This window comes from Cellulomonas jepli (assembly GCF_047229345.1).
Lineage (GTDB): Bacteria > Actinomycetota > Actinomycetes > Actinomycetales > Cellulomonadaceae > Cellulomonas_A.
Genome location: NZ_JBFTER010000020.1, coordinates 1 through 55,078, shown reverse-complemented (window position 1 = coordinate 55,078; position 55,078 = coordinate 1). Strand labels below are relative to the sequence as shown.

45 protein-coding genes and 1 pseudogene are annotated in these 55,078 nt (G+C 73.4%); 20 read left to right on the top strand and 26 right to left on the bottom strand.

Annotation, left to right across the window (positions count from 1 at the left end; genetic code table 11):
* Nucleotides 1-909 (top strand): annotated as a pseudogene (locus tag AB6N24_RS07155) (hypothetical protein); the annotation flags it as partial.
* 16 nt (nt 910-925) lie between these two features.
* Here AB6N24_RS07155 and AB6N24_RS07150 read toward each other — a convergent pair.
* The 3 genes from AB6N24_RS07150 to AB6N24_RS07140 all read right to left on the bottom strand — a co-directional run bounded on the left by AB6N24_RS07150 (nt 926) and on the right by AB6N24_RS07140 (nt 3,248).
* Entirely contained in the window at nt 926-1,216 is a 291-nt protein-coding gene (locus AB6N24_RS07150) for a WCX domain-containing protein (protein WP_489672054.1), read from the bottom strand.
* Between the two features lie 83 nt (nt 1,217-1,299).
* Nucleotides 1,300-1,905 (bottom strand): response regulator transcription factor, encoded by a 606-nt coding sequence (locus AB6N24_RS07145; protein WP_412868724.1) that lies wholly within the window; start codon nt 1,903-1,905, stop codon nt 1,300-1,302.
* Entirely contained in the window at nt 1,902-3,248 is a 1,347-nt protein-coding gene (locus tag AB6N24_RS07140; protein WP_412868723.1) for a sensor histidine kinase, read from the bottom strand. The genes AB6N24_RS07145 and AB6N24_RS07140 overlap by 4 nt, the downstream gene beginning before the upstream one ends.
* Before the next feature lie 109 nt (nt 3,249-3,357).
* On the opposite strand from AB6N24_RS07140, the gene AB6N24_RS07135 reads away from it, so the two are divergent.
* Entirely contained in the window at nt 3,358-4,272 is a 915-nt protein-coding gene (locus AB6N24_RS07135; protein WP_412868722.1) for a hypothetical protein, read from the top strand.
* Nucleotides 4,273-4,341: 69 nt separating this feature from the next.
* Here the strand turns inward: AB6N24_RS07135 and AB6N24_RS07130 are convergent, their stop codons facing one another.
* The 6 genes from AB6N24_RS07130 to AB6N24_RS07105 all read right to left on the bottom strand — a co-directional run bounded on the left by AB6N24_RS07130 (nt 4,342) and on the right by AB6N24_RS07105 (nt 12,448).
* Nucleotides 4,342-7,017: a GH32 C-terminal domain-containing protein gene (locus AB6N24_RS07130; protein WP_412868721.1), complete on the bottom strand. Its 2,676-nt coding sequence runs from the start codon at nt 7,015-7,017 to the stop codon at nt 4,342-4,344.
* Between the two features lie 4 nt (nt 7,018-7,021).
* Nucleotides 7,022-8,014, bottom strand: a complete 993-nt coding sequence (locus tag AB6N24_RS07125) for a glycoside hydrolase family protein (RefSeq protein WP_412868720.1) — start codon at nt 8,012-8,014, stop codon at nt 7,022-7,024.
* Nucleotides 8,015-8,018: 4 nt separating this feature from the next.
* Nucleotides 8,019-8,978, bottom strand: coding sequence for a carbohydrate ABC transporter permease (locus AB6N24_RS07120; RefSeq protein ID WP_412868719.1), 960 nt, complete (start codon nt 8,976-8,978; stop codon nt 8,019-8,021).
* Complete coding sequence (locus AB6N24_RS07115; protein ID WP_412868718.1) at nt 8,978-9,946, bottom strand: carbohydrate ABC transporter permease; 969 nt, start codon at nt 9,944-9,946, stop codon at nt 8,978-8,980. The genes AB6N24_RS07120 and AB6N24_RS07115 overlap by 1 nt, the downstream gene beginning before the upstream one ends.
* A gap of 63 nt (nt 9,947-10,009) precedes the next feature.
* Nucleotides 10,010-11,323, bottom strand: coding sequence for a sugar ABC transporter substrate-binding protein (locus AB6N24_RS07110; protein ID WP_412868717.1), 1,314 nt, complete (start codon nt 11,321-11,323; stop codon nt 10,010-10,012).
* Between the two features lie 93 nt (nt 11,324-11,416).
* On the bottom strand, nt 11,417-12,448 hold the full coding sequence (locus AB6N24_RS07105; protein ID WP_412868716.1) for a LacI family DNA-binding transcriptional regulator: 1,032 nt from the start codon (nt 12,446-12,448) through the stop codon (nt 11,417-11,419).
* Nucleotides 12,449-12,813: 365 nt separating this feature from the next.
* Between AB6N24_RS07105 and AB6N24_RS07100 the strand changes: the two genes are divergently transcribed.
* The 3 genes from AB6N24_RS07100 to AB6N24_RS07090 all read left to right on the top strand — a co-directional run bounded on the left by AB6N24_RS07100 (nt 12,814) and on the right by AB6N24_RS07090 (nt 16,064).
* Nucleotides 12,814-14,016, top strand: a complete 1,203-nt coding sequence (locus AB6N24_RS07100; RefSeq protein WP_412868715.1) for an MFS transporter — start codon at nt 12,814-12,816, stop codon at nt 14,014-14,016.
* Nucleotides 14,013-14,573, top strand: a complete 561-nt coding sequence (locus AB6N24_RS07095) for a cyclophilin-like fold protein (RefSeq protein ID WP_412868714.1) — start codon at nt 14,013-14,015, stop codon at nt 14,571-14,573. Before AB6N24_RS07100 ends, AB6N24_RS07095 begins: the two co-directional genes overlap by 4 nt.
* Before the next feature lie 168 nt (nt 14,574-14,741).
* Nucleotides 14,742-16,064, top strand: coding sequence for an FAD-binding oxidoreductase (locus tag AB6N24_RS07090; RefSeq protein ID WP_412868713.1), 1,323 nt, complete (start codon nt 14,742-14,744; stop codon nt 16,062-16,064).
* Between the two features lie 40 nt (nt 16,065-16,104).
* Here AB6N24_RS07090 and AB6N24_RS07085 read toward each other — a convergent pair whose 3' ends face one another.
* A complete protein-coding gene (locus AB6N24_RS07085; protein WP_412868712.1) occupies nt 16,105-16,956 on the bottom strand; it encodes a Gmad2 immunoglobulin-like domain-containing protein in 852 nt (283 codons plus the stop codon).
* Between the two features lie 150 nt (nt 16,957-17,106).
* Nucleotides 17,107-19,110, bottom strand: coding sequence for a glycoside hydrolase family 3 protein (locus AB6N24_RS07080; RefSeq protein ID WP_412868711.1), 2,004 nt, complete (start codon nt 19,108-19,110; stop codon nt 17,107-17,109).
* Between the two features lie 154 nt (nt 19,111-19,264).
* On the opposite strand from AB6N24_RS07080, the gene AB6N24_RS07075 reads away from it, so the two are divergent.
* Complete coding sequence (locus AB6N24_RS07075) at nt 19,265-20,254, top strand: LacI family DNA-binding transcriptional regulator (protein WP_412868710.1); 990 nt, start codon at nt 19,265-19,267, stop codon at nt 20,252-20,254.
* A 50-nt stretch (nt 20,255-20,304) separates the two neighbouring features.
* On the opposite strand, the gene AB6N24_RS07070 is transcribed toward AB6N24_RS07075, so the two are convergent.
* The 3 genes from AB6N24_RS07070 to AB6N24_RS07060 all read right to left on the bottom strand — a co-directional run bounded on the left by AB6N24_RS07070 (nt 20,305) and on the right by AB6N24_RS07060 (nt 23,522).
* Complete coding sequence (locus AB6N24_RS07070; RefSeq protein ID WP_412868709.1) at nt 20,305-21,810, bottom strand: vWA domain-containing protein; 1,506 nt, start codon at nt 21,808-21,810, stop codon at nt 20,305-20,307.
* Nucleotides 21,811-22,227: 417 nt separating this feature from the next.
* Complete coding sequence (locus AB6N24_RS07065; protein ID WP_412868708.1) at nt 22,228-22,968, bottom strand: TetR/AcrR family transcriptional regulator; 741 nt, start codon at nt 22,966-22,968, stop codon at nt 22,228-22,230.
* A 122-nt stretch (nt 22,969-23,090) separates the two neighbouring features.
* Complete coding sequence (locus tag AB6N24_RS07060) at nt 23,091-23,522, bottom strand: hypothetical protein (RefSeq protein ID WP_412868707.1); 432 nt, start codon at nt 23,520-23,522, stop codon at nt 23,091-23,093.
* Between the two features lie 46 nt (nt 23,523-23,568).
* On the opposite strand from AB6N24_RS07060, the gene AB6N24_RS07055 reads away from it, so the two are divergent.
* Nucleotides 23,569-23,811: a hypothetical protein gene (locus tag AB6N24_RS07055; protein ID WP_412868706.1), complete on the top strand. Its 243-nt coding sequence runs from the start codon at nt 23,569-23,571 to the stop codon at nt 23,809-23,811.
* Entirely contained in the window at nt 23,808-24,278 is a 471-nt protein-coding gene (locus AB6N24_RS07050) for a RidA family protein (RefSeq protein ID WP_412868705.1), read from the top strand. Before AB6N24_RS07055 ends, AB6N24_RS07050 begins: the two co-directional genes overlap by 4 nt.
* 133 nt (nt 24,279-24,411) lie before the next feature.
* Here the strand turns inward: AB6N24_RS07050 and AB6N24_RS07045 are convergent, their stop codons facing one another.
* Complete coding sequence (locus AB6N24_RS07045; protein ID WP_412868704.1) at nt 24,412-25,386, bottom strand: helix-turn-helix domain-containing protein; 975 nt, start codon at nt 25,384-25,386, stop codon at nt 24,412-24,414.
* Nucleotides 25,387-25,708: 322 nt separating this feature from the next.
* On the opposite strand from AB6N24_RS07045, the gene AB6N24_RS07040 reads away from it, so the two are divergent.
* The 4 genes from AB6N24_RS07040 (at nt 25,709) to AB6N24_RS07025 (ending at nt 28,286) form a co-directional block, all read left to right on the top strand.
* Nucleotides 25,709-26,521, top strand: a complete 813-nt coding sequence (locus tag AB6N24_RS07040; RefSeq protein ID WP_412868703.1) for an alpha/beta hydrolase — start codon at nt 25,709-25,711, stop codon at nt 26,519-26,521.
* Nucleotides 26,522-26,655: 134 nt separating this feature from the next.
* Nucleotides 26,656-27,411 carry a spermidine synthase family protein gene (locus AB6N24_RS07035; protein ID WP_412868702.1) on the top strand — a complete coding sequence of 252 codons (756 nt, stop codon included), beginning with the start codon at nt 26,656-26,658 and terminating at the stop codon, nt 27,409-27,411.
* Nucleotides 27,412-27,541: 130 nt separating this feature from the next.
* The gene (locus AB6N24_RS07030; RefSeq protein WP_412868701.1) at nt 27,542-27,994 is read left to right on the top strand and encodes a hypothetical protein; all 453 of its coding nucleotides are present in this window, start codon (nt 27,542-27,544) and stop codon (nt 27,992-27,994) included.
* Nucleotides 27,984-28,286 carry a transcriptional regulator gene (locus AB6N24_RS07025; protein ID WP_412868700.1) on the top strand — a complete coding sequence of 101 codons (303 nt, stop codon included), beginning with the start codon at nt 27,984-27,986 and terminating at the stop codon, nt 28,284-28,286. The genes AB6N24_RS07030 and AB6N24_RS07025 overlap by 11 nt, the downstream gene beginning before the upstream one ends.
* A gap of 112 nt (nt 28,287-28,398) precedes the next feature.
* Here the strand turns inward: AB6N24_RS07025 and AB6N24_RS07020 are convergent, their stop codons facing one another.
* A complete protein-coding gene (locus AB6N24_RS07020) occupies nt 28,399-28,992 on the bottom strand; it encodes a hypothetical protein (protein WP_412868699.1) in 594 nt (197 codons plus the stop codon).
* 56 nt (nt 28,993-29,048) lie between these two features.
* A complete protein-coding gene (locus tag AB6N24_RS07015) occupies nt 29,049-30,134 on the bottom strand; it encodes an OmpA family protein (protein WP_412868698.1) in 1,086 nt (361 codons plus the stop codon).
* Between the two features lie 533 nt (nt 30,135-30,667).
* On the opposite strand from AB6N24_RS07015, the gene AB6N24_RS07010 reads away from it, so the two are divergent.
* The gene (locus AB6N24_RS07010; protein ID WP_412868697.1) at nt 30,668-34,825 is read left to right on the top strand and encodes a 3-keto-alpha-glucoside-1,2-lyase-like domain-containing protein; all 4,158 of its coding nucleotides are present in this window, start codon (nt 30,668-30,670) and stop codon (nt 34,823-34,825) included.
* Between the two features lie 218 nt (nt 34,826-35,043).
* Here the strand turns inward: AB6N24_RS07010 and AB6N24_RS07005 are convergent, their stop codons facing one another.
* Both AB6N24_RS07005 and AB6N24_RS07000 read right to left on the bottom strand, forming a co-directional pair.
* A complete protein-coding gene (locus AB6N24_RS07005; protein WP_412868696.1) occupies nt 35,044-35,478 on the bottom strand; it encodes a DUF6331 family protein in 435 nt (144 codons plus the stop codon).
* Nucleotides 35,479-35,626: 148 nt separating this feature from the next.
* Complete coding sequence (locus AB6N24_RS07000) at nt 35,627-36,109, bottom strand: hypothetical protein (protein ID WP_412868695.1); 483 nt, start codon at nt 36,107-36,109, stop codon at nt 35,627-35,629.
* 318 nt (nt 36,110-36,427) lie between these two features.
* On the opposite strand from AB6N24_RS07000, the gene AB6N24_RS06995 reads away from it, so the two are divergent.
* Nucleotides 36,428-36,649, top strand: a complete 222-nt coding sequence (locus AB6N24_RS06995) for a hypothetical protein (protein WP_412868694.1) — start codon at nt 36,428-36,430, stop codon at nt 36,647-36,649.
* A gap of 123 nt (nt 36,650-36,772) precedes the next feature.
* Here AB6N24_RS06995 and AB6N24_RS06990 read toward each other — a convergent pair whose 3' ends face one another.
* The gene (locus AB6N24_RS06990) at nt 36,773-40,651 is read right to left on the bottom strand and encodes a replicative DNA helicase (protein ID WP_489672053.1); all 3,879 of its coding nucleotides are present in this window, start codon (nt 40,649-40,651) and stop codon (nt 36,773-36,775) included.
* A 345-nt stretch (nt 40,652-40,996) separates the two neighbouring features.
* Between AB6N24_RS06990 and AB6N24_RS06985 the strand changes: the two genes are divergently transcribed.
* Nucleotides 40,997-42,319 carry an MATE family efflux transporter gene (locus AB6N24_RS06985; RefSeq protein WP_412868693.1) on the top strand — a complete coding sequence of 441 codons (1,323 nt, stop codon included), beginning with the start codon at nt 40,997-40,999 and terminating at the stop codon, nt 42,317-42,319.
* Nucleotides 42,320-42,444: 125 nt separating this feature from the next.
* Here AB6N24_RS06985 and rplI read toward each other — a convergent pair whose 3' ends face one another.
* From rplI to AB6N24_RS06960, 5 genes are all read right to left on the bottom strand, one after another.
* Entirely contained in the window at nt 42,445-42,894 is a 450-nt protein-coding gene (gene rplI / locus AB6N24_RS06980) for a 50S ribosomal protein L9 (RefSeq protein WP_034624455.1), read from the bottom strand.
* A 16-nt stretch (nt 42,895-42,910) separates the two neighbouring features.
* A complete protein-coding gene (rpsR, locus tag AB6N24_RS06975) occupies nt 42,911-43,147 on the bottom strand; it encodes a 30S ribosomal protein S18 (RefSeq protein WP_034624459.1) in 237 nt (78 codons plus the stop codon).
* A gap of 90 nt (nt 43,148-43,237) precedes the next feature.
* Nucleotides 43,238-43,768 (bottom strand): single-stranded DNA-binding protein, encoded by a 531-nt coding sequence (locus AB6N24_RS06970; protein ID WP_258725083.1) that lies wholly within the window; start codon nt 43,766-43,768, stop codon nt 43,238-43,240.
* Between the two features lie 92 nt (nt 43,769-43,860).
* Nucleotides 43,861-44,154 carry a 30S ribosomal protein S6 gene (gene rpsF / locus AB6N24_RS06965; protein WP_034624464.1) on the bottom strand — a complete coding sequence of 98 codons (294 nt, stop codon included), beginning with the start codon at nt 44,152-44,154 and terminating at the stop codon, nt 43,861-43,863.
* Between the two features lie 299 nt (nt 44,155-44,453).
* Nucleotides 44,454-46,877 (bottom strand): transglycosylase domain-containing protein, encoded by a 2,424-nt coding sequence (locus AB6N24_RS06960; RefSeq protein WP_412868692.1) that lies wholly within the window; start codon nt 46,875-46,877, stop codon nt 44,454-44,456.
* A gap of 436 nt (nt 46,878-47,313) precedes the next feature.
* On the opposite strand from AB6N24_RS06960, the gene AB6N24_RS06955 reads away from it, so the two are divergent.
* The 4 genes from AB6N24_RS06955 (at nt 47,314) to AB6N24_RS06940 (ending at nt 52,655) form a co-directional block, all read left to right on the top strand.
* Nucleotides 47,314-47,973, top strand: a complete 660-nt coding sequence (locus AB6N24_RS06955) for a PadR family transcriptional regulator (RefSeq protein WP_034624518.1) — start codon at nt 47,314-47,316, stop codon at nt 47,971-47,973.
* Nucleotides 47,970-49,064: an inositol-3-phosphate synthase gene (locus AB6N24_RS06950; RefSeq protein WP_412868691.1), complete on the top strand. Its 1,095-nt coding sequence runs from the start codon at nt 47,970-47,972 to the stop codon at nt 49,062-49,064. Before AB6N24_RS06955 ends, AB6N24_RS06950 begins: the two co-directional genes overlap by 4 nt.
* Nucleotides 49,065-49,187: 123 nt before the next feature.
* Nucleotides 49,188-50,510, top strand: coding sequence for an MFS transporter (locus AB6N24_RS06945; RefSeq protein ID WP_412868690.1), 1,323 nt, complete (start codon nt 49,188-49,190; stop codon nt 50,508-50,510).
* 9 nt (nt 50,511-50,519) lie between these two features.
* Nucleotides 50,520-52,655: a SpoIIE family protein phosphatase gene (locus AB6N24_RS06940; protein WP_412868689.1), complete on the top strand. Its 2,136-nt coding sequence runs from the start codon at nt 50,520-50,522 to the stop codon at nt 52,653-52,655.
* 166 nt (nt 52,656-52,821) lie between these two features.
* Here the strand turns inward: AB6N24_RS06940 and AB6N24_RS06935 are convergent, their stop codons facing one another.
* The gene (locus AB6N24_RS06935) at nt 52,822-54,306 is read right to left on the bottom strand and encodes a CCA tRNA nucleotidyltransferase (RefSeq protein ID WP_412868688.1); all 1,485 of its coding nucleotides are present in this window, start codon (nt 54,304-54,306) and stop codon (nt 52,822-52,824) included.
* Between the two features lie 144 nt (nt 54,307-54,450).
* On the opposite strand from AB6N24_RS06935, the gene AB6N24_RS06930 reads away from it, so the two are divergent.
* Entirely contained in the window at nt 54,451-54,996 is a 546-nt protein-coding gene (locus AB6N24_RS06930) for an NUDIX hydrolase (RefSeq protein WP_412868687.1), read from the top strand.
* Nucleotides 54,997-55,078 lie beyond the last annotated feature (82 nt).

The following is a 55,078-nucleotide window of genomic DNA, read 5'->3' as shown; positions in this document are numbered from 1 at the left end:
GGCCCGGACGGCGCACCGGCCGCGGTGCCCGCACCGACCGACGCCGGACCGGCAGCCACGGGACCGGCCGCGGCCCCTGCCGACCCGGCCTCGGCGGCGCTGCTCGCGCGCATCCCGGTCGAGAGCGCCCGCCTCTCGGCGACCTCCACCGGGTTCCAGGGGAGCCTGGGCAACCAGGGGGCCGCGTTCCTCGAGCTCCGCACGCGGTACTTCGAGGCCGCGGCGGCCGACCGTCCGGCGATCCTCGCCCAGGTCCCGGCCGTGATCGCGCCGTGGACCACCGCGATCACGACCGCCGAGCAGGCCATCGGCACCGCGGCGCAGGCGGCCGGTCTCACCGCGGCGACCATCCCTGCCGCCCGGACCCTGTCGGCGCAGGTCGCACGACTGCAGGCGGTCCCCCGCGAGGTGGCCCGGCAGCGGCGGCCGCGCGGGGCCGGACCGGAGCCCGTCGCCGCCGAGCTCACCCGCCTCGCCGGCTGGGAGCGGACCGCGGGCGTCGACCCCGCGGCGCCGCCGCCGCCGACCTACGACGAGCGGACCGCGCGCGTCGTCGCTGCCGCCGCTGCACGGGTCGCGCTCCTGGAGCCCCTCGTGGGTGCGCGCGAGCGCCTCGACCGGCTGACGTCGCTGCGCGGCCTCCTGGGGCGCGCGGACTTCCTGTTCGGCTCGGCGAGCCGCCCGCGCGGCGGCGGCCGACCGGGGACCGACCGGGTGGTCTCGTCGCCGTCGATGGCCCAGCTGCTCGAGCGCGGGTTCTACACCACGGGCACCGGCCAGGACGGGCACGTCAGCGTCGACTTCCTCGTGGCGCTCGCCCGGCACGGGTTCGACGTCGGCGGTGCGTGGGGCGGGGAGAGCACCGACTCGATGCACATGGAGCTCGTCGTGCACCGCCCCACCGGCTGAGGCGGGGGCACCCGCGTCACGTCGACGTGCTCGCTCCCGGGACCGCCCGGGCACAGCGCTCCGTGAGCACCCGGAGGTGCTCCACGAGCTCTGGCGGCTCGTCGACGTGGAAGTCGAGCCCGAGCATGCCGATCCAGACCGCGACGACCTCGACGCTGTCGCCGCCGGTCACCAGCACGCTGCGACCGTCCGCGAGCGCCTCGACCGTGCCGACCGCGGGGTTGATGCGCGCCAGGACCTCGTCCGCGGCGGCGTCGACGGTGACGCGCGCGTGCACCGCCCAGCCCGCGCGCGCGACCTCACGCACGGTGAAGTCGGTGACGTCCTCCGGGAACGCGACCGGCGTGAACCGTCGCCCGCCGGGTGTCCGGAGCCGCAGCCCGTCGACCGCTAGAGCCAGCCGAACCGCTGGGCCGTCCGGACCGCCTCCGCGCGGGTGGCCGCGTCGAGCTTCGTCTGCGCGGCGAGCAGGTAGTTGCGCACCGTGCCCGGCGCCAGGTGGGCCCGCTGGGCGATGACCGACGCGGGCAGGTCGAACGCGGCCAGGCGCAGCACCTCGAGCTCGCGAGCGCTGAGCGGGCAGGCCGGGGCGCTGAGCGCGTCGGCCGCCAGGCCCGGGTCGACGTACCGCTCGCCGGCGTGGACGGTGCGCAGCACGCCCGCGAGCGTCGCGCCCGACGTGCCCTTGGTGACGAAGCCCCGCGCGCCCGACTCGAGCGCGCGGCGCAGGTGCGCCGGTCGGCCGCGGCCGGTGAGGACGACGACGCGGCACCCGGGCAGCGCGCGCGAGATCTCCGCGGCGACGCCCACGCCGTCGAGCCCCGGCATCTCGAGGTCCACGAGCGCGACGTCCGGACGGTGCGCGAGCGCGGCGGCCACCGCGGCCGGGCCGTCGGCGGCCTGCGCGACGACGTCGAGGTCCGGCTCGAGCGCGAGGAGCGCGGCGACGGCGGAGCGGACGAGCTCCTCGTCGTCGGCGATCAGGACGCGGATCACGGGGCCTCACCCGCCGCGGTCACGGACGCGCTGCCGGTCGCCGACGCGCTGCCGGTCGCGGACCCGCGACGGGGAGCGGCCGCACCCGCGGGCACCGGGACGCTCGCCCGGAGCACGAACTCGTCCCCGAGCCGCTCGACCCGCAGCCGCCCGCCGGCGTCCGCGAGCCGGGCCGCCACGCCGTCGAGCCCCGAGCTGTGCGCGTCGGCTCCCCGCGTGCCGACGCCGTCGTTGCGGACGGTCAGCACGGCGGTCCCGCCGTCCACCCCGCCCGCGGCACCGCGCTCGACCGCGGCACCACGCCCGGTCGCGGGGTCCACCCCGAGCCGAGCCCCGGCCCCGCCCGCGGCACCGGCCTCGACGCCGACCTCGACCCGGCACCACGTCGCGCGGCTGTGCCGCAGCACGTTCGTCACCGCCTCCCGCAGCACGGGCGCAAGGCGGGTCGCCGCGTCGGGCGGCACGTCCGCGGCCTCCCCGACGACCGTGCACCGCACGCCCGCCGAGTCGAGCACCTGGCGCACGGCCGCCACCTCCTCGTGCAGGTCCACCGAGCGGTAGGCGTGCACGGCCTGGCGCACCTCCGCGAGCGCCGTCGTGGCCAGCCGCTGGATCTGCCCCGCCTCGTCGCGGACGGCCGGGTCGCCCGCGGGCAGGCGTGCGACGAGCTCGGCCTTGAGCGCGATGACGGTGAGGCTGTGCCCGAGCACGTCGTGCACGTCGCGCGCGAACCGCAGCCGCTCCTCCCCCGCGGCGAGGCGGGCGCGGGCGTCACGGCCGGCGTCGGCGTCGAGCAGGAGCGCCCACATCCACACCGGCGCCCAGTTCACGGCCGCGACCGACAGGCCGATGCCCCCGGTCACGACGAGCGCGTGCACGGGCGACCCGCCGGCGACGGCGGCCACCACCACGCTCACCGCGGAGCACACCGACGCCACGACGACGACCCACCGCCACGACACGAGCAGCGGCGCGATCCCGACGACGCCCGCGCCGACCCACGCCCATGTCGCCCACCGGCCCGCGGCGACCGGTGCGACCAGCGCGAGCGACGCCACGGCCGTGCCCACGAGCGCGAGCGTCCAGGCCCGGCGGGTGCGCGCCGTCGTCCACGGCGTCACGGCCCCGTGCACCGCGCCCGCCGACGCGACGGCGAAGGCGCCGATGCCCAGCGCGCCGAGGGCGACCCACAGCGGGCGCGGCTCGTCGAGCAGGCCGATGCCCGGCATGACGAGGCTCGTGCACACCGTCGTCGCGAGCCACACGAGCACGAGCGCGCGGGCACGGCCGAGCCGGCGGTCGCGCGGGGCGGCCGACCACGGCGACGCGGCGACGGTGCTCACACGCGTGATGCTAGGCGCGGCGGGCGCACGGCGGACCCGTGCGATCCGCACCGTATCCGGTGCGCCCGGCCCGGGGTCCGCGGGCGCCGGCCGGCCGGACGGTGGGGTCATGACCTCGACACACGCACCCACACAGCCCGCACCGTCACAGCCCGCAGCCGAGCAGCGCGCACACGCGCAGCACGGCGTCGCGACGACCCCGGCACGCCCGCCCCACGGGCCGGCCGCGACGTTCGCCCTCCACCTCGGCGGCATGGCCGTGGCCATGCTCCTCGGGATGCTCCTGCTCGCCCCGGTCGCGACGGCCCTCGCCGACGCGGCGGGGTGGGACCTCGCCGCGGCCGGCCCGGAGGCCGCGGCGCTCCTCATGGCGACGACCATGACCCTCGGCATGGCCGTGTGGATGGTGCACCGCGGGCACGGTCCGCGGGCGGTCGGCGAGATGTCGGCGGCGATGGTCGTGCCGTTCGCGGTGGGCCTCGCCCCGTACTGGGCGGGGCTGGTCCCCGCGGCCGACGCGCTCCTCGTCGGGCACCTCCTCATGCTCCCGGCGATGGCGGCCGTGATGCTCCTGCGCCGGACCGAGTACACGGGCAGGCACGTGCACGCCCCGGCGCGCACGGCGTGGGGCCGGGCGGTCGCCGCGGTCGCGCACCGCTGGCCGACGCTCCTCGCGCTCGGCCTGACGTTCGACTCGTGGCTGCGTCCCGGCATCCCGCCCGCGTGGATGCTGGCCGTGCTCGGCGGCGAGTACCTCGTGATCGGCACGGTGCGCCGGGAGCTCCACCGCGACCGCCTGCTCGCGGCGCACGTCGCCGGGTTCGTCGTCTACCTCGGCCTCGCGGCCGTCGCGGCCACCGCGCCGGCCGCGGTCGCCGTGCCGGTCGTCGCCGCCGGGTGGCTCCTGCACGTCGCGTGGGACGTCGCCCTGCACCGCGCCGACCGGGTCACGTGGCGCTGGTTCGCCGAGGCCTGCATCGTGATCGACCTCGTCGTCGGGGTGACCGTCCTGCTCGCGCTGTGACCTCGCACGACGGCGGCCCGGACCTGCTCGGTCCGGGCCGCCGCCGCGCGTGCGTCGTGCGCCGTCAGGTCACGGCCGCGCGGGAGGCACGCTGCTGCCGCTCGGCTCGGGCGTGGGCCGCGCACCGGACCAGCTCGAGGCGAGGTGCCACACCTTCATGTCGACGAGCCGGGCGCGCCCGCCGGTCGAGAAGAGCTCGACGCCGTCGCTGCCGCGGGCGGGCAGCACGAGGTCGGTGATCGCGACCTGCCCGCCGTCGGCGAACACCTCGACCGAGGACCGGTCGACCAGCACCCGGAGCGTGACGTTCCCGTACGCGTCGGGCTCGAGCGGTGCGCGCTCGACGCTGGCGAAGGCCGGGCTGAACGCGACGTCGCCCGAGAGCGTGCGGTCGACGTAGAGCTCGCGGCGCGCGGCGTCGTAGCCGATCACGGTCCGCTGCCCGTCGCCCACCCGGACGTGCAGGCCGACCTGCTCGGCGGCACCCGGGCGGAACGTGGCCTGGATCTCCAGCTGGTCGCCCGAGGCGCGCTGCGTGACCGGCGTGACGCCGGGCTCCAGGGTGGTGCGCTTCACCGGGACCGCGCCGTGCCGCAGGGACCGGAGCTCGGGGACCGGGGTGGACCGCAGCCGCGTCTGCCCGTCGGTCGTGACCAGGGTCAGGTCGCGCGGCACCGACATCGCGCTGCGCCACGGGTCGGTCGGGACGGCGTTGGCGTACTGCCAGTTGCTCATCCAGCCGATCATGACGCGGCGGTCGTCGGGCAGGCCGTTGAAGGTGACGCCGGCGTAGAAGTCCCGCCCGCGGTCGAGCCAGTGCGCCCGCTGGGTCGCCGACAGCGCCGGCTCGTCGGCGAAGGTGAACTGGTCGGCCAGGACGTGACCCCAGCCGCCGGTGCTGTTGTCGACGAGCTGGATGCGCGCGACCTGCCCGGCGAGGTCGCGCACGTCCCAGCCGGTCCAGTCGAGCGTCTCGCTGCTCGGGCCGGTGGCCGTGCGCACGACCTCGTCGCCGACCAGCAGGTTGACCGACGTCTCGACGGACACGGGGTGCGACGCCTCGGGCGAGAACATGATGTGGTCCGCGAGGACGTGCCCCCACCCGCCGGTGTTGTCGTCGACCACCTGGATCTGCGCCTGCTTCCCGACGAGCGCGGACACGTCCCACGCGACCCAGTTGAGGGCCTCGCTGTCCTGCCCGGTCGCGCTCTGCACGACCTCACCGTCGACCACGAGGTTCACCGCCGTGGCGCCGGCGCCGTCCCCCGCGTACGGGTGGTAGCCGCCGCCGACGAGCAGGTTGATCCAGTCCTGCTCGATGGTGAACGTCGGTGAGGTGACGGTGCCCGTCGCGGCATCGTGGTCGGTGAACGTGTTGACCAGCTGCTCCCCCTGGTACCCGCTGACGGCCTGCTGGTCGCCGATCGTCCCCGGACGCGGGCCGTCCCCGGCGAAGTCACCGGTGGCCGTCCAGCCCTCGCCCCACGTGCTGCCCTCGAAGTCCGCGAGGACCGTGCCGGGCGGCAGCGTCGGGTCGAGCGTCGTCCCCTCGACCCGCGGGTGGTTCCCGCCGCCGACGAGGAAGTTGAGGTGGTCGCCGGTCACGGGGAACTCCGGCGACGTGAGCGTCCCCCGGGCGCCGTCGCCGCCGTGGAAGCTGTTGGCGAGCTGCGCGCCCTCGAACCCGGCGACGCCGGCCTGCCCGGGCAGGTCGCCCGTGCTGGGGGCGTCGCCGAAGGCGGTGCCGGTCGCGGTCCAGTCGCCGTACGTCGCGCCCTCGAAGCCCTCGAGGACCGTGCCCGCCGGGGGCGTGTAGGTCGGCGGGTCGTCGGACGTGAACGTGGTGCCGTCGAAGTCGCCGACGAAGTACTGCGTGCCCGAGCCGCCGGCGATCCCGCCGGGGTTGAGGCTCACGACCATGACCCACTTCACGTTGCCCGGGTCGCCGTCGACCGCGAGCGGGAACAGGTCGGGGCACTCCCACGCGCCGCCGACGGCACTGGCCGGGCCGAAGTCGCTGAGGTGCGTCCACTCCGTGAGGTTCGTCGACCCGTAGATCGCGACCTTGTGCTCCGGGGCCCGCACGACGACCATCCGCCACTCCTGCGTGGCCTCGTGCCAGAAGACCTTGGGGTCGCGGAAGTCGCGCGAGCCGATGTCGAGCACCGGGTTGCCGTCGTGCTTGGTCCAGGTCTGCCCGTCGTCGGTGCTGTACGCGAGGGACTGCGCCTGGATGCCCGGCAGCGTGGGGTGCATCTGCGTGTACGCGCTCGTGTAGACCGCGACGAGCGGCGGGTCCTCCGGAGTGCCGAAGCCCGAGGTGTTCCCGTGGTCGACGACGACGGACCCGGAGAAGATGTCCTCGATCGGCTGCCCCTGCTCGTCGAAGCCCTGGCCGATCGCGACCGGCTGCTCCGTCCAGTGCACGAGGTCCGGCGACGTCGCGTGCCCCCAGCTCATGTTCCCCCACGCGTTCCCGAACGGGTTGTGCTGGAAGAACAGGTGGTAGACGCCCTCGTGGTACACGAGCCCGTTGGGGTCGTTGAGCCAGTTCTCCTGGGCGCTGAAGTGGAACTGCGGACGCAGGTCCTGGTCGTACGCCGTGGGCGGTCCGGGCCGCTCCGCGGCAGCCGGACCTCCCGGGGTCAGCGCCACGGCGAACGCGACGCCGGACGCGACGGCGAGCAGCCGCCGTCCGGTGCGACGGCGTGGAGCCGTGCGGGTGTGCTGGTGGTTGCGGTGCATGTTCCTACTCCCCCGTGAGCCGGTGGCGCGCGTGCGGCGCCGTGCCGGAGCTGATGTCGTACCCGGCGAGCACGAGCCGCTCGCCGTCCCAGGTGACGGGCACCGGGTCCCCGATGCCGCCGACGAAGGCGCCGTCGTCGCCCTCGTTGCGGAACGCCATGAGGTTCCACCGCCCCGTGCGGTCCTCGACGAGGCGCCCCGCGTACCAGCGGTGGTCGGTCAGCCGGGTGGCGCGGCCGACGTCGAAGGGCCCGGTGGGCGAGTCCACCGGCAGGCTCCAGATCCCGCCGCGGTCGTCCGTGGCCCGCCGCCCGTCGGACAGCTCCGCGCCCAGGCAGCTGAACAGCAGCACGAGCCGGCCCTCGACCTCGGCGAGCTGCAGGACCTCGAGCTGCCCGAACCCCGTGTCGGCGGCGCTCAGCGGCGCCCGGACCTCCCAGTGGTCCAGGTCGGTCGAGACGGCGTGCCCGACCACCCCGCGCCCGCGCGGCTCCCCGTCGCGGGCCCGGGCGGTGAGCAGCATGTGCCACTCGTCGCCCACCGGGAACACCCAGGGGTCCCGCCAGGTCTCGTTGTCCCAGGCCGAGTCGCCGAGCCGTTCGTACCAGGTCGGGTCGGCCTCCAGGACGGGGGCGCCGGCGTCCCGGGTCCAGTGCACCAGGTCGCGGGACCGTGCCACGGAGATGCGCTGGACCTCGGGCCGGGCCCGGCTGCAGCCGGTGTAGAAGAAGCGCCAGTCCCCGTCGGGGCCGCGCAGCACCGACCCGGTCCAGATGGCCAGGTCGTCGAACGCGGGCCCGTCGGACGGGACGAACGCGTCGGCGAGCTCCGTCCAGGTGTGCAGGTCGTCGGAGACCGCGTGCCCGACGCTCGCCCGCAGGTGGCGGCGGTCGGGGTCGATCAGGGCCCGGGAGGCCTTGAGGTAGAACGCGTGGAACTGCCGTCCGTCGTCGACGAACCACATGTCCCAGGTCCAGGCGTCAGGGAGCAGGTGCATGTCGTCAGCCCTTCACGCCGCTGGACGCGATCGAGTTGATGAACGAGCGCTGGAACGCCAGGAACAGCGCGAGGATCGGGACGGTGATCATCGAGGCGTAGGCCATGATCTGGCCCCAGGAGACGTTGAGCTGGAAGAAGTACTGGATCCCGACCATGACGGGTCGCAGCTCCTCGGTCTGCACGACCATGAGCGGCCACAGGTAGGAGTTCCACGCCGGCAGGAACGTCAGGATCGCGACCGTGGCGATCGCCGGGCCGGACAGCGGCATGATCACCCGCCGGTAGATGCTGAACCACCCGGCGCCGTCCATGCGGGCCGCCTCGTCGAGGTCCTTCGGGATGCTCGAGAAGTACTGGTAGAAGAGGTAGATCGAGAACGCGTTCGCGACGAACGGCAGGATCTGCACCCGGTAGGTGTCGAGCCACCCGGTCGTCATGGCCAGCGAGAAGCCGTTGAGCTCGAGCCACGGCAGCTTGTTGACCCACCAGACCAGCGGCAGCGCCAGCGTCTCGAACGGCACGATGAGCGTCGCGATGATGACCGTGAGCGCGAGCTGCTGGCCGCGCCAGCGCAGGCGCGACAGGGCGAACGCCGCCATCGAGTTCACGACGAGCCCGAGCACGACCGTGACCGCGGCGATGCCCACGGAGTTCAGCAGGAACCGCGCGAACGGGACGCGCTCGAACACGCCGGCGTAGTTCTCCAGGGTCAGCGCACCGACCGGCACGAACGCCCCCCAGCTCGTCAGGTCGGCGAAGATCTGCAGGTCCGGCTTGAACGACGACACGAACATGAACAGCAGCGGCAGGGCGAACACGAGCGCGAGGAGCGCGCGCCCGGCCAGCACCCCGAAGGTGGCCCGGCGGGAGCGGGCGCGCTTGCCCGCCCGTGCCGGGACGGGGACGGCGCGCACGGCTCGGGTGGCGGGGACGGCGCCCGCGGTGGGGACGGTGGCGGTCATCAGACCTTCTCCCGGGTCAGGTAGCGCTGGATGGCGGCCACGACGAGCACGAGGACGAAGAACACCAGGGAGATCGCCGACGCGTAGCCGGTCGCGAGCTGCTGGTACCCGGTGCGCACGGCCATGAAGACCACCGTGGTCGTGGAGTCGAGCGGGCCGCCCTGGGTCATCACGTTGATCTGCGTGAACAGGCTGAGCGCCGCGATCGTGATGGTGATGAGGATGAACGTGCGGGTGGCGACGAGGCTGGGCCAGGTGATGTGGCGGAACCTCTTCCAGCCGGTCGCGCCGTCCAGCGCGCCCGCCTCGTACAGCTCGGCGGGGATCGTCTGCAGGCCGGACAGCCAGATGAGCATGTGGAACCCGACCGCCTGCCAGATCGACATCACGATGATCGCGCCCAGCGCGGTGCTCGGGTCGTTGAGCCAGTCGATCGGCGTGTAGTGCCCGAACGAGACCTTCGAGATCAGCTGGTTGAGCAGCCCGTCCTCCTGGTAGAGGAACCGCCACAGCAGCGAGACCACGACCATCGAGGTCACGACGGGCACGAAGTAGACCGTCCGGAAGAAGTTCGTCCCCCGCACCTTCGCGTTGACGAGCAGAGCGAGGACCAGAGCGAGGCCGGCCTGGAGCGGGACGACGACCAGGGCGAAGACGAGCGTGTTGCGCAGCGACGCCCAGAACACGGGGTCCTGGCTCAGGGTGACGAAGTTGTCCAGCCCGACGAAGCGGGCCGGTCGCGGGGAGATCAGCCGGGCGTTGGTGAACGCGAGGGCGAACGCCAGGCCGACCGGCACGAGCAGGAAGACCGTGAGCAGGAGGCCGGCGGGGCCGACCATCCACGACGCGGTGCGCGCCTCGTGCGAGCGGGCGGAGGTGGCTCGCCGGTCGCCTCGCTGGAGGAGGCTGCGGCGCGGGCGGGTGGCCGCGAGGGCGCGGCCGGGCGCGATCGAGCTGGAGGTGGTCATGACAGTCCTGTCCCCGAGCCGAGCCCGGGTGTGCCGGGGGTGCCGGCACACCGGGCCGCGGCGTCAGAAGGCGTAGTCGTCGTTCCGCTGGATGTCGGTGTCGATGTCGGCCGCGGCCTTGTCGAGGATCTGCTGGACGTCGCCGCCGGACAGGATGTCCGTGACGGCCTTCTGGAACGTCGAGGAGATGAACGGGTACGCCGGGGTCACGGGGCGCACGAGCGCGAACTCCTTCGACATGTCGCGGAAGACGGCCGCCTTGCCGCCCTCGGCGTAGTCGGGCATCGCGGCCGCGGCCTCGTCGGTCGCCGGGATGACGCCCAGGGTGTCGGCGAGCTCGACGACGTAGTCGCTCTGGTGCGCGAAGTCGAGGTAGGCCTGCGCCGCGGCGGGGTCCTCGCAGCCCGAGGTCATGCCCCACTGCCAGGACCCGCCGCCGATCTTCGGGCCCTCGCCGAGGTCCGGCGGCGGCAGGACGACGGCGTCGTCGCCGAACGCCTCGGTCACCGTCGGGTTGGCCCAGCTGCCCGAGTACAGGATGCCGCTCTGGCCGTTGACGAAGTCGGCGGTCGCGTCGCTCCCCGACCTCGCCGACATGTAGCCGTCGGCGACGAGCCCCTGCATCCACTCGCCCCACGCGACCGCCTCGGGCCCGTTCAGGACGCCCTCGGCACTCGTGTACGTCTCCCGGTCGACGAGGTCCCCGCCGAAGCTCTGCAGGAACGGCGAGTACGCGTACGGCAGCCACTCGCCCGTCCCGCCGGTCCCCAGGTCCAGGGGGTACGGGAACTGCCCGGTGGCCTCGAGGTCCGCGAGGACGTCGGCGAGCTCCTGCTCGGTCCACGGCTCGTCCATGGTCGGGATCCGCGCCCCGACCGACTCCAGCACCGACCTCCTGCTGTACATCGCGAGCGCGACGTCGTAGTGGCCGTAGGTGTAGACCTGGCCGTCGACCGTGCCGACGGTGCTCTCGAGCTGGCCGTCGAAGGTCCCCTCGGGCAGGTCGAGTGGTGCGAGGTAGCCGGCCCAGGCCCAGTTCGGGACGTTCGGCGCGTCGATGTCGACGATGCACGGGAGCTTCTTCGCCGACGCCGCGGCGACGACCGCGTCGTTGTACGACGCCTGCGGGAACGACTGCAGCTCGACGGTGTACTCGTCCTGGCCGGCGTTGAAGTCCGCGACGATCTTCTCGTCGATCGCGAGCTCGGCGTCGTTGCCGCCGTTGTGGGTCCACAGGGTGATCGAGCCGTCGCCCGAGCCCTCCGACCCGCCGGAGCCGCCCGAGCCGCCCGATCCGCCCGAGCACGCCGCCAGGGTCGCGGCGCCGGTGACAACTAGGCTGGCCGCCACGAGGCGACGGATGGTGTTGCGAGACACGAGTTCCTCCAGATCACTGCTGTGGATCGACGGTGGTCCTCGAGGGCGCGCTGCAACGCACCCTCGTGGTGATCGGTGTCGCCTCCCCGGGTGCTACCGGGGAGGCGACGTCACCGACGCCCGGTGCACGACCGGGCCTCGGAGGTGTGCGGTGCGCCGCGGCGGCGCCTGGCCGTCGGGTGCGTCGACGAGCACGTACAGCTGCTCGGCGGCCCACGCGCCCATCTCGTGGTGGGGCAGGGCGATGGTGGTCAGGCCGGGCGCGACGGACTCCGCGAGCAGCTCGACGTTGTCGAACCCGATGACCGAGAGGTCCTCGGGCACGCGCAGGCCGAGGTCGGCCGCTGCCAGGTAGACGCCCAGCGCGACCTGGTCGTTGAACCCGAACACCGCGGTCGGCCGGTCGGGCCGGTCGAGCAGCTCGCGCGCGACGGGGCGTGCCGCGACCGCGCGGGGCTCGGAGCGCACGACGGGGACGTCGCTCGCGGGGATCCCGGCCTCGGCGCACCGGGCGAGGAAGCCGGCGGGGCGCTCCGCGCTGGCGGGGATCTCGTCGGCGTCGTTCACCATCGCCAGGCGGCAGTGCCCGGCCGCCAGCAGGACCTCCGCGGCGTCCCACCCGCCGGCGAACTCGTCGGGGGCGACCCAGGAGACGCCCTCGTCCGGGCACTCGGCGTTGAGCACGACCACGGGGACGCCCGCGAGCTCGGGCGGCAGCTCGACGACCCGGTGGTACATCGCGGCGTAGAGGATGCCGTCGACGCGCCGGTCGAGCAGCGCCCGGACCTCGCGGCGCTCGAGCTCCCGGTCGTAGCCGGAGTTGGTCAGCAGGACGATGTTGTCGCGTGCACGGGCGACGTCCTGCGCCCCCTGGATGAGCTGCCCGGCGAACGGTGACGTGGCGATCTCGTCGGACACGAAGCCGATCGACTGCGACCGCTGGGTGCGCAGGGTCCGCGCTGCGGCGTCCGCCGCGTACCCGAGCTGCTCGGCGGCCTCGCGGACGCGGTGCCGCGTGTGCTCGGGGATCCGGCGGCCGGGCACCTTGTTCAGGACGAGCGACACGGTCGTCGTCGAGACACCTGCCGCTTCCGCGACGTCCTTGATCGTGATGCGCCGTTGCATGAGATCCCCGTTGATCAATCGTTTGACCGCTGTGATCAAACGATGTACCGGATGTCCGGAGATGTCAACAGCCGCGAGCGCCCGATGCCGGCGCGGTGCCGTCGGCGCCAGGCCGCGGCGGCGCGGTGCCGTCGGGGCGGGCTCGCGCCGCGGGTCCCGGTCGCGCACCCCGCGCAGCGGCGAGGGGTGTACCGCCGGTGCACCCCTCGCCAGGGACTCCTCCCCCGACCTCGGCGTCCCTAGCGTCGTGAGCACGGACGCGGTCGGCCGGGCCGGCGTCCTCGCCCCGCCGGTCCGCACCGCAGGTCGCCGAGCGGCCCCCGCAGTGACGACGCCGGACCGACGAGCCCCAGGAGACACCCGCCGTGAGCCTCACGTACGCCACCCCCGCTCCCCCGGTCGCGGGACCAGCCGCCGACCGGCTGCCCTGGCGGGCCCTGTCGGTGCTCGCGCTGCTCGGGTTCCTGCTCATCTCCACCGAGACGATGCCCGCCGGCCTGCTGCCGCAGATCAGCGCCGGGATGGGCACGTCCGAGGGGATCGCCGGCCAGTACGTCAGCGCCTACGCGCTCGGCACGATCCTGGTGACCGTCCCCGCGATCGCCCTGACCCGCGGGTTCCGGCGCAAGCCGCTGCTGCTGCTGGGAATCGTCGGGTTCGTGCTGGCCAACGCACTGACCGCCGTCGCCCCGGACGTCGTGCTCGCGCTCGCCGCACGCTTCGTGGCGGGCGGCTTCTCCGGGATGCTCTGGGGGCTGCTCGCCGGCTACGCCGTCCGGATCACACCCCCGGCGCTCACCGGCCGGGCGCTGTCCCTCGTCGTCGCCGGCGCCCCGGTCGGCATCGCCTTCGGGACGCCGCTGGGCACCTGGCTCGGCACGACGTTCGACTGGCGGTGGTCGTTCGGCGGCCTGGCCGTCCTCACCGTCGTCGTGCTCGTGCTGGCGGCCCTCCTGGTGCCGGACGCCGCCGGCCAGCGCGCGGCGACCGGCCTGCCGCTCGCCCGCGTCGTGCGCATCCCCGGCGTCGCGGCGGTGCTCGCCGTGATCTTCGCCTGGATGCTCGGCAACAGCACCACCTACACCTACGTCGCGCCCTACCTGCGCGACGCCGGCTCCGGGGTGTCGGTCGAGCTCCTCCTGCTCGTCTTCGGCGTCGCCTCGATCGGCGGGCTCGCGCTGACCGCGGCGCTCGTCGACCGTCACCCGCAGGCCCTCGTCCTGGCGTGCACGGCCGTCTTCGCGGCCGCCGGCGTGGTCCTGGCCGTCGGCCACCGGTCGCCGGTCGCGGTCTACGCCGCGGTGGTGCTCTGGGGCGTCACCTTCGGTGGGGCGTCACCTCAGCTGCAGCGACCGCTCAGTGCCGTGAGCGGGGACGACGCCGACGTGGCGAACGCGTTCCTGCCCGTCGCGTTCAACCTCGCGATCTTCGCCGCGGGCGTCCTGGGGGCCGTCCTGCTCGGCGCGGCCGGCGGGCTCGTCGTGCCGCTGGCGATGACCGTCTTCGGGGTCCTCGCCCTGCTCGTCGTGGTCGCGTCCCGCCGCTCGGTCTACCCGGGCGCACGATGAGCGCGACGACCGTGACCACGGCCGCGCGCCACGGCGCTCTCGCCGTCGCCCTCGTGCTGTCCCTCACCGCGTGCACCGCCACGCCCGAGCCGACAGGACCCGCCATGACCCGTCCGCCCACCGAGCCGGCCCCGACGGCGACTCCCGCACCCGACGGCACGCCGCGACCGGCCGAGCCCACCGCGCCGACCCGGGAGACGGCCCTCCTCGTCACGATCGGCGGCACCACCGTGCCGGGGCGGCTGTGGGACAACCCGGCGGCGCACGACCTGGCCGCCCGGCTGCCGCTGACGCTGACGTTCGGCGACCTCGGCGCCGTCGAGAAGACGGCGCGGCTCGACCCGGCGCTCACTATGGACGGCATGCCCGCCGGCGACGACCCCGGACCCGGCGAGATCGGCTGGTACGCCCCGTCCACGGACCTGGTCCTGTACTACGGCGACGTCGGGTACTGGAACGGCATCGCCCGCCTGGGCACCATCGACGCGCGCGGCGTCGAGCTGCTCGCCGGCGGCCCGGACGACGTCACGGTGACGATCGCGCGCGCCGACGGCTGACCCCGGCCGCGTCGCCCGCGGCCGGCCGGGGCTCCCGCGACCGTCCGCCCAGGCCGGCGACCGCCCGGAGCGACCGCGCCGACGACGCGGTTGCCCGATCGCGTGATCCGCACGCGGACGGTCCCACGGACCCTTGGCAGCCCCGCCCACCGTCGCCAGAGTGGTGCCATGACCACGGCCGGCACGCTGCCCGCGACCTTCACCGGCGACGTCCTCGTCCCCGGCTCGCCCGGGTACGACGCCGCGCGCACCGTCTGGAACGGCGCGGTCGACCGTCGCCCGGCGTTTGTCGTCCGGTGCGCCGGCAGCGACGACGTGCGCGCCGCGGTGCGGGTCGCACGCGAGCTGGGGCTGCCGCTCGGCGTCCGCGGCGGCGGGCACAGCGCCGCGGGCTGGGCCGTGCCGGAGGGCGGGCTCATGATCGACCTGTCGCAGCTGCGGGGCGTGGCGGTCGACCCGGGCGCCCGGACCGCGCAGGTGCAGGGCGGGGCGCTGCTCGGCTCGCTCGACGCCGCGGCGCAGGCGCACGGGCTCGCGACGACGGCGGGGATCGTGTCGCACACCGGCATCGGCGGGCTCGCGCTCGGGGGTGGGGTCGGCTGGCTCGCCCGCCAGGTCGGGCTGACGTGCGACAACGCGCTCGGGTACGAGGTCGTGACCGCCGAGGGCGAGCTCGTCCGCGCGGCACCCGACGAGCACCCCGACCTGTTCTGGGCGCTGCGCGGCGGCGGCGGCAACTTCGGCGTCGTGACGCGCTTCGACCTCGCGCTGCACGACACCGGGACGCAGGCGCTCACCGCCGAGGTCGACCTCGACGCCGCGCGAGGGCTCGACGCGCTCCGGACCTGGCTGACGCGCGCCCACGACGCACCCCGGCGCGCGACCCTCTACGCGGAGGTGCGTGCCGCCGGGCCGCTCACGCTGGGCCTCGTCTGGGTCGGCGCACCGGACGACGCGGCGCCGCTCGTGGCCGGGCTCGACGGTCTCGGCCGCCCCCTGGCCCGCCGGGTGACCGCCCTGCCCTACCTCGACCTGCAGCGCCGGTCCGACGTCGGTGCGGCGCACGGGTTCCGGCGCTACGCGAGGAGCCACTACGTCCGGGAGCTGCCCGACGCGGCGCTCGAGGCGTTCCTCGCGCACACCGAGGCCGACGTGGGTTCGGCGAGCCTCGTCGCGTACGGCGGCGCGATCGCGGACGTCGAGCCGGGGGCGACGGCCTTCGCGCACCGCGACGCCCGGTTCGAGTACGGCGTCGGCGCCCGGTGGGAGGACCGCGCCGACGACGAGCGCCACTCCGCGACGTGCCGGCGGCTCGCCGCGACCATCGAGCCGTGGAGCGTGGGCGTCTACGTCAACGCGCTCGGCGCCGAGGGGACCGCGGGCGTGCACCGGGCCTACGGGGCGGCGACCTGGGGGCGCCTCGCGCAGGTGAAGTCGGCGTGGGACCCGGAGAACGTGTTCCGGCTGAACCAGAACATCCCGCCCGCCTGAGGGGCCCGCCCGGCGTCCCCGTGGCGGGAGCGGTGGCCGCTCAGGAGACCGTGACGGCCTTGCTGTCGGTCATCGGGGCGCCGCCCTCGCCGTCCGACTCGTCCGACTCGCTGACCACGACCGTGTACTCGCCGGGCGCCAGCTCGAGCACGAGCTCGTACGGCGCGAACACCTGGCCCTCCGCGGTCGTGGTGAAGCCTGCCTGCACCTCCGTGCCCGTGGCGTCGAGCACCGACCACAGCAGGTTCGCCTCGAACACGGCGGCCTCCCCGGTGACCGTCAGGGGCGACGTCACGGTGGCGCCCTCCTGCGGCTCGTCGACCTGCACCAGCAGACGGACGTCGAGCGGGTCCTCGCGGGTGACGGGCTCGTCCCAGCTCACCGCGCCCCAGAGCTCGCCGGCCGGCTCGCCCTCGATCACCAGCATCACGGGCAGGGACTCGTCGCCGGCGGCGGCGGTCGCGGTGTGCACCAGCTGCTGGACCATCATGGCCGCGGCCTGCGAGCCGGTGCTCGCGGTGCGGGCGTCCTCGCTGAGGTCGACCGTGAGCACGCCGTCGGCGGTGTCGACGCCGAGCACGGTGGTGGTCGGGTTCCACGGCGAGACGTAGTCGGGGTCGCTCGACCCGGCGATCATCTGCTCGACGGCGAGCCGGACGGCGTCGTCCCCGCCGGCGCGGGCGGCCTCCCGGGCCAGCCGGAACCCGGCGCGGGTGTCGACCAGGAAGTAGACCGCGGCGCCCGGCGGTGCCGTGGTCGGCTCCTGCGTCGGCTCGGCCGTGGGTGCGGTGGTCGTCGGCCCCGTGGGCCCGGACGTCGGCTCACCGCCGGGGTCGCCGGTGCACCCGGCGAGCAGGACGAGCAGGACGAGCAGCGATCCGGTGCGGCGCATCTCAGGGCCTCTCCGTGACGACCACGACCTCCGGCCATCGTCCCACCGGCGGTTCCGCACCGCTACGCCCCGCGCGCGTGGGGAACCGCAGGGAGGCCGCCCCCGACCGGCGGGCGGTCGGGGGCGGCGTCGTGGTGCGCGGGCGACGGCTCAGCTGCGCCGGCCGCCGTACTTCAGGCCGAACCCGCGCTCGAACAGCGGGTCGGCGCTGTCGTCGGGCACGTCCTCGAGCTGGGCCTCGACGGCGGCGTCGGACGACGGCAGCTCGAACGGCAGGCGGCCGCCCGGACGGCGCTCGCCGAAGACCGTCTCGAGCAGCACCTCGTCGGAGACGCCGTAGGTCGCGAGCACCGCGTCGGCCCGGTCGACCACGTTCGTCAGCACGAGGGGCCGGTCGAGCTTCGGCACGGCGACCGTCGGGACGCCCGCGTCGACGGCGGCCTGGAACGCGGCGTGGTCGGCCTCGGCGCCCGTGAACGACAGGTCCGTCAGGTCGGCGCCGCCGCGCGGGTCGGAGAGCCGCACGACGGCCAGGTCGGCCTGGGCGGGATCGGCGACGACGGTGAGGCCGCGTGCCTCCGCGACCTCCGCCGCCACGCCGGACAGGTACACCGTGTCGACCGCCCGCTCCCGGGCGGGCAGCGTGCGGCGCTCGTTGGTGAGCAGCGTGAGCGAGCTCGCCTGCGCGGCGTCGCCGACGCGCGTGAACCTCTCGTTGCCCGCGACCTGCTCGGCGCCGGCCGGGTCGACGTACGGGTCCTCGAACAGGCCCAGCTCGAGCTTCTGGACCAGGACGCGGCGCGCGGCGTCGGCGACGCGCTCCTCGTCGACGAGCCCCTGGGCGACGGCCTCGACGACGTGCGACGGCTCGTTCGAGCCACCGACCTGGTCGACGCCCGCGTTCAGGGTCTCGGCGAAGCGCTCGGTGACCGTGAGGTCCTCGACGCCCCACGGCATGCCTGCACCCCACGGCCCGACGAAGAACGCCGGGGGCCGGTTCTCCTGGCACTCGACGGGGCAGTCACCCGTGATGCCCCAGTCGGAGAGGATCACGCCGTCGAACCCGTGCTGCTCGCGCAGCAGGTCCTGGAGCAGGTACGCGTTGAACCCGGCGCCGACCTGCTCCAGCGCCTGCCCCTGGAGCTCGAGGTCCTGGAGGATCGAGTAGGTCGGCATGATGCCGGACGTGCTCGCCGCGAACGCGCCCTCGAACGGCACGACGTGCTCCGCGAAGCTCCCGCCCGGGAACACCGCGTAGCGGCCGTAGTAGTAGTGGCTGTCGTAGCCGTTCTCCTGGGCGCCGTAGCCGACCCAGTGCTTGGTGACGGTCGCGACGCTGTCGTCGTGGAGTCCGTCGTCGCCGTCCTGCATGCCCTCGACGTACGCCTCGACGTGCCGGCTCGCCGTCCGCGGGTCGGAGCCGAAGGTGCCGTTGATCCGGGTCCACCGCGGCTCGGTCGCGATGTCCGCCTGGGGCGAGAGGCTCATGTGGATCCCCATCGCCCGGTACTCCTCGCGCACGATCTCGGCGAGGCGCTCGGTCAGGCGCGGGCTGCCGGCGGCGGCCATCCCCGGGAAGTCGGGCATCGCCGTCGTCCCCACGCGCGCGACGGTCTGGCCGCCGGTGACCGAGAAGCCGTTGCGCGGGTCCGTGCTCACGAGCACGGGGATGCCGAGGGGCTGCGCCTCGGCGAGCTCCTGCACGCGGTTGTGCTGCTCGGCGATCGCACCGGGCGCCGCCGACAGGCGCGTGATGAACGTCGTCACGTGGTCGTCGACGAGGACCGGCGTCAGCGCAGCCAGGTCGTACTCGGTGCCCGCGCCGATCGGCGAGGCCGCGGTCGGCAGCGTCCCGTGGACCAGGAGGCCGGCGCGCTGCTCGAGAGTGAGGCGCTCGACGAGGTCGGCCGCGCGCTCGTCGGGGCTCAGCCGCCAGTCCTCGTAGGGCGTGAGGGCGCCGTCGCGGTCGAGGTCGCGGAACTGCCTGCCGTCGACGCGGATGATCGGCACGCTCCGCGACTCGAGGGTGGGCTGCCGTCCGTGGGCGGCGGCCGGGGCGGCCAGGCCGGCGAGGGCCGTGGTCGCGACGACGCCGGCGGTGGCGACGCACGCGACGCCCCGTTGGCGCAGACCTGGGGTGGGTGGTGTGGGCACGTTGTCCTCCTCGACGACGGCTCGACGTGCCGGTGGAGTGCCGCTGCTGGGCTACCGAAACGTCTCAGTAGAGTGACGCTAACCGACAGGACGGACGTGTCAACCCTCGCGCCACGACGGCTCGGTACGGTGTCCCCGGTCGGAGGGAGGGACGATGGGCGCTCGGCGGGTGACCGCGGTCGACGTCGCGCGGCGCGCGGGCGTCGCCGTCAGCACGGTGAGCTACATCCTCAACGACGCGCCCGGGCAGACCTTCACGCCTGCGACCAAGGACCGCGTCCACGCGGCCGTGCGCGAGCTCGGGTACGTCCCGTCCGCGGCCGCGCGCGCCCTGCGGCAGGGGCGCTCGCACAACGTCCTGATGCTGCTGCCCGACATGGGGATCGGCGAGGCCCTCGCCCACGTCGTCGACAGGCTCTCGGACGCCATGGACCAGCACGGCTACTCGGTCGTGTTCCGGCGCAGCCGGGCCGGGCGGTCGGCGACGGCCCTGGTGGCCGAGCTCGCCCCGGCCGCCGTCGTGGCCCTCGCGCGCCTCACGCCCGACGAGGTGGCCGGGCTGGAGTCCGCCGGGGTCCCGCTCGTGCAGGACGTGGGCGGGCGCGACGGCATCACCGACCGCGAGGTCCTCCAGGCGGACATCGGGCGCGCCCAGGCGCAGCACCTCCTCGACCTCGGGCACCGGCGCCTGGTGTACGGCGCCCCCGACGACGAGCGGCTGGAGCCGCTCGCCCGGAACCGGGTCGCCGGGGTGCTGGCCACGACGCGCCAGGCCGGACTGCCCGACCCCGACGTCGTGCCCGTGCCCCTGGACGCCGACGCCGCGGCCGACGTCGTGCGGGCCTGGCTCGACGCGTCCGAGCCGCCGACCGCGGTGTGCGCCTACAACGACCTCGTCGCGCTCGCCGTCCTCGCCGGCGCGGCCCGGCACGGGGTGGCGTGCCCCGCGGACCTGGCCGTGGTGGGGGTCGACGACGTCGTCGCGGCACGGCTGAGCGTCCCGCCGCTCACGACCGTCGACTTCCACCCCGACGAGCTCACCGCCGAGCTCACCGAGGTGCTCCTCGACCGGCTGCTCGCCCGGCCCGCCGAGCCGCGCACGTCATGGACGGGCGTCGAGCTGGTGCGACGCGGCTCCACCTGAGAGCACCGCGCTGCCGACCCGCTCGACGCCCGGCGCAGCCGACGTCCCGGTCAGGCGTCGATCTCCAGGTACGTGTCGATCAGGCCGACGAACTCCGACCGCAGGCCGTAGGGGTCCTCCCCGAGCGCCGCCTCGGCCCGCTCCCGCGCCCGCCTCGCGTCGGCGTCCTCGGCGTGCTCCGAGCCGGCCACCGTGAGGCCGAACTCGACGACGGCGGACGCGAACCGGAAGTCGCTGGTGGGCCGGGCGGTGTAGGCGTCGGCGCGGACCGGGAAGACGACCTCGGTGCTCTCCGCGGAGCCCGGCTGCTTGTAGCGCACGTGCACCGTCAGGAAGTCGTCGGAGCGCCCCGTCTCGACGTCCTGGTAGTCCAGGTCGTCGGCGGGCTCGCCGTCGGCCGGAACGATCTCGTAGAACGCCGTCACCGCGTGCCCTGCGCCGACGTCACCGGCGTCCTTGGTGTCGTCGTCGAACTCCTCGTCCTCCAGCCGGCGGTTGTCGTAGCCCAGCAGCCGGTACCGCGCGACGGTCGCGGGGTTGAGCTCGACCTGCACCTTGAGGTCCTGCGCGACGACGAACATCGTCGAGTCGAACTCGTCCACCAGGACCTTGCGCGCCTCCTGGAGCGTGTCGATGTAGGCGTAGTTGCCGTTCCCGTGGTCGGCGATGGCCTCCATCGTGCTGTCCTTGAGGTTGCCCATCCCGAAGCCGAGCACCGAGATGTAGACGCCGGTCCGCGCGTGCTCCTCGATCAGCCCGGTCAGCTGCTCCGGGGTCGACGGCCCGACGTTGAAGTCGCCGTCGGTCGCCAAGACCACCCGGTTGTTGCCGCCCTCGACGAAGTTCTTCGTCGCCAGCTCGTACGCGGTCTCCAGGCCCCGGGCGCCCCCGGTGGACCCGCCGGCCTCGAGCTCGCTCAGGATCCCCACGAGCTCCTCGCGGCGGTCCCCGGGCACGGAGTCGGCGAGCACCTGCTCGCTGCCGGCGTACGTCACGATCGAGACGGTGTCGTCCTCGTCGAGCTGCTCGACCAGCAGCTCGAACGAGTCGGCGAGCAGCGGCAGCTTGTTCGGCTCGTCCATGGAGCCGGACACGTCGAGCAGGAACACGACGTTGTTGCCGCGGCTGGTCGGCTGGGCGGCCGTCGCCTGCACGCCGATCATGGCCAGCTGGTGGCCGGGTGCCCACGGCGCGTCCGCGACCTGCGTGGTCACGGTGAACGGGTCCTCCGCGTCCGGCTCCGGGCTCGGGTAGTCGTAGTCGAAGTAGTTGACCAGCTCCTCGATCCGGACCCCCTCCGGCGCGACGCCCTGACGCAGCTGGCGGCGCAGGTTGCTGTACGACGCGGTGTCGACGTCCGAGGCGAACGTCGACAGCGGGCTCGTCGTCACGTCCTGGAACGGCTGCTCCGGGGAGTCGTCGTACTCCTCCTGCCCGTCCACCGGGGCCTGGCGCCACTCGTCGGGCGCGACCGAGCCGTCGTAGGCGAGCTCCGGTCCGTAGGCGTCGCTCGAGCTGCCGTCGCTGCAGGCAGCGAGCGCGCCTGCGACCGCCACCGCGACTAACGCGGCGACTGCGCGCGACGGCGCACCTGTGCGACGGGACGCGCGAGCGAGCCGCGTCGTCGAGGGACGAGCACCGAGAAAGGTCCGACCGCGCATGTGCTGCCTCCGTTGTCCGAGGTCTGAAGCGTGGCGGTCCGCCCGGACGGCAGCCAGCACGGGACGGTCACGCAAGCATCCCGGTCAGGTAACACGCGTCGCGATCAGGTAACGGGGACGTCCGGGGCGGTCGCCGATCACCCGCTCGGTCGCCCGGACGGCGGTGTCCCCCGGTCCGGCCGGCGTGCCGCATCTCCGGGGCACCAGCACGTCCGGGCTCTCGTCGTGCGGGACCCGGGGCACGGCACCCGCCGGTTGACGAGAGCGGGACCGGCGACCGCACGAGGGTCGGCCGGCCCATGACTCCCGCTCTCAGGGACGCGCCGCCTCGGGCTCCGGCTCGTCCTCGGGGGTGGTGTCGCGCAGGTCGTGCACGAGCGCCAGCACGTCGTGCACCGCCGGGCGCAGCGGGCGCAGGCGCGAGAGCCGGACCAGCCGGTCCACCAGCGGGGCGGTCCGGTGCACCAGGTGACGGGTCCGGCGCTGGCCGCGGCTGGCGTCGTGCACCCAGAAGAGCGTCACGCCCATGTGCGCCAGCCAGAGCAGCTCCGGCAGCTCGGCGAGCAGGCGCTCGTCGCCCTTGAGGTCGCTGCCCTCGACGACGGCCCGGTAGATCGCGGTCGACGCCTCGCGCGGCCGGCTGCTCTCCGCGCTGAACGGGTTGAGCGGGCTCGCCGGCTGGGCGGCGACGGCGAAGAACCGTCCGGCGAACTGGTGGTACGGACCGGCCGCCTCGAGGAACGACTCCTCGGCGACCCGCAGGCGCGAGGGGAAGTCGCGGACCCCGGCCAGGCGCGGGAGGGCCACGTCGCGGTGCTCGTCCTGGAGCCGGTCGTAGAAGCCCTGGACCAGGTGCTCCTTGGAGGCGAAGTAGTAGTACGCGTTGCCGAGGCTGACGCCCGCCTCGGTGGCGACCGCCCGCATCGTGGTCTTCTCGTAGCCGCGCTCCTGGAACAGCGCCAGAGCGGCCTCGACGATGCGGGCCCGGGTCTCCTCGCCGCGTCGGGACGGGGCCGGGGCGGCGTTCGTGGGGTCGGTCGGTGCGGCGCTCACGCTCTGGCTCCTCCCTCTCGGGCCTGCACGGATGTCACCTCGGCGCCTCGAACCTCCGCGACACGATATCTCCGCAGGCCGGCACGCCGGCGGCGGCGGGCGCCGGACCCGGGTCGACCGCCTCAGGCGCGCGGCAGGTGCGGGTTGCCGTAGACGGGAGGCGCCACGGGCGGGTTGTGCGGCCCCGACGGGACGTAGGCGCTGTGCTGCGGCTGCGCGACGAAGCGGTGCCGGCTCAGCACGAGGACGTTGCCGAGGTGGAGCGCTCCGAGCAGGAGGGTCACCGCCCCGAGCTTCGAGGCCAGCGCCTCGATGACCTCCTGTGCGGAGGTGACGGGCTGGCCCGTCCGGAGCATGAGCGAGACGAACCCGAGGTTCACGAGGTAGAAGCCGACGACCAGGAGCCGGTTGGTCGCCTCGGCCACCTTCTGCTCGCCGTGGAAGACGTCGACGAGGAAGACCTCCCCGTTCCGCGTCAGGGTCCGGGCGACCCAGACCGTCAGGGCGACGCTGACCGCGATGTAGACGAGGTACGTGACGACGGTCGGGTTCATCGGGGCGCTCCTGGGCGAGGACGTCGGCCGGGTGGTCCCCGGCTAGTTGAACGTGTTCAACACGTCCAGCGTAGAGCAGAACTTGAACATGTTCAAAGTGACGCCGGTCACCGCGGGCCGGCGTCTGGTCACGGGGATCGGGCAGTCGGCCGGCCCCGTCCTGGTGGCGGCGGTCGTCGGGGTCGCCGGTGTCGGTGCGGCGGCCGTGTCCGTGGGCGCACTCGGCGTGGCGGGCGCCGGATGGCTCTGGTACTGGTTGTCCTCCGCACCGAAGGGGAGACAGCCGTGACGTGGTCCGCGGAGGCGCGCCTGACCGAGCTGGGGATCACGCTGCCCGGAGCGAGCGCGCCGCAGGCCGCGTACACCAACTGCGTGCAGGTCGGCGCCCTGCTGTTCGTCGCGGGCAAGGGTCCGGGCGACCCGCAGGCCGTGGGGAAGCTCGGTCGCGAGCTCACCACCGTGCAGGGGGCGGGCCTTGCTCGCGCGGTGGGGCTGGGGGTGCTCGCGGCGGTGCGGGGCTTCCTGGGCTCGCTCGACCGGGTCGAGCGGGTGGTCAGGGTGCAGGCGTTCGTGAACGCGACCGAGGACTTCACGGAGCACCATCTCGCGGTCGACGGGCTGTCCGAGCTGTTCGTCGACGTCTTCGGCGACTCCGGGATCCACACCCGGTCGGTGCTCGGGGCGGTCTCGCTGCGCGGCGGGCTGCCGATCATCGCGGAGTGCCTCTTCGAGGTCGACGAGCACCGCAGCGCCTGAGCCGCGCAGGGACTCGCGGGTTCGTCACGTACCGGTCCGCGCCGGTCGGTCGGACGGGGTCACGTGTGACCCCGCCGTCGTCCGAGGGCGATGATGAGGGCGCCGGGCCGGGCCGGGCCGATCGCAGGGCCGGTCAGGCGCCGTCGGACTCCGAGAGCGCGAACCGGCGCCAGTCCCGCGGGGTGAGCCCGTAGGCCGCCTTGAACCGACGGGTGAAGTGGGCCGGGTCGCGGAAGCCCCAGCGTCGGGCGATCGACGCGATCGGCACCGTCACGTTCGACGCCCGGGCCAGCTCCTCACGCGCGCCGACCAGGCGCCGGCCGATGATCCACTGCTCCAGGCTGAACTCCGCTGCGGCACAGACCCGGAAGAGGTGCCGCTCGGAGATGTTGTGCGCTCGCGCGACCGTGGCAGGCGTCAGGTCCGCGTCGCGCAGGTGCTGCTGGACGTACGCGCGGATCTGGACGAGCAGCGTCGCCGCGATCGTGCTCCGCTCGAACCTGACGTCGTGCGCGGCGGACGCGAGCAGAGCACGCAGCAGCTCGACGGAGGCACCGGCCACCCCGGCGGCAGCGGGGTCGGCCACGACCGCGTCGGTGCTGCGCGCGAGGCCGAGCAGGTGCCGTTGGAACAGCCCGTACAGCGGGCTGGTCCTGAGCTGGCGCGAGGCGGTGCGGACGAGGTGCGCCGGCAGCCCGACCTGCTCCGCGGGGACGGAGATGCAGAAGGCCGAGCCGAGCCCCCGCCACGCGTAGTCGTACGGCTTCGTCAGGTCGACGCAGATCAGACCCCCGGTCCCCGCGCGGACGTCGGGGTCGGTGTCGTCGTACGTGATCAGGGACCGACCGGCCTCCTGGACGGCGATGGCGACCCGGCCGTCCGGGTCGACCCGGAGGTGACGGCTCTGACGGGTCATCCGCATCCCGGAGGCCTCGTTGCGCCACACGTCCACGTCGCCCAGCCGCCACGCCTCGATCCGCGTGAAGACGCGCTCCGGGGCGTCGTCGTAGCGGACCTCGCACGGCGCGGTGGTGCCCTCCAGGGCAGCCGAGATCGCGGGCAGCCGTTCCTTGGGTCCGACGGTCCGGGTGTCCAGCAGCACCACCATGCCGCCCGCCCCTTCCCTTCGAGGCCGCACGCGGGTCGCGAGGCCGAGGGCATCTTCGTGCGTTCCTGGAGGGAGGCGAACCCCGACTTGTCCGTGGCTGCCCACAGCAGGTCCCTCACCGACCTGAGCAGCGCAGACGCCCCTCGCGCGACCAGTGTGTACCTCGTCGGAGCCCGGCGGAACCCCGGCCGACGCACGCCCCGCCGGCCGCTCCCGGACCGGCGGTCGCGCTCGTCCGGACCGCCTCCGCTGCGCGACCACCCGCACACCGACCTGCGGGTGCTCGTCGACTCACCGCCCGCCTGAGAGAGAGGACCCGATCATGGCCACCATCGTGCTCGTGCACGGCCTGTGGATGACCCCCCGCAGCTGGCGCGGCTGGAAGCACCGCTTCGAGGCCGCAGGCCACACCGTCCTCACGCCCGCGTATCGCGGCTTCGAGATCGAGGTCGAGGCGCTCCGCGAGAACCCGGAGGTCATCGCCACGCTCACGGTGCCGGAGACCGTCGACCACCTCGCCGCGCAGATCGAGGCGCTCCCCGAGCCGCCGATCCTCATGGGTCACTCCTTCGGCGGCACCCTCACCCAGCTGCTCCTCGCCCGTGGTCTGGGCTCGGCGGGCGTCGTCGTCGACTCCGCGCCGACCGAGGGCGTCCGCGTGACCCCGCTGTCGCAGGCCCGGTCGCTGTTCCCGGCGCTGAAGAACCCCGCGAACTTCCACCGAGCCGTCGGGTTCACCCCGGAGGAGTTCCACTACGCCTTCGCGAACACGCTCTCGCGCGAGGAGTCCGACGCGGTCTGGCGCGAGTTCGCCATCCCCGCGCCGGGCAACTGGGTGTGGGCGTACGGCCTCATCGCGAACTTCAGGCCGGGCCGGCAGGAGACCTGGGTGGACTACGACGCCGATCGCGCGCCCCTGCTGTTCGTCGGCGGCGAGAAGGACCACATCATGCCGCCGTCGGTCAACAGGTCCAACGCCAAGCACTACGCCCGGTCCCCCGCCGTCACCGAGTACCACGAGTTCCCCGGCCGCTCGCACTGGATCTGCGCGGAGCCCGGCTGGGAGGAGGTCGCGGACCACGCCCTGGCGTGGGCGCTCGAGCACGCCCGGACTGCCTCGGTCCCCGCGCCGTAGACGAGAGCCGACCGCCGGTCCCCGGCCCGAGGAACCTGTGCGAGCACCGGTTCGTCGCGGGCCGAGGCCGGTCGGGCCGGCCCCGTCCTCTGCGCCGCGTCCGGGCCTCGACCGCTCCGGCCTAGGCTGACCGGATGGCCGAGCGACCAGCACGACGTCCGCGCGTGGAGGAGCTCGCCTGGGGCCCGACGCCGATGGGCGAGATCAACCTGCGTCGGCGCCGGGATCCGGTGACCGGGGCCGACGTGCTGGAGGTCAAGCTGGGCGACGAGTTCCTCATGTCCAGCCTGTTCACGGTGGCCGAGGAGGAGCTCGCGCGGCTCGGGCTGGCCATGACCGGGGCGCCTGCCGACGGCGGTACGGCTGGTCTCGACGTCGTCGTCGGCGGGCTCGGGCTCGGGTACACCGCGCTCACCGTGCTCGAGGACGCGCGCGTCGGCTCGCTGGTCGTCGTCGACGCGCTCGCCGAGGTGATCCACTGGCACCACGCCGGCCTGATCCCGGCCGGCGCGGTCCTCACCGCCGACCCGCGGTGCCGTCTGGTGCACGCCGACTTCTTCGCCGCCCTCGCGTCGGACGACGGCCTGGACCCTGCGACGCCCGGCCGCCGGTGGGACGCGGTCCTGGTCGACATCGACCACTCCCCCCGTCACCTGCTCGACCCGAGCCACGCGAGCTTCTACACGCCGGCCGGCCTGCTGCGGCTGCGCGAGCACCTGGTGCCCGGCGGCGTGTTCGCGCTGTGGTCCAACGACCCGCCGGACGAGGCGTACCTGGACCTCCTCCGCACGCTGCTGGTCGACGTCCGGGCGGACGTGGTCTCGTTCCCGAACCCCTTGCAGGGCCGGGATGCCACCAACACCGTCTACCTCGCGCGCGCGCCACGCTGATCCCGACCGGTCCCCGCGGTGCCGCGCGAGGAGCCGGCCCGGGGACCCCAGGAGCCGCGCATGTCGTCAGCCTCGAGCCGCAGTGCAGGTGTGTTGCACATACGGCAACACACATCGTAGCCTCGTCCGCATGAACGACGAGCGTCACACCGTCCCTGCGCCGAACGACCTCCTGTCCGCCCTCGACGCCGACCGCACCGCGCTCGGCCGGCGCGCTCGCCGGCCCGCATGGCTCGCACCGGCGCTCGGCGCGGTGGCCGCCGCGTGGATCACGACCAGTCACACCGCCCGCTCGGACAGCCCCAGCCCCTGGTTCTTCCTGTTCCTCGTGGCGATGATCCTCGTCCTCGTGGCCACCAGGTCCACGGGGGTGCGGCTGAAGGGCATCGGGGCCGGCGGCTGGGTCGCCTACCTCGCCCTCGTCGCGACCGGCCTGCTGCTCTACAGCACCGCGCTCGCCCTGGTCTCCCTGCGTCTCGACTGGTGGGTGGTCGTCCCGGCGGCGCTGATGTTCGCCGCCACCGTCGCCGCGGTGCGGGTCGTCGACGCCTCTGCACGCAGGTCGCTGGACCGTGACCGCTGAGGCTCGGCCGGACGAGATCGTCCACAACCTCGTCCGCCTGCGCATCTGCGGGCTGCTGCGTCCCGTCGAGGCCCTGAGCTTCTCGGCGTTGGCAGCGACCCTCGACCTGAGCAAGCCGACGCTCTCGAAGCACCTGCGTGTGCTGACCGACGCCGGCTACACGACGTTGAGCCGTTCCTCCTCCGAGGAACGGGACGACCGGCGCCAGATCGCCTGGGTGCGGTTGACGGCCGAGGGCCGGCACGCGTTCGACGGGCACGTCGCCGCACTCCGCGAGATGACCTCACCCTGACGGCGCCCGCGCGCGAGAGCCGGCGAGTCGGTGCCCGGCCACCTGCCGGCCGAGCGCGAGGCGGGAACGGTGCGGATCGCGGACGTGGAGCTCGCCGGTCGCGCTCGCCGGCTCACTCCCGGTCGACGGGAAGGTCCTCGACCAGCGGGAACCCGGCGAGCTCGAGGTCGACCGCGCGGGTCGCCGGGTCGAGCGCCGGGAACGTCGCGGTGAAGAGGAACGGGGTGGCGGCGTCGACGTGCTCGGACAGGTCCGAGCACAGGCACTCGACCGTCTCCTCGGGGTTCGTGGTCAGCGCCGCGAGCGTGGGCTGGTACCGGATGTTCTCCGTGGGGACCTGCAGGGCCAGGCCCCGGACATCGCGCACGAGGCGGACGTCCGGGCTCAGGTACGTGCTCGGCACCTGCAGGGCCCCGTCGCCGAGATAGGTCAGACGCAGCAGGAGAGTCGTCGCCTGGTCGTCCGCCGAGACGTCCACGACCTCGAAGCGCGCCGGGGTCGGGACCGTCTGGTGGGCGAGCTCGCCCTCGACCGAGCGCAGCACCTCGTCGTCCTCCTGCGCGGAGACCGCCTCGATGAGCTCGGTGGCGGTCCAGTCCGACCCGCCGCCGTCCTCGGTGCGGCTGTCGCCCGAGGTGTCGACCGGCGAGGGGGTGTCGCCCCCGGTGCAGCCCCCGACCAGGAGGACGGTCGCGAGGACGACCACCGCGTGCCACGGGGAGCGGCGTGCACAACGGGCCCGACGTGCCTGCCGGAGGCCGGTCACTGGGCACCACCCTTCAGCGTGTAGACGACGGTCACGCGTCGGTTGGCCTGCTTGCCCTCGTCGGTGTCGTTGCCGGCGATCGGCTCCGACTCGCCCTTGCCGACGCTCACGAACGTCACACCACCGCCGGACGCGGGCTCGAGCGACTCCCGGACCGCGAGGGCGCGGTTCTCGGAGAGCGTCTGGTTGAACTCGTCGGTCCCGTCGGCGTCCGTGTGCCCGGTCACGACCACCTCGCCGGTCCCGCGTGCGGCGATGTCCGCCGCGACACCGGCCAGCACGGCCTGGGCCGGTGAGCCCGGTTCCGAGGCGCCCGACGCGAACAGCACGTTGGTGTCGAGGGTCACCGCGACCTCCTGCGGGCTCTCCTGCGCCTGGGCGATCGCCTCGAGGTCACCGGAGCGACGCAGGAGCGTCCACGTCACGGCAGCCGGGTCCGCGTCCGCCAGCTCCGCGCCGGCGGGCACCCTCGGCCAGCCCGCACCGAGCAGGGGCGCGGGCTCGTCGCTCACGGGCTCGAGGGCGCCGTCCTCGACCGGGATGCCGGGCACGATCGTCCCCGACGGCATCCGCACCTGCACCGTCGTCGTGCTCGGGGGCAGCGCGGGGAACACCGCCCAGCCGACGACGAGCGCGCCCCGGTCGGCCGACAGGTCCCGGTTCGCGGTCGCGAACGTCGAGTCCCCGTCCCGCAGCGGGGTGTACATCGCCGTGGACGCGACGTCGACGAGGCCGATCTCCGTGGCGTACGCGGGGTCGTACGGGCTCGCGGACGTCTCGAGCACGCTCTCCGCGAGGAGGTCCTCGTCGGCGTCCGGCGCCAGACCGAGGGAGTAGTAGACGGCCGTACCGCCCTCGACGCGACGGACGCCGTGCACGAAGCCGACGACCTCGGGGCTCCGCGGGTCCCACCCCTTGCGGAACGTGAAGGAGCCCAGGACCGGCACGTCCTGCCCGTCGACCACGACAACACCCGAGGGCACACCGTCACCGGACCCGGACGCCGCCGGCAGGGCCGCCGGGAGGAGTGCGCCGGCGAGCGCGAGCACGCCCACCCGCCTCGCCAGACCGTGAACCGTCATGGACTCCCCCGCCTCTGGTCGTGTGCCCGGTCGCGGCGCCCGGGCGAGAGTGGGGAGGTCCTCCGCTGGGCCGCTGCGAGGAACCCCATCCCCGTCCGCCGGCCGCTGAACCCGGTCTGCCTGTCGCACCTCCACTGTAGGCGGCGGCACCTCCCGGGTCTCCTCCGGACCTCGCCGGTCGACGTCCGGGCGGTCAATTATGTGACGCCGCAGGTAGATGTCGACAGTCGGATGACTACTTTTGCTTGATGCTCGGCATAAGGCGTCCCTACGGTCAGCCCATGGTCAAAGGCGACACATCGGACGTTCCCCGGTGGCCCGCTGCCGCAGGACGATCCCTGCCGCGGTGGCGGGGCGTCACGGCTGACGTCACCGGAGCCGAGGCGGTCGACCTCGCTCGGTTCCCCGTGACCGACCCGCGACCTGCCCTGACCGCTGCGTCGCACACCCGGCACTGCCCCAGCGCAGGCGCCTGAGGCGAGGGCCGCCTCGCACCTCACGTCCCCAGGACGACCACCCTTCAAGGAGGAAGAGTGCGACCACGAACAGCTCGACGCCCGAAGGCCCTCGCGGCCCTGCTGGGCCTGTCCCTGCTCGGATCGGCGGTGACGGCGACAGCCCTGCCGGCGGCCGCGGCCGACGACGACCTGCCGCCTCAGCAGCCGGGCGTCACCCTGCGGACGTACGCACTGGGGGTGGCGCAGCAGTCGATCTGCCAGGTCCGCCCCGGCACCACCCCGAACGTCGACAAGCACATGCCGACGATCGACTGGACCACGCCCGAGGAGTTCGGCGCCGCGGACAACTTCCGCTCCGACGTGATCGCCACGCTGCACACCCCCATCGCCGGGGAGTACACCTTCCGCCTGACCAGCGACGACGGGTCCAGGCTCGTCGTCGACGACCAGCTGGTCGTCGACCACGACGGCCTGCACGAGGCGATCCCGAAGGACGGCGTGATCACGCTGGCCGCCGGCCACCACGACCTGCTCGTGGAGTACTTCGAGGCCGGCTTCGACCAGGGCCTGCGCCTGGAGTGGCGCACGCCGGGCTCGGACGAGCTCGTCGTCGTGCCGTCGTCCGCCCTGAGCACGGACCGGGACGTCGTCCGCGTGACCGCGCCCGGGACCAAGTCCTGCACGGGGGACAAGGACACCCCGGGGGACGGGCTGCGGCTGGACGCCGTCCACCCGAACTACACGCTCACCGACCTGCTGCCGGACGGCTTCGAGCCGATGGTGTCGGCGCTCGACTGGACCGAGGAGGGCGACCTCGTGGTCGTCACCGCAGGGTCCGTGAGCCCGAGCGGACCGGTGCCGGACCCCGAGCCGGGTGAGGTGTTCGTGCTCAGCGGCGTGACCGGTGAGACCGACGCCGAGCAGGTGACCGTGACGAAGGTGGCCACCGGGCTGCTCAACCCCATGGGCGTGGCCGCCGTCGACGGGTCCCTCTACGTCTCGGAGCGGGACCGGCTCACCGAGCTCACCCCGGACACGGACGGTGACGGCCTGCTCGAGCACCGCACGGTGGCCGAGTGGCCGTACGGCGGCAACTTCCACGAGTTCGCCTTCGGCCTCCTCCACGACGACGACCACTTCTACGTGACGCTCTCGGTCGCGATCGACAACGGCGGCGCGACGACGGACCCGCAGCTCGCCGAGAACCGCGGGACGAGCATCCGGGTCGACCGGGAGACGGGCGAGATCCAGTACGTCGCCGGTGGTCTGCGGACCCCGAACGGGCTCGGCTGGGGCCCGCAGGGCGAGCTGTTCGTCATGGACAACCAGGGCGCCTGGCTGCCGTCGTCGAAGCTGCTCCACGTCGAGCAGGACCGGTTCTTCCACCACTACACGAACCCGGCGGGACCGTTCGACGCGAACCCGGTAACCAAGCCGGTGCTGTGGCTGCCCCAGAACGAGATCTCGAACTCGCCGAGCAACCCCGTGCTGCTCGAGGAGGGGCCGTTCGCCGGTCAGATGCTCTTCGGTGACGTCACCTACGGCGGGCTGCAGCGGGCGTTCCTCGAGGAGGTCGAGGGCGAGTACCAGGGAGCGGCGTTCCGCCACACGGCCGGCCTCCAGGCCGGCGTGAACCGGACCGTCGTCGGCCCCGACGGTGCCGTCTACGTCGGCGGGATCGGCGAGGCGGGCAACTGGAGCGAGTCGGGCAAGCTCGACTACGGGCTGCAGAAGCTCACCCCGAACGGGACGAACGCCTTCGACATGACCTCGATGAGCGTCACGGAGGACGGTTTCGACGTCCGCTACACCCAGCCGCTGTCGGAGGACACGGTGCAGCGGATCACGCAGGACGCCGAGGCCGGCTACGACGTGCAGCAGTGGCGCTACGTGCCCACGCAGCAGTACGGCGGCCCGAAGATCGACCAGGAGGTGCTGCTGGTCACCGCGGCGGAGGTGTCGGAGGACCGGCGGACCGTCCGCCTGACCGTCGACGGCCTCAAGCCGGACCGCGTCGTGCACCTGCGTTCGCCGCGGCCGTTCACCGACGCCGACGGTGACGAGCTCTGGAGCACGGAGGCGTGGTACACGCTCAACACCATCCCCGGCTACGTGGCTCCGGACGACCTCGGCCACCACGAGGCCGAGGAGGCGCAGATGCTCGGCGGCGCCTCCATCGCGATGGACCACAGCGGCTACTCCGGCTCCGGGTTCACCGCCGGCCTCCAGGCCCCGGGCGCCTCCGTGACGTTCACGACCCAGGTCGACGAGGCCGGGACCGTCCCGGTCCACCTCCGGTACGCCAACGGGCCGGACCCCTTCCAGGGCACCAAGCGCATGTCGCTGCACGTCAACGGCGTCGAGGTCGACCCGGTGGAGTTCCCGAGCACCGGGGACTGGAAGACGTGGCGGACCCTCACCCGCGAGCTGGACCTCCGTGCGGGAGCCAACACCATCTCCCTCCGCTACGAGGACGGCGACGACGGGAACGTCAACCTCGACGTCCTGCGGGTCGGTGCGGACCCGGACATCTGCGCACCGGACGCGCCCGAGGACGGCTACACCGCACTGTTCGACGGCACGCTGGCGAGCCTGGACCGCTGGCGCATGGCCGGGCCCGGTGGCTTCGGCCGGCAGGCCGACTGCACGCTGCGCACCCAGGGCGGCCTCGGCCTGCTCTGGTACACGGCGCAGGAGTTCGGCGAGTACACGCTCAAGCTCGACTGGAAGCTCTCGAAGGACGACAACGGCGGCGTGTTCGTCGGCTTCCCGAACCCCGGGAACGACCCGTGGGTCGCCGTCGGGCAGGGGTACGAGATCCAGATCGACGCGAGCGACGAGGCGGACCGCACGACGGGCGCCATCTACACGTTCCAGGGGGCGGACGCCGCCGCGATCGACCGGGCGCTCAAGCCGGTGGGGCAGTGGAACGCCTACGAGATCGAGGTGGCGGGCGACACGATCCGCGTGCACCTCAACGGTGTGCTCGTCAACGAGTTCACCAGCACCGACCCGGCGCGTGACCTGTCCTCGGGCTTCGTCGGCCTGCAGAACCACGGTGCCGGCGAGGCGGTCTCCTACCGGGACGTGCGGATCCGCAGCACCTCCACGTCCGCGACGTACGAGCTCGAGGACGGTGCGCTCGACGGCGGGGCGGAGGTCGGCACGGAGCACGCCGGCTACTCCGGCTCTGGCTACGTGCAGGGCTTCGGCCGCCTCGGGGCCGGTGCGACCGCGACGGTGGACGTCGACGCCGCGGGGACGTACCCGGTGACGCTCCGCTACGCGAACGGACCGCACCCGTTCGCCGGACCGAAGACCGTCTCCCTGCACGCCAACGGCACCGATCTCGGGCAGGTCACCCTGCCGAGCACCGGGGAGTGGTCGGCGTGGTCGAGCGTGACGGTCGACGTCCCTCTGCAGGAGGGCGGGAACACCGTCACCCTGCGCCACGAGGACGGGGACGACGGGAACGTCAACCTCGACCGGCTGCGGCTCGGCGAGGTGGTCGCGGCCTCACCGCCCGTCACGACGGCAACGGTGAGCCCGGAGCCGGTGGGCGGGTGGCACACCGTCGAGCCGACGGTGACGCTCGCCGCACAGGACGCCGACGGCGTCGCGTCGACGCAGTACCGGCTCGACGACGGCGACTGGCTCACCTACGAGGAGCCGTTCGCGGTCCCCGGTGAGGGCGAGCGCACCGTCTCCTTCCGCTCGACGGACACGCGCGGTGCCGTCGAGGAGCCGTCGACCGTGGTCGTCGCCGTGGACACCGTCGCACCCCGGGTGGCCTTCTCCGGCAACGCCGGGAGCTACACGGTCGACCAGCGGGTCACCCTCGGCTGCGCGGCGACCGACCCGGAGCCCGGGTCGGGGGTCGCCTCCACCACGTGCGCCGACGTCCAGGTCCCGGCGTGGACGTACGGCCTCGGCACCCACCCGCTCACCGCCTCGGCCACCGACGCCGCAGGGAACGTGGGCGAGGGCGCCACCGAGGTGTCGGTCACGGTCACCTTCCGGTCGCTGCGGTCGCTCGTGAACACCTTCAGCGACCGCTGGGTCACCACAGCGGTCATCAACAGCACGCTGGTGCGCGCAGAGCACACACGGAACAGCACCGCACGCAGGATGCTCCTGACGGGGGTCGAGCGCCACATCGCGCAGCAGGTCGGCAAGGCCTTCACGGTCGAGGAGGCGAAGGTGCTCACGCCTCTGGTGGCGGCGCTGCGCTGACGAGCCGGCTGACGAGTCGGCGGGAGGAGCCCGGCACCGGGTTCCGGGCTCCTCCCGCCGACCTGGTTCTGCCCCGGCGCGACGCGCCGAACCGGTCTCCGCGCGCGTGAGCGAGACCCATTCCAGGTCCTGACCGAACGTGCAGGACCAACAGCGTCGCCTCCGCGGTGATCAGGCAGAGGATCGACGGCATCGGCGTGCGCCGAACGCGGTCGCCCTCATGACTGACCCGGGTCGGCAGAGATCGTCTCGGGCTCGGCCTTGTCGGCGAGGTCCTCCAGCAGGCCGGCGCACGACTCGGGGACGAGGATGTGGTTGAAGAGCGACGCACTCACGCACGTCGCGTCCAGCGCTCGGATCTGCTGTGCGGCCGTCCGGAGGGCGACGGCAAGCTCCCGTGGATCGCCCGGCTTCTCGTCGCGCCGGTCCGACGACGCGGGTCGCACGGTTCCCCAGCCGCAAGCCCACGCCACGGACTCCGCTGACAGGTCATAGGCGTCCAGGCCGCAGCAGTCTGGGACGCAGAACCGCTGGAGCGACCACCAGAACCAGTCAGCGTCCGGAAGCAACGAGTCGACCGAGGTGTACCCGCTCCTCAGGTGCTCCGCCGGGTGGACCCTCTGCCAGCCCTCACCTTCGACGCTGTTCGACACGCGTGCAGGGTATGAGGAAGCGGTCCGATCGCGCACGCGACTTCTTCCCCGCATAGCGCTTGGTCGGAGAATCGTGCGTCTCGACAGTGACACCTGGCTATCGTCACGATGCCGGCCACCGTCCCCGACCTGAGCGGCCCGACGTGGATCAGTGTCCGCGTCCGCGTCTCGATGGGCGCTTGCTGGGCCGCCGCCCTGTGCGCACGCGGGTTCGCTCCGCCTGGACGCGAAGCTGCGGCTCGATGATGAGCTCGCGAAGCGGTTCTGGCAGGGCCTCCCACGTCCGGCGGTCGAGCCACACGCCATCGACCGTCTCGGCCCAGACGGCGTCGACCCGGCACCGCGCGGCAACCTCGTCGGTGTACCGCTCGGGCTGCCTGCGCAGCATGTCCTCGATCGGTCCGGCCGCGACGTACGACCGGTAGCCGTCGTCGCCCGACGGGTCGTGCAGCATCGCGTCGATCACCTCGACCGGCAGCGTGCCTTCCCCTACGGCCCCGTTCACCGTCTCCCATGCCCAGAAGTGACGCTCTGCTGCCTCGGCGCGCTCCTGCCGGTCGCCCTGACCGAGCTCGTAGTTGGTGCGGTACGCGCGCACCACGTCGGTGATCGTCTCGTCGTCCCACTGCACGACTCATGATGAGGTGGCCGCGGCAGAACCCAGCGCATCTTGGCCGGGCTATTGGGTGCGCGAAGATCTTGTTGGCAGGCTAGCGCTGGGTGCCCGGCTCGCGATGGTCGCGCGGGTGTGTGCGGGCTGCGGCCTCATGAGACCGGCCCGGCGGAACACGTCCCGGGCAGCTGCCGTCGAGCGACCCGCCTGAGTCCCTCGAACCCTTCTCCAACTCGCGATCGTCGTGACCGTGGGCCATGATCCGGGGGCCTTCGAATCACCCGGAAGCGTCAGACCCTCCGGCAGGCTCGCCGGACCCTTTCCCTTGGAGCGCTCATGCTTGCGATCGTTGCTGCCGCGATCTTCGCCCTCGCCCTGCTCCTCGACCTCGTCGAGGCGAACGTCGGGGACGCTCTGACCCCGCAGACGCTGATGTTCGCCGGTCTGTTCTTCCTCGCGCTGCACCTGGGTGGGGTCGGCGGCGCCTCGCCGGTGAACGGCGGCTGGCGGGGGCGTGGGGGGCGTGCAGGGCGTGGGGGAAGTTCCCGCCGGCGGTAAGGGCTCGTACCACCCGCTCCCGTCATCACGCCGGGGCGCACGGGGTGTCGAGATGCAGCCGCAGACCCGACAGATGCTGAGGCGTCGCACTTCGTCCCGACGTGACTCGACACACGACAGGTGCTACGCCTGCATGTCCACGAATCGCGAGTAGTGCCCCTGGAACGCCACGGTGATGGTGTCGGTCGGGCCGTTTCGGTGCTTGGCCACGATCAGGTCGGCCTCGCCGGCGCGCGGCGACTCCTTCTCGTAGGCGTCCTCGCGGTGCAGCAGGATCACCATGTCGGCGTCCTGCTCGATGCTGTTGTGCACCGCGATCCCGTTGGCGACGAAGTTGTGCGTCCCGACGACGGTCGCGTCGAAGACGGGCTGCTCGCCGAGCGGCTCGATGGCGACGACCTCGTCCCACAGGAGGTCGTTGACCGCCATGATCTCGAGCTCCTCGCTGCCGAGGACCTCGGCGACGCGCCCCAGGCGCTGACGCGACGGCGAGCGCTTCCACATCGTCGAGCCGCAGAACTGCGTGCCCATCGCCTCGGCGAACTGCCGGTGCGTCATCCCCTGCTCCTCGAGCAGCAGGCGCACGTCGTCCCACACCTGACGCGGGACGGTGTCGACGTTCGTGTTCGCGCGGGTCTCGCGGATGATCTCGAGCAGCCGCTCGGCCTGCTGGCCGCGAGCGCCGTGCACGCCGATCTCCTGGAGGAACCGGCGCTGGTCGTCGACGCCAGAGATGTCGAGCGTGTAGCCCGGGCGGTAGCCGGGCTTCGGGGTCGTCGTGCGGATGCGCGTCGAGATGCCGAAGCGGAGCAGGAGGCGCGAGAGCCCGTCGAGCAGCGGACGCGACGTCGACGCGTAGTAGATGCGGCCGCTGCGGCCGTTCGCGTTGACGGTGACCGAGCCGTCCGTCGCCCAGATGTGCCGGATGAACAGGGCGATCTGCCGCTTGGGGAGGTGGAACACCGACGTCGGCACGAACTTCTCGTGGCTCCGCGCGCCGAAGAGCCCGAAGTCGTCGAGCCACTCGGCGATCGGGTTCCGCTTGCCGCGCGCCAACCGGTGAGGCGCGGGCAGGCGGAGGCTCGTGACACGTACGGCTGCGTGGTCGTCACGGACCGGCGTGATGCCGAACGCGCCCGCGGCGTCGCTCACCGCGGAGAGGTTCAGCTCGTCGACCGATGCATAGCAGATCGGCTGACGCTTGACGAAGGAACCGTCACCGAGCAGGTGCGCCAGCATCACGACGCGGCGGTCGTCCCACTCGGCGTTCCGCTCCGGACCGGGGACGTGCCTCGGGACGCCGACCCGCGAGCCTGCGGCGAGCTCCTCCAGCGGAGTCCACCCCTCGTAGGTCAGGAAGGGGTGGTTGCCCGTCGCCGTGACCTCCTTGCCCGAGGAGAGCCGGAGCCGGTAGACCGGCTTCACACCTGTCGGGAAGACGTGCGTCAGGTGACGGCGGACGTACTGCAGCCGCTCGTTGAGCGCCCAGACGGGGACGTCCTTGGCGCCGAGGGCGAACAGTTCGCCCATCGTCGTCTCCGCGCCCGTGTCGGCGCGCAGGATGCGGGTGTCTGCGGTGAGACAACCGGACTCACGAAGGTCGCTCATCGCCGGCCGCTTGTCGGTGCGCTGCTCCGGCCCACGGTTCAGCTGCGAGATCGCGATGACGGGGACCTCGAGCTCCTTGGCGAGCAGCTTGAGCGCACGCGAGAACTCCGAGACCTCCTGCTGACGGGACTCGACGCGCTTGCCCGACGACATGAGCTGGAGGTAGTCGATGACGACGAGCTTGAGGTCGTGGCGCTGCTTGAGGCGCCGGCACTTGGCGCGGATCTCCATGAGCGACATGTTCGGCGAGTCGTCGATGAACAGCGGCGCCTCGGAGATCTTGCCCATCGTGGCCGCGAGCTTCTGCCAGTCGTCCTCGCCCATCTGGCCGGTGCGCATCTTCTGCAGGTGGATGCGCGCCTCGGCGGAGAGCAGACGCATCGTGATCTCGTTGCGGCTCATCTCGAGCGAGAAAACCACCGCCGCTTGATTGTGCTTGATCGCCGCCGACCGCACGATGTCGATGCCCAGTGTTGAGTTGTGTGTCGGGACCATCGACCGGCTCGCGAGGTACAGGTGCTCCGGGTGGTCGATCTCGACGCAGCGGACGGGGACGCTGTCGATCGGCTCGACGGAGACGACCATGCGCTGGCGGAGCCGCGGGGTCGAGGGGCGCCGGCGCTCCTTGTGCACCAGACGCTTGCGCTCGAGCGCGAAGACGTCGTCGTCCGTGGTGAAGGTGATGGTGAACGCGGTGGACGACTCGGCGCTTCGGCCACGGACGGTGCGCGTCGACCAGCCGGTCCGGTACCCGAGCGAGTGCACCAGCTCGCGGACGTCCTCGGCGAGCCGGCGGCTCGTGACCGTGAACTGCGGACTCCCGGTCGGGTTCACCGTCCCGTCGGTGTCGAGGAGCCCGGCGAGCAGGTCGCGTCGCTGCGCCTCGCTCGCGCGCAGGTACGCCGCAGGGATGTGCTTGTTCCTGAGCACGCCGAGCCCGCGCAGCAGGCCGGTGATCGTCCCGTGGTCGAGGTGGCACTCCTGGCACCGGCGCAGCCCGGTGCTCGGCCGGCCGCAGTCGGGGCACGTCGGCGCGGCGACCGGCGCGCTCACGACCTTGGCGCGCCCACCGCACGAGCGACCGCACGTGCGGACCTGGCTGGTCCGCGGCACGAACACGGCGCCGCACACGACGCAGTCACGCGCCGCGACGGCCTCGTCGGCGGGCAGACCCAGCGTGTAGAGCTGTGCAGCCCCGTCGGCCACCCCCGCCTGCCGCGCGACAAGCCCGCGGCCCTCGATGCGCATCGCGATCTCGGGGTCCGCCGACGTGAACCGCGCCGACGCCGAGTGGCCGTCGCCCAGCCACACGCCCAGGGCGTACGGGTCGACGGGGAGATACGCGTCCGGGAGCGCGAGCGGGGCGGCGGTCTGGACGGAGTGGTTCGCCCGCACGTCCGCCGTCACGCAGCGGACTGTCGCCGCGAGCTCCTCGGTGGTCCGCACGACGGTCGATCCGCCTCCGGACAGGCGACGCTCAGCACGCGTCCGGGTCGCCCACTCGTGCTGCGCGTCCGCGACGATCGTCGTCCCGTCGTCGAACGTCACGCGGTAGCACGGGCGACCCGTCATCACGGGAGTGGCCCCGACGACCGTCGTGCGGGTGCCGTCGGCCGCGATCAGCTCGTCGCCGACCTGCACCTCGCCCATCGTGGTCCAGCCCGTCGGTGTGGGCAGCAGGGTGTCGAGCGCGAGCGCCTTGCCGATGGCCGGACGCGCGGCAATGACGATCATCTGCCCCGGGTGGAGCCCGTTGGTCAGCCGGTCGAGGTCCGCGAACCCCGTGGGCACGCCGATCATCCCCTCGCCGCGGTGGCCGGCGGCCTCGATCTCGTCGACCGTGCCGCCGATGACCTCGCCGAGCCGGTGGTAGTCCTCGGTGGTCCGGCGCTCGGTGACCGCGTAGACCTCGGCCTGGGCGTTGTTGACGATCTCGTCGACGTCGCCGCCGTCGGTCGCGTACCCGAGCTGCACGATGCGCGTCCCCGCCTCGACGAGGCGGCGCAGCACGGCGCGCTCGCGCACGATGCGCGCGTAGTACCCGGCGTTCGCGGCGGTGGGGACGGCCGAGATGAGCGTGTGCAGGTAGGGCGCCCCGCCGATGCGGGTCATGTCGCCGCGCTTCGTCAGCTCGTCGGCGACGGTCACGGCGTCGGCCGGCTCGCCCCGGCCGTACAGGTCGAGGATTGCGTCGTAGATCGCCTCGTGCGCCGGGCGGTAGAAGTCGGTGCCGCGCAGCTGCTCGACGACGTCGGCGATCGCGTCCTTCGAGAGCATCATGCCGCCGAGGACGCTCTGCTCCGCGGCGACGTCCTGCGGAGGGGTCCGGTCGTAGCCGCCTCCGGCGCGCACACCGTCCGACGGCGCGCCGTACTCGAGCTCCTCGATCGTCACAGACTTCCCCCGACTCCACCGTGCACGTTGTCGAACATGTGTTCTATCAGGAGATACTGACAAGCTCCTGCGTCGTCCTCCCCGGACGCCCCCTGGAGCATCATCGCCCGCGCCGTACGCGAGGCTAAGGTGCTGCCTCCGGACACGCCAAGAACGCTGTCCACAGGTCCTGGGGACAACCGGTCGGCGCTTGTGGACCCCCCTCACGGCGCTGTGCACAGGTCGTGGACAGGCCTGTGGACAATGGTGGACGACGGCCCGAAAGACGCCTCTCACCGGGAGAGACGCCGTGCACCGTTGTGGACGAGGAGAAAGTTGGCCAGGAGTTCACAGGGTGGACGTTCCGTGTCCAGCCTCGACCGGCAGGTCCTCGCGCTCGCCGTCCCCGCCCTCGGCGCGCTCGTCGCGGAGCCGCTGTTCGTGCTGGTCGACTCCGCCGTCGTCGGGCACCTCGGGACCCCCGAGCTCGCCGGGCTCGCACTCGCCTCGACCGTCCTCGTGACCGTCGTCGGCCTCTGCGTCTTCCTCGCGTACGCGACGACCGCCGCCGTGGCCCGGCGTATCGGGGCCGGCGACCGGGTCGCCGCGCTCCGGCTCGGGATCGACGGGATGTGGCTCGCCGCGGGCCTCGGGGCCGTGCTGGCGCTCGCCCTGGTGGTCACCGCGCCGTGGGCCGTCGAGGCGCTCGGGGCCGACGGGGCCGTCGCCGGGCACGCCGTGACGTACCTGCGCTGGTCCGCGCCCGGCCTGCCCGGGATGCTGCTGGTCCTGGCCGCGACCGGCGCGCTGCGCGGGCTCCTCGACACCCGCACGCCGCTGGTCGTCGCCGCCTCGGGAGCCGTCGTCAACGCCGTCCTCAACGTCGCCCTCGTGTACGGGCTCGGGATGGGGATCGCCGGCTCGGGGCTCGGGACGGCGCTCACGCAGCTCGGCATGGCGGCCGTGCTCGTCGTGGTCGTCGTGCGCGGCGCGCGGGCGGTCGGCGCACCCCTGTCCCCTGCGGCCGCCGGGATCCTCGGCCAGGCCCGCGCCGGCGCGCCCCTGCTCGTGCGGACCGTCTCGCTGCGGCTCGCGATCCTCCTGACCGTCTGGGTCGCGACGGGCCTCGGCCCGGTCGTGCTCGCAGGCCACCAGGTCGTGGGCGCGGTCTGGGGCCTGACCGCGTTCGCGCTCGACGCGCTCGCCATCGCCGCCCAGGCTCTCGTCGGGCACGCCCTCGGGGCCCGCGACGTCCCCCGGGTGCGCGCCGTGCTGCGCCGCACCGTCACGTGGGGCGTCGCGGCCGGCGCCGTCCTCGGGGTCCTGATCGCCGTCGCGTCGCCGCTGCTCGCCCGCCCGTTCACGTCGGACCCGGCCGTGCGCGACGCGGTCGTCGCCGGCCTGGTCGTCGCCGCGGCGACACTCCCGCTCGCGGGCTGGGTCTTCGTGCTCGACGGGGTCCTCATCGGTGCGGGCGACGGTCGCTACCTCGCGTGGGCGGGACTGGTGACGCTCGCCGTGTACGTCCCGTGCGCGCTCGCCGTGCGCGCGTGGGCGCCCGACGGCGCCGCGGGGCTCGCGTGGCTCTGGGCGGCGTTCGCGGGGGTCTTCATGCTCGCCCGGGCCGTGACGACGGCGCTCCGGGCGCGGGGCACCGCCTGGATGGTCGACGGCCCGACCGCGCGCTGACGCCGCCCGGCGCCGGGTCCGTCCGCCTCCCGGCCGAGGCACGCCCGGCGCACCGCGCACCCGCACGACGCACGAGGCCGGCACCCCGTCAGGGGCACCGGCCTCGTGTCACGCGTCCGATCAGGTCAGGCAGCGACGACCTTGACGGTCACCGTGGCCGAGACCTCGGCGTGCAGGCGGACCTGCACCTTGTACTCGCCGGTCGCCTTGATGGGCTGACCGATCTCGATCTTGCGCTTGTCGACCGTCTGGGCGCCGTTCGCCTTGACCGCGTCCGCGATCTCCGCGGTCGTGATCGCACCGAACAGGCGGCCCGACTCGCCGGCCTTCGCGGTGACGACGACGGGCTTCGACTGCAGCGAGTCGCGCACCGCCTGGGCACCCTCGAGGCTCTCGATCTCGCGGGCCTTGCGGGCCTTGCGGATCGCGGTGATCTCCTTCTCGGCGCCCTTGGTCCAGGGCGTCGCGAGGGAGCGCGGGACGAGGTAGTTACGGGCGTACCCGTCCTTCACCTCGACGACGTCACCCGGGGCACCGAGACCGGTGACCTCGTGGGTCAGGATGAGCTTGGCCATGAGTGTCGCCTCCTTCTCAGCGTGCCGACGACGAGTACGGCAGGAGAGCCATCTCGCGGGCGTTCTTGACGGCGCGTGCGATCGCACGCTGCTCCTGGACGGACACACCGGTCACTCGGCGCGCGCGGATCTTCCCGCGGTCCGAGATGAACTTGCGCAGCAGCGCAGTGTCCTTGTAGTCGACGACGTCGATCTTCGCCGCCTTGAGCGGGTTCATCTTCTTCTTGGGCTTGCGGACAACGGCCTTGGCCATCGTGGTGCTCCTTCTCAAGTACCTGGAGCCCGGGGAGTTGCCATGCCCCGGGATGGGTGTGTCAGTGGTGCTGGGTCAGCCGGCTGCCGGTCAGAACGGGGGCTCGTCGGAGAACGACCCACCAGAGGCGCCGCCGGGGGCCGGCGTGGCCCACGGGTCGTCCTGCTGCTGGTTGCCGCCGCCGCCGTAACCGCCGCCGCCGCCGTTGAAGCCGCCACCGCCGCCCCCCCCGAAGCCACCGCCGCCGCCACCCGAGCGCTGGGCCCGGGTGACCTTCGCGGTCGCGTAGCGGAGGGACGGGCCGACCTCGTCGACCTGCATCTCGTACACCGTGCGCTTCTCGCCCTCGCGGGTCTCGTAGGAGCGCTGCACGAGACGGCCCTGCACGATGACGCGGGTCCCCTTGGTCAGGGACTCCGCGACGCTCTCCGCCGCCTCACGCCACACCGAGCAGCGCAGGAACAGCGTGTCGCCGTCCTTCCACTCGTTGGACTGGCGGTCGAACGTGCGAGGGGTCGAGGCCACGGTGAAGTTCGCGACGGCCGCACCCGAGGGGGTGAAGCGCAGCTCGGGGTCCCCGGTCAGGTTCCCGATCACCGTGATGACGGTCTCACCAGCCATGCCAGCTCCTTGTGACGTCAGTTCGTCGGGGAGCTCGTCGCGGAGCTCGCCGTGGGGTCAGTGGTGCGCACCGTACTCGCGCGGTCCGACGCTCAGGCGTCGGCGCGGAGCACCTTGGTGCGCAGGACGACCTCGTTGAGGCCCAGCTGGCGGTCGAGCTCCTTGGCGGTCGCGGGCGACGCCGTGAAGTCGACGACCGCGTAGATGCCCTCGGACTTCTTCTGGATGTCGTACGCCAGGCGGCGACGGCCCCAGATGTCGACCTTGTCCACGGTCCCACCGTCGTTCTTGATGACGGTCAGGTACTTGTCGAGCGAGGGAGCGACGGTGCGCTCCTCGATCTCGGGGTCGAGGATGATCATGATCTCGTACTGACGCAGGCTCATACCCACCTCCTCTGGTCTCGGCGGCCACGGTCTGTCCGTGGCAGGAGGGTCCTCATGCGTCGCGGCACCTCGACGCGGGCCCGGAGGCCCGTGGGGTGGTGCCGCACACCGTGCCCGGGTCCCGCGTCGATCGGCGACGGCAACCCAGTGGCACAGCAACGGTCCAGCCTACCGGCTCGGGAGCCGGGACCGAAATCCTGCCGAGCGGACGGGCGCACGGGCGGACGAGCACGCCGGACGCGAGCGGGGCCGGGGACGACGTGCGTCCCCGGCCCCGCTCTCGTGCGCTCGCGTCGTGACTACCCGCCGGCGTTGCCGCCCCCACCGCCGTTGCCACCTCCGCCGCCGCCCGCGCCCTCCACGGGGGGCTGCGTCGGCGTTGGTGTGGGCTGCGGCTGCTGCGTCTGCGTCGGCGCCGGGGTCGGCGTCGGCGTCGGCTTCTTCGCCGGGCCCGTGGACACGACGATCGTGACCGCCGAACCCTTGTTCAGCATCGTGCCGCCGCCCGGGCTCGCGCTGACCACACGCCCGGCCGCGACGGTCTCGGACGCCTGCTGGGACACCGCCGGCGAGAGGCCCGCGTTGACCACCGCAGCCTCGGCGTCGGCCTGCGTCTTGCCCTCGAGGCCACCGGGCACCGCGACCTGCGTCTCGGCCGGCGGCTGGGTCTCGACGGGCGCCTCGGTCTCCGTCGCGGTGGCCGTCGGCGTGGGCTTCTTGCCGACGTTCGCGCGCTTCGGGAACGGCTTGACCTCGGCGTAGGCGGGCTGCTGGAACGCCTGCTCCATGTACTTGGCCCAGAGCGCGGAGGGCCACGACCCACCGGTGATCTGCTTGATGGGACGGCCGCGCCCGTCGACCCCGAACTCGGTGATGCGCACCGGGTCCTTCATGTTCTCGCCGACCTGGCTGAACGCGACGGCCGTCGCGATCTGCGGCGTGAAGCCGACGAACCACGCCGACTTGTTGTCGGTCGACGTCCCCGTCTTGCCGGCGATCGGGCGGCCGAGCGGCTTGACGTACTGCTCGCCCGAGCCCTTCTCGACCACCTGGGTCATCGCGTAGGTCGTGTCCGCCATCACCTCGGGGGCGAAGACCTGCTTGGGCTCGTCGGTCCCGCCGCGGTACGCGACGGTCTCGGGGTCCGCGACGTAGCGCGCCTCGCGGACGATGAACGGCTTGTGGTAGACGCCGCCGGACGCGATCGTCGCGTAGGCCGCGGCCATGTCGAGCGGGTGCACGGCGTCGGGCCCGAGCACGTTCGACGGCTTGTCGACGAGCGGCGTCGTGATGCCGGCCCGCGTCGCGGCCTCGACCGTCTTCTGCGGCGTGACGAGGTCGTTGAGCTGCGCGTACACCGTGTTGACGGAGTCGGCCGTCGCGTCCGCCAGGTTCATCTCCGGGAGCGAGGTCTCGCCGAAGTTGATGATCTCCTCGTCCGGCCCCCACGAGTCCAGCTTGAGCGGGCTCGCGCCCGAGAACCGGCTCTCGAGGCTGATCCCCTGCTCGAGCGCCGCGATGAGCGTGAACGGCTTGAACGTCGAGCCGGCCTGGGCGGTGTCGCGGGTCACCCGGTTGATCTGGTCGGTCAGGAAGTCCTGGCCGCCGTACATCGAGACGATCGCGCCGTCCCGCGTGTCGAGGGAGACGACACCCATCTTGAAGTGGGCGAGGTCGGGCTGGCCTCCGGCGAGGCTGCCGTCCCAGATGGTGTTCGCCTGGGTGACGAGCGCGTCCTGGAGCGGCTGCTGGATCGTCGTGACGACCTGGAGGCCCCCGGTGTAGAGGATGTCCTCGGTGATGCCCTTGGTCTCCAGCTCGTCCTTGACGAGGTCGAGGATGTAGCCGTTGGGGCCCGCGAGGGTGTTCGAGCGCGTGTACGCCACGAGGAACTCCGTCGGGAAGACGGCCTCCGCGCGCTGCTGCTCCGTGATGTGGCCGTCCTCGACCATGATGTTGAGCACGCGCTCCCAGCGCTGCTGCGCCTTCTCGGGGCTCTCGGCGGGGTCCCAGTTGTTCGGCGACGGGATGATGCCGGCGAGCATCGCGGCCTCGGAGAGCGTGAGGTCCGCGGCGTTCTTGTTGAAGTACGACTTCGCGGCGGTCTGGATCCCGTAGGAGTCGCGGCCGAAGTAGATGGTGTTGAGGTAGCGCTCGAGGATCTCGGGCTTCTCCTGGGACTGGGAGATCTTGACCGCGAGCAGCGTCTCGCGCGCCTTGCCGAGGTAGTCCGACGTCGTCTTGCCCGTGTAGTACCGCTCGACGTACTGCTGGGTGAGCGTCGAGGCGCCCTGGGTGTCGCCGCCGCGCACGTTGTTCCAGAGCGCACGCACGATGCCGCGCGGCGAGATGCCGCTGTTCTCCCAGAACGTGCGGTCCTCGGACGCGATGACGGCGTCGCCGACGTACTCCGGGAGCGTCGTCAGGTCGACGAGCTCGCGCTTCTGCTCGGCGAAGGTCGCGATCGGCGCACCGAGGGTGCCCTCCGGGGAGCCCTCGGGCGGGGCGAAGTACACGGTCGACGCCTGGAACTTGGCGTCCTCCGACGCGTTGGGGATCTTCGTGACCGCGTACGCCGCGACGAGCGCGCCGAGGCCGAGGAAGCCGACGGTCAGGAACGACCCGAGCACGAAGCGCCAGGACGGCAGCCACCGGTGCAGGCCCTCGTAGCCCGAGCGGGGGTAGTCGAAGAACCGGCGTCGCCCGGTCGAGCGCTCCGCCACGGGTGCGGAGGCGACGCGCGACGCACGGCGCCGCGACGGCGCCGGGGCTCTCCGGTTGCTGCTCGCCAACGCACTGCCTTCCTGCCGGGGACTCGGGTCGCGGCCCGGGCACAGGGGGGTGCCGGGCGGACCGCCGGTTCAGTATGGACGACCCTCCCGGGCCCGGCGCCTGTTCGATGTCCGGTTTTCACGACATGAGCACCCGATCCGCGCGTCGTGCCTGCGTGTCGCACAGGGTGCGCGTGGTGCGGCTCACAGGGCAGCTTCCACGTCGCCCGCCGCCGTGCGCGGCGCTGGCCGGTTGCTGCGAGGCATCGCCGCGACGTACTGTGCGGATGTATCAGTTCGATACATCGAATTCTGGCTGCTGCGCCTGTGCAGGCCCATGCAGGCCGGTGCAGGCCGGTGCACGGCCGACAAGCCCGAGGAGGTGCACGTGCGCGGACGTACCGACGTCCTCGAGCCGGCCATCCTCGGCCTGCTCCACGAGGCACCCATGCACGGCTACGAGCTGCGCAAGCGCCTCAACCTCGTGCTCGGCTCGTTCCGGGCGCTGTCCTACGGCTCCCTGTACCCGTGCCTCAAGTCGCTCGTCGCGCGGGGCTGGATCGCCGGCACCGAGTCGGCCGACGCGCCGCCGCACGCCCTCTCGGGCAAGCGGGCGCGGATCGTCTACCAGCTCACGGCGGACGGCAAGGAGCACTTCCAGCAGATCCTCGCGTCGTCCGGCCCGTCGGCGTGGGAGGACGAGAACTTCGACGTCCGGTTCGCGTTCTTCGCGCAGACCGACGCCGAGACGCGGCTGCGGATCCTCGAGGGTCGGCGCAGCCGGCTCACCGAGCGCCTCGAGACGGTCCGGCAGTCGTTCGCCCGGACCCGGGCCCGCATGGACGAGTACACCCTCGAGCTCCAGCGGCACGGTCTCGAGCAGGTCGAGCGCGAGGTGCGCTGGCTCGACGACCTCATCGACAACGAGCGCGGCCTGCGTCGCGCCCGTCCCTCAGGTGCTGGCCACCCGGCCGTCACCGACATCCAGATAGCTGTCGACGGCGCCTCGGGCACCCCGGCACAGACAACCGAGAAGGAGCGAGGATGACCTCCATCCGCGTCGCCATCGTCGGCGTCGGCAACTGCGCCGCGTCGCTCGTCCAGGGCGTGCACTTCTACGCCGACGCCGAGCCGGACACCCGCGTGCCGGGCCTCATGCACGTGCAGTTCGGTCCGTACCACGTGCGTGACATCGAGTTCGTCGCCGCGTTCGACGTCGACGCGAAGAAGGTCGGCTTCGACCTGTCCGACGCGATCGGCGCCTCGGAGAACAACACGATCAAGATCGCCGACGTCCCGCCGCTCGGCGTGACCGTCCAGCGCGGCCACACCAACGACGGCCTCGGCAAGTACTACCGCGAGACCATCGAGGAGTCGGACGCCGAGCCCGTCGACATCGTCGCGGCGCTGCGCGAGGCCCGTGCCGACGTCCTCGTCTGCTACCTGCCCGTCGGGTCCGAGGTCGCGGCGAAGTACTACGCCCAGTGCGCCATCGAGGCCGGCGTCGCGTTCGTCAACGCGCTGCCCGTCTTCATCGCGTCCGACCCGGAGTGGGCCGCGAAGTTCGAGGCCGCGGGCGTCCCGATCGTCGGCGACGACATCAAGTCGCAGGTCGGCGCGACCATCACGCACCGCGTGCTCGCGAAGCTCTTCGAGGACCGCGGCGTCGTGCTGGACCGCACGTACCAGCTGAACGTCGGCGGCAACATGGACTTCAAGAACATGCTCGAGCGCGACCGCCTCGAGTCGAAGAAGCTCTCCAAGACGCAGGCCGTCACCTCCAACATCGACGAGGGCCCCCTTGCCGGCAAGAAGGAGGACCGCAACGTCCACATCGGCCCGTCGGACTACGTCGCGTGGCTCGACGACCGCAAGTGGGCGTACGTGCGCCTCGAGGGCCGCGCGTTCGGCGAGGTCCCCCTGAACCTCGAGTACAAGCTCGAGGTCTGGGACTCCCCGAACTCGGCCGGCATCATCATCGACGCCGTGCGCGCCGCGAAGATCGCCAAGGACCGCGGCATCGGCGGCCCCATCCTGTCCGCGTCGACGTACTTCATGAAGTCGCCGCCGGTCCAGATGGAGGACACGAAGGGCCGCGCGCAGCTCGAGGCCTTCATCCGCGGCGACGTCGAGCGCTGACCTTCCCGTCACGCACGACCGCAGCACCCGCACGACCCGCACGACCCGGACGAGGCCCGGCGCTCCCGCAGCGCCGGGCCTCGTCCCGTCCGGCAGGTCCCGGGCGCCGGATAGCCTGACCCGATGCGCGTGATCGGCGAGCTCCGCCAGCTCCTGCGGCTCCCCGGCTTCCGCCGCCTCTTCGCCGTCCGGCTCACGAGCCAGACCTCCGACGGCATGTTCCAGGTCGGCCTCGCGACGCTGTTCTTCTTCTCCCCCGAGAGCGCGAGCACCGCGACGGGGGTCGCCGCGGCGTTCGCCGTGCTGCTGCTCCCGTTCACGATCGTCGGCCCGTGGGCCGGGGTCCTGCTCGACCGGTGGCGCCGGCGGCAGGTGCTGCTCGTGGGGAACCTCGTGCGCGTCGGCCTGACGCTGACCATCGCGGTGCTCATGGCGACGAGCGGCGTCGGCCCCGCGGTGTACGTGCTCGCGCTCGTGACGCTCTCCGTCAACCGGTTCCTGCTCTCGGCGCTGTCCGCCTCGCTCCCCCGCGTCGTCGACGGACCGCTGCTGCTCACCGCGAACTCGCTGACCCCGACGCTCGGTGCCGCCGCGGCGGGCGTGGGCGGCGGCGTCGGGCTCGTGCTCGGGCTCGTGCTGCCCGAGGGGCGGGCGCAGGACGTCGGGGCGCTCGTGCTGGCCGCCGCGCTCATGGGCACGGCGTCGGCCCTCGCGCACCGCCAGGGCCGCGACCAGCTCTGGTCCCACGCGCGCGCCGCCGGCGAGGAGCTGCGCCGCGCGCTCGGGATGCTCGCGCGCGGGCTCGTCGCCGGGGCCCGGCACCTCGTCGCACGGCGTACCCCCGCCCTCGCGCTCGGGGTCATGGCGGTGCACCGGTTCCTCTACGGAGCGACGTTCATCGCGAGCATCCTGATCTCCCGGAACCTGCTCTCCGACCCGGCCGACGCCGACGCGGGGCTCCGGACGTTCGGGACGGTGCTCGCCGCGTCGGCCGTCGGGTTCGCCCTCGCGGTCGTGCTCACGCCGGTGCTGAGCCCGCGCACCGGCCCGCACGCGTGGATCGTGCTGTGCCTCGCGGGGGCGGCGCTCAGCCAGCTCCTGCTGACGGTCACGGTCGAGCGGTGGGCGGTGCTCGTCGGCGCCGGGGCGCTCGGGCTCGCCGCCCAGGGCGCCAAGATCGCCGTCGACACGATCGTCCAGCGCGACACCGCCGACGAGTTCCGCGGGCGGGCCTTCGCGCTGTACGACGTCCTCTACAACGCCGCGTTCGTCGGCGCCGCGGCGCTCGCCGCCGCGACGCTCCCCGACACCGGCTGGTCGCGGGTCGTGTTCGCGCTCCTCGCGGTCGCGTACGCCGTCGCGGCGGTGCTGTACCGGGCCGCCTCGGCGCGCGGCGCGAGCGACGTCACCCTCGCCCCGCTGTCTTCCAGGGCCGAGGAACTTTAAAGTTCTCCCGTGCAGCTGGACGACCATGCCCTGAGCGCGAGCGCTCTGCGGACCGCAGACCCTCGTGCTGCGGCCGCGCTGCCGCGCGTCGTGCACGACAAGCCCGCCGCGACCCTGCTGGTCGACGTCGAGCGCGGGACCGTCGTGTTCGCCAACCACCTCGCGAACGAGCTCGCGCCCGGTCTGCACCTGCCCGTCTCGCTCGAGGAGTGGTCGCGCGAGGCCGGGCTCGTGACACCCGACTCGGCGCCGCTCGGCGCGGGCGAGTTCTCCTTGGCCGACCTCGCCGCCGGCCGGCCCGCCCGCGGTCTCGCGGTCACGGCGGCGCGACGCTCCGACACCTCCGAGGCCCGCGAGGCGCTGTGGGTGGTCGGCGTCCCGCTGACCGACGCGCCCGCACCGCTGACCCGGCAATCGCTCGTGATCCTGCTCCCGGTCCGCGAGGAGGAGACGCTGCGGGCGCTCCAGGACCGCGCCGGTGACCTGCACGCCCGGGCGGCGATGGCGAGCGAGCTGTCGTTCACGATCTCCGACCCGCACGCCGACGACGACCCGCTCGTGTGGGTCAACCCGGCGTTCGAGCGCGTCACCGGGTACACCGCCGAGGACTCCGTGGGGCGCAACTGCCGGTTCCTGCAGGGACCCGACACCGACCGCGCGACGATCGACCGGCTGCGCGAGGCGCTGCGGGCGGGCGAGACGTTCGCCGAGACGATCCTCAACTACCGCAAGGACGGCACGCCGTTCTGGAACCAGGTCGTCATCAGCCCGGTGCTCGACGCGGACGGGGTCATCACGCACCACGTCGGCATCCAGGCGGACGTCACCGAGCGCGTCGAGCTCGAGCGCGCGCGCGACGAGGCGCTCGACGAGGCCCGCGTGACCAGCGAGCGCCTCCAGCTCCTCGCCGAGGTGGTCGACGCCCTCGCGCACCACCTGGACTACGGCGCCGCCGTCGACGCGCTCGCGGACGTCGCCGTGCCCGCGCTCGCGACCTGGGGCTTCGTCACCGTCACGACCGACGCCGGGCAGATCGAGCGGATCCACATCGCGACGACGCACCCCGAGGCCTCCGCGGCCGCCCGGATCCTCGAGAGCGAGGACCTCTCGTGGCTCACCCGGTCGCCGAGCGTCGCCGCGGCGCTCGCGAGCGAGTCCGGGTACGTCGCTGCTCCGTTCCCCGTCGACCTCGCCAGCCTCCCGGACCGCACCACGCCGCGACAGCTCGACGCGCTCCGGGAGCTCGGCCTCGGCAGCGCGCTCGTCGTCCCGCTGCGCGCGCGCGACCGCGTGATCGGCGTGCTGTGCCTCGTGCACGAGTCCGTCGACGGCTTCCCGCGCGCGGTCGTCGACACCGCGGCGCACCTCGGCCAACGCGCCGGGCTCGCGCTCGACAACGTGCGGCTCTACCTCCGCGAGCGCGAGGCCGCCCTGACGCTGCAGCACTCGCTGCTCCCCGAGATCCCGGACGTCGAGGGGCTCGACCTCGCCGCGTCCTACGTCCCCGCGGTGCACCGCGCGCAGGTGGGCGGCGACTGGTTCGACGTGCTGCCCCTGCCCGACGGCGCCCTCGGGCTCGCGGTCGGCGACGTCGTCGGGCACGACCTGCGCGCCGCCGCGTCGATGGGTCAGCTCCGCTCCGTGCTGCGCTCGTACGCATGGAGCGGCGAGCGGGCCGGCCGCGTCGTCGCGCACCTCGACGAGCTCGTGCGCGGGCTCGGGATGGCCGACATCTCGACGTGCGTGTACCTGCGGCTCGAGGTGGCCGAGGGTGCGGCGGACGGGGACCGGCGGCTCACCTACAGCCGCGCCGGGCACCCCACGCCGCTGCTGCGGCTGCCCGACGGCGAGGTCGTGGCGCTCTCCGGTGCGCTCGCGACCCCCATCGGCGTGACGACGCTCGGGGAGCCGGCACCCGAGGCCGAGCAGCTCATGCCGCGCGGCTCGGTGCTCGTCGTCTACTCCGACGGGCTCGTCGAGCGGCGCGACCGTTCGCTGCGCGAGGGCATCGCGGAGCTGACCCGGACCCTCGGCGAGCTCCCTGCGGGGGCGACCGCGGGCGAGATCCGCGACGAGCTCGTCGAGCGGCTGGTGTCCGCGCGCCAGGAGGACGACGTGTGCCTCCTCGTGGTCCGCATCCCCTGACGGACCGCCGGTCCGCGCCGGAGGCACCGGTGAGCCGGACCGCACCGGTGCACCGGTGAGCCGGACCGGGCCGGGGTGGTCCGGCGCGGGTCGGACCGGCCGCGCCTGCTGCGGCCCGCCGGGCCGGGCGAGGGTGCGGGTCGCCCGCACGCCCGCCCGCTCCACGTCAGTCCTGCTGCGCCGCCCACCAGGCGAGCAGCTCCGCGCGCGCCGCGTCGTGGTCGAGCGGGCCGCGCTCCATGCGCAGCTCGAGCAGGTGCTTGTACGCCTTCCCGACCGTGGGGCCCGGCGGGATGCCGAGGATCTCCATGATCGCGGCGCCGTCGAGGTCCGGGCGGATCGAGGCCAGCTCCTCCTGCTCGCGCAGCCGCGCGATGCGCACCTCGAGGTCGTCGTAGGCGCGGGACAGGCGCTCGGCCTTGCGGCGGTTGCGGGTCGTGCAGTCCGAGCGCGTGAGCCGGTGCAGGCGCTCGAGCAGCGGGCCGGCGTCGGTCACGTAGCGCCGCACCGCCGAGTCGGTCCAGGCGCCCTCGCCGTACCCGTGGAAGCGCAGGTGCAGCTCGGTGAGCCGCGCGACCGCCTGCACGGTGGCCTTGTCGAAGCGCAGGGCCTTGAGCCGGCGGGCCACGAGCTTGGCGCCGACGACCTCGTGGTGGTGGAAGCTGACGCCGCCGCCGTCCTCGAACCGGCGCGTCGCGGGCTTGCCGATGTCGTGCAGCAGCGCCGCGAGCCGCAGCACGAGGTCGGGGCCGGGCACCGGGCCGGTCGGGGCGTCGACCGTGCCGGTCTCCAGGTCGATCGCCTGCTCGAGCACGATGAGCGAGTGCTCGTACACGTCCTTGTGGCGGTGGTGCTCGTCGATCTCGAGCCGCAGCGCGGGCAGCTCGGGCAGCACGTGGTCCGCGAGCCCGGTCGCCACGAGCACCTCGAGCCCCTCGCGCGGGGACGACGAGAGCAGCAGCTTCGTCAGCTCGTCGCGCACGCGCTCGGCCGAGACGATCGTGATGCGCTCCGCCATGTCGCCGATGGCCGCGAGCGCGTCGTCGTCCACCGTGAAGCCGAGCTGGGCGGCGAACCGTGCGGCGCGCATCATGCGCAGCGGGTCGTCGTCGAAGGACTGCCGCGCGGCCACAGGGGTGCGCAGCGTGCGGCGCGCGAGGTCGGCGAGCCCGTCGAACGGGTCGACGAAGGTGAGCTCGGGGACGCGCACCGCCATCGAGTTGACGGTGAAGTCGCGGCGCGAGAGGTCGCCGTCGAGCGTGTCCCCGAAGACCACCTCGGGCTTGCGCGACGCCGGGTCGTACGCGTCGGTGCGGTACGTCGTGACCTCGACGACGACGTCGGCCCCGCCCCGGCGACGCCCGTGCCGGCGCGCGCCGATCGTCCCGAAGGCCTTGCCGATGTCCCAGTGCGCGTCCCCCCACGCGGCGAGCAGCGCGATCGTCTCGTCGGGGGTCGCGGACGTCGCGAAGTCGAGGTCGTTGCTGACCCGGCCGAGGAACGCGTCGCGCACCGGGCCGCCGACGAGCGCGAGCTCGTGGCCGGCGGCGCGGAAGACCTCCCCGAGCTCGAGCGCGTCCGGCGCGAGGTCCGCGAGGACCGTCAGGGCGCGGCGGCGGAGCTGGAGCAGGTCGGTGGGGTCGGTGGGCACGACGCCCAAGCCTGCCAGATCGGGCGCGCGGACGTGGGTGAGGGTCCGCGCCGGGCGCGACGGGAGCGCGGCGCCGGGCTGAGGGCGGGTGACGGGGCCGCCAAGGGTGAGGGACCCGTCGGGCGAAATGGTTACAGTGTCGACATGCCGAGCCCTGCGCGTCCCGATGGCGTACCCACGCCACCGGGCGGGCACGCGCTCCGGATCGAGCTGCGGAGCGCGTCCGTCCGCCCTGCCCCTGCGGTCCTCCCCGTCGTGGAGGAGACCAGCGCGGGCGGCCTCGTCGTGAGCACGGTGCAGGGCGTCCACCACGCCGCGGTCATCGCGCGCCGCAACCGGGCCGGCCGGCTCGAGTGGTGCCTGCCCAAGGGTCACCTCGAGGGCGTCGAGACCCCCGAGGAGGCGGCCGTCCGCGAGATCGCCGAGGAGACCGGGATCCTCGGTCAGGTGCTGCGCCGGCTCGGCGTCATCGACTACTGGTTCACCGGCGACGACCGGCGCGTGCACAAGGTCGTGCACCACTTCCTGCTCGGGGCGGTCGGCGGCGAGCTGACCGTCGAGGGCGACCCGGACGGTGAGGCGGAGGACGTCGAGTGGGTCCCGGTGACCGAGCTGCCCGGCCGCCTCGCCTACCCGAACGAGCGTCGGCTCGCCGAGGCGGCCCACGTCGTGCTCACCAGCCCGGCATGAGCGCAGCACCGCCCTCGCGCCGCGCGGCCGACCCGCGCCCCGGCCGCCGTCGTCGTCCCGCGCGCGCGGAGCTCCGCCGGCC

Coding starts and splice junctions, on each gene's coding strand:
- AB6N24_RS07095 (WP_412868714.1), top strand. CDS start 14,013: ATGAGCGCGACGACCGTGACCACGGCCGCGCGCCACGGCGCTCTCGCC.
- AB6N24_RS07130 (WP_412868721.1), bottom strand. CDS start 7,017: ATGCACCGCAACCACCAGCACACCCGCACGGCTCCACGCCGTCGCACC.
- AB6N24_RS07090 (WP_412868713.1), top strand. CDS start 14,742: ATGACCACGGCCGGCACGCTGCCCGCGACCTTCACCGGCGACGTCCTC.
- AB6N24_RS07030 (WP_412868701.1), top strand. CDS start 27,542: ATGAACGACGAGCGTCACACCGTCCCTGCGCCGAACGACCTCCTGTCC.
- AB6N24_RS06945 (WP_412868690.1), top strand. CDS start 49,188: ATGCGCGTGATCGGCGAGCTCCGCCAGCTCCTGCGGCTCCCCGGCTTC.
- AB6N24_RS07135 (WP_412868722.1), top strand. CDS start 3,358: ATGACCTCGACACACGCACCCACACAGCCCGCACCGTCACAGCCCGCA.
- rpsF (WP_034624464.1), bottom strand. CDS start 44,154: ATGAGCCTGCGTCAGTACGAGATCATGATCATCCTCGACCCCGAGATC.
- AB6N24_RS06970 (WP_258725083.1), bottom strand. CDS start 43,768: ATGGCTGGTGAGACCGTCATCACGGTGATCGGGAACCTGACCGGGGAC.
- AB6N24_RS07120 (WP_412868719.1), bottom strand. CDS start 8,978: ATGACCGCCACCGTCCCCACCGCGGGCGCCGTCCCCGCCACCCGAGCC.
- AB6N24_RS07115 (WP_412868718.1), bottom strand. CDS start 9,946: ATGACCACCTCCAGCTCGATCGCGCCCGGCCGCGCCCTCGCGGCCACC.
- AB6N24_RS07125 (WP_412868720.1), bottom strand. CDS start 8,014: ATGCACCTGCTCCCTGACGCCTGGACCTGGGACATGTGGTTCGTCGAC.
- AB6N24_RS07105 (WP_412868716.1), bottom strand. CDS start 12,448: ATGCAACGGCGCATCACGATCAAGGACGTCGCGGAAGCGGCAGGTGTC.
- AB6N24_RS07015 (WP_412868698.1), bottom strand. CDS start 30,134: ATGACGGTTCACGGTCTGGCGAGGCGGGTGGGCGTGCTCGCGCTCGCC.
- AB6N24_RS06930 (WP_412868687.1), top strand. CDS start 54,451: ATGCCGAGCCCTGCGCGTCCCGATGGCGTACCCACGCCACCGGGCGGG.
- AB6N24_RS06995 (WP_412868694.1), top strand. CDS start 36,428: ATGCTTGCGATCGTTGCTGCCGCGATCTTCGCCCTCGCCCTGCTCCTC.
- rpsR (WP_034624459.1), bottom strand. CDS start 43,147: ATGGCCAAGGCCGTTGTCCGCAAGCCCAAGAAGAAGATGAACCCGCTC.
- AB6N24_RS07075 (WP_412868710.1), top strand. CDS start 19,265: ATGGGCGCTCGGCGGGTGACCGCGGTCGACGTCGCGCGGCGCGCGGGC.
- AB6N24_RS07045 (WP_412868704.1), bottom strand. CDS start 25,386: ATGGTGGTGCTGCTGGACACCCGGACCGTCGGACCCAAGGAACGGCTG.
- AB6N24_RS07060 (WP_412868707.1), bottom strand. CDS start 23,522: ATGAACCCGACCGTCGTCACGTACCTCGTCTACATCGCGGTCAGCGTC.
- AB6N24_RS07085 (WP_412868712.1), bottom strand. CDS start 16,956: ATGCGCCGCACCGGATCGCTGCTCGTCCTGCTCGTCCTGCTCGCCGGG.
- AB6N24_RS06950 (WP_412868691.1), top strand. CDS start 47,970: ATGACCTCCATCCGCGTCGCCATCGTCGGCGTCGGCAACTGCGCCGCG.
- AB6N24_RS07035 (WP_412868702.1), top strand. CDS start 26,656: ATGGCCGAGCGACCAGCACGACGTCCGCGCGTGGAGGAGCTCGCCTGG.
- AB6N24_RS07040 (WP_412868703.1), top strand. CDS start 25,709: ATGGCCACCATCGTGCTCGTGCACGGCCTGTGGATGACCCCCCGCAGC.
- rplI (WP_034624455.1), bottom strand. CDS start 42,894: ATGGCCAAGCTCATCCTGACCCACGAGGTCACCGGTCTCGGTGCCCCG.